The sequence below is a fragment of the Streptomyces sp. NPDC057280 genome, assembly GCF_042668605.1.
GTDB lineage: Bacteria > Actinomycetota > Actinomycetes > Streptomycetales > Streptomycetaceae > Streptomyces.
The window spans coordinates 1-49958 of record NZ_JBHUYR010000020.1 but is presented as its reverse complement, the minus strand read 5'-3'; the positions used below and the strand labels follow the sequence as shown (position 1 = coordinate 49958).

General features: G+C 71.7%; 55 protein-coding genes. 25 read left to right on the top strand and 30 right to left on the bottom strand.

The window, feature by feature from the left end; translation table 11 throughout:
* Window positions 1–629: maltotransferase domain-containing protein (locus ACFUO4_RS45475; RefSeq protein WP_383497173.1), on the bottom strand; the 629-nt coding region annotated here is incomplete at its 3' end.
* Between the two features lie 72 nt (window positions 630–701).
* Window positions 702–1001 carry a DUF5133 domain-containing protein gene (locus ACFUO4_RS45470; RefSeq protein ID WP_383497170.1) on the bottom strand — a complete coding sequence of 100 codons (300 nt, stop codon included), beginning with the start codon at window positions 999–1001 and terminating at the stop codon, window positions 702–704.
* Between the two features lie 260 nt (window positions 1002–1261).
* Here ACFUO4_RS45470 and ACFUO4_RS45465 point away from each other — a divergent pair, with 260 nt between their 5' ends.
* Together ACFUO4_RS45465 and glgX are read left to right on the top strand one after the other, a co-directional pair.
* On the top strand, window positions 1262–1747 hold the full coding sequence (locus tag ACFUO4_RS45465) for a pep a2 (protein WP_383497168.1): 486 nt from the start codon (window positions 1262–1264) through the stop codon (window positions 1745–1747).
* Entirely contained in the window at window positions 1744–3897 is a 2154-nt protein-coding gene (gene glgX, locus ACFUO4_RS45460) for a glycogen debranching protein GlgX (protein WP_383497164.1), read from the top strand. The genes ACFUO4_RS45465 and glgX overlap by 4 nt, the downstream gene beginning before the upstream one ends.
* Here glgX and ACFUO4_RS45455 read toward each other — a convergent pair.
* Window positions 3869–4672, bottom strand: a complete 804-nt coding sequence (locus ACFUO4_RS45455) for a VOC family protein (RefSeq protein WP_383497161.1) — start codon at window positions 4670–4672, stop codon at window positions 3869–3871. The two genes, glgX and ACFUO4_RS45455, sit on opposite strands and share 29 nt — an antisense overlap.
* 160 nt (window positions 4673–4832) lie before the next feature.
* On the opposite strand from ACFUO4_RS45455, the gene ACFUO4_RS45450 reads away from it, so the two are divergent.
* On the top strand, window positions 4833–5165 hold the full coding sequence (locus ACFUO4_RS45450; RefSeq protein WP_383497158.1) for an ANTAR domain-containing protein: 333 nt from the start codon (window positions 4833–4835) through the stop codon (window positions 5163–5165).
* A 4-nt stretch (window positions 5166–5169) separates the two neighbouring features.
* Here the strand turns inward: ACFUO4_RS45450 and ACFUO4_RS45445 are convergent, their stop codons facing one another.
* On the bottom strand, window positions 5170–5961 hold the full coding sequence (locus ACFUO4_RS45445; protein WP_383497155.1) for a SigB/SigF/SigG family RNA polymerase sigma factor: 792 nt from the start codon (window positions 5959–5961) through the stop codon (window positions 5170–5172).
* Window positions 5962–6220: 259 nt separating this feature from the next.
* On the opposite strand from ACFUO4_RS45445, the gene ACFUO4_RS45440 reads away from it, so the two are divergent.
* The 4 genes from ACFUO4_RS45440 (at window position 6221) to ACFUO4_RS45425 (ending at window position 9025) form a co-directional block, all read left to right on the top strand.
* The gene (locus ACFUO4_RS45440; RefSeq protein WP_383497152.1) at window positions 6221–6694 is read left to right on the top strand and encodes a MarR family winged helix-turn-helix transcriptional regulator; all 474 of its coding nucleotides are present in this window, start codon (window positions 6221–6223) and stop codon (window positions 6692–6694) included.
* Window positions 6691–7512 carry an ABC transporter ATP-binding protein gene (locus tag ACFUO4_RS45435; protein WP_383497149.1) on the top strand — a complete coding sequence of 274 codons (822 nt, stop codon included), beginning with the start codon at window positions 6691–6693 and terminating at the stop codon, window positions 7510–7512. The genes ACFUO4_RS45440 and ACFUO4_RS45435 overlap by 4 nt, the downstream gene beginning before the upstream one ends.
* Window positions 7472–8317 carry an ABC transporter permease gene (locus tag ACFUO4_RS45430; protein WP_383497146.1) on the top strand — a complete coding sequence of 282 codons (846 nt, stop codon included), beginning with the start codon at window positions 7472–7474 and terminating at the stop codon, window positions 8315–8317. Before ACFUO4_RS45435 ends, ACFUO4_RS45430 begins: the two co-directional genes overlap by 41 nt.
* A gap of 192 nt (window positions 8318–8509) precedes the next feature.
* On the top strand, window positions 8510–9025 hold the full coding sequence (locus ACFUO4_RS45425) for a hypothetical protein (protein ID WP_383497143.1): 516 nt from the start codon (window positions 8510–8512) through the stop codon (window positions 9023–9025).
* A gap of 15 nt (window positions 9026–9040) precedes the next feature.
* On the opposite strand, the gene hemC is transcribed toward ACFUO4_RS45425, so the two are convergent.
* The 5 genes from hemC to ACFUO4_RS45400 all read right to left on the bottom strand — a co-directional run bounded on the left by hemC (window position 9041) and on the right by ACFUO4_RS45400 (window position 13910).
* Window positions 9041–9976 (bottom strand): hydroxymethylbilane synthase, encoded by a 936-nt coding sequence (gene hemC / locus ACFUO4_RS45420; protein WP_383497140.1) that lies wholly within the window; start codon window positions 9974–9976, stop codon window positions 9041–9043.
* A 51-nt stretch (window positions 9977–10027) separates the two neighbouring features.
* Entirely contained in the window at window positions 10028–11035 is a 1008-nt protein-coding gene (locus ACFUO4_RS45415; protein ID WP_383497137.1) for a questin oxidase family protein, read from the bottom strand.
* A gap of 100 nt (window positions 11036–11135) precedes the next feature.
* A complete protein-coding gene (locus tag ACFUO4_RS45410) occupies window positions 11136–11915 on the bottom strand; it encodes an NPP1 family protein (protein ID WP_383497134.1) in 780 nt (259 codons plus the stop codon).
* 178 nt (window positions 11916–12093) lie between these two features.
* Window positions 12094–13074 (bottom strand): ATP-dependent DNA ligase, encoded by a 981-nt coding sequence (locus ACFUO4_RS45405; protein ID WP_383497131.1) that lies wholly within the window; start codon window positions 13072–13074, stop codon window positions 12094–12096.
* Between the two features lie 80 nt (window positions 13075–13154).
* Window positions 13155–13910 carry an SDR family oxidoreductase gene (locus ACFUO4_RS45400; RefSeq protein ID WP_383497128.1) on the bottom strand — a complete coding sequence of 252 codons (756 nt, stop codon included), beginning with the start codon at window positions 13908–13910 and terminating at the stop codon, window positions 13155–13157.
* A 116-nt stretch (window positions 13911–14026) separates the two neighbouring features.
* On the opposite strand from ACFUO4_RS45400, the gene ACFUO4_RS45395 reads away from it, so the two are divergent.
* A complete protein-coding gene (locus ACFUO4_RS45395; protein WP_383497125.1) occupies window positions 14027–14707 on the top strand; it encodes a TetR/AcrR family transcriptional regulator in 681 nt (226 codons plus the stop codon).
* A 65-nt stretch (window positions 14708–14772) separates the two neighbouring features.
* Here ACFUO4_RS45395 and ACFUO4_RS45390 read toward each other — a convergent pair whose 3' ends face one another.
* Window positions 14773–15450, bottom strand: a complete 678-nt coding sequence (locus ACFUO4_RS45390; protein ID WP_383497122.1) for a response regulator — start codon at window positions 15448–15450, stop codon at window positions 14773–14775.
* The gene (locus ACFUO4_RS45385) at window positions 15447–15635 is read right to left on the bottom strand and encodes a hypothetical protein (protein ID WP_383497120.1); all 189 of its coding nucleotides are present in this window, start codon (window positions 15633–15635) and stop codon (window positions 15447–15449) included. Before ACFUO4_RS45385 ends, ACFUO4_RS45390 begins: the two co-directional genes overlap by 4 nt.
* Before the next feature lie 259 nt (window positions 15636–15894).
* On the opposite strand from ACFUO4_RS45385, the gene ACFUO4_RS45380 reads away from it, so the two are divergent.
* From ACFUO4_RS45380 to ACFUO4_RS45365, 4 genes are all read left to right on the top strand, one after another.
* Complete coding sequence (locus ACFUO4_RS45380) at window positions 15895–16548, top strand: TetR/AcrR family transcriptional regulator (protein ID WP_383497117.1); 654 nt, start codon at window positions 15895–15897, stop codon at window positions 16546–16548.
* Between the two features lie 192 nt (window positions 16549–16740).
* On the top strand, window positions 16741–17121 hold the full coding sequence (locus ACFUO4_RS45375; protein ID WP_383497114.1) for a MauE/DoxX family redox-associated membrane protein: 381 nt from the start codon (window positions 16741–16743) through the stop codon (window positions 17119–17121).
* The gene (locus ACFUO4_RS45370) at window positions 17118–17585 is read left to right on the top strand and encodes a peroxiredoxin (protein WP_383497111.1); all 468 of its coding nucleotides are present in this window, start codon (window positions 17118–17120) and stop codon (window positions 17583–17585) included. The genes ACFUO4_RS45375 and ACFUO4_RS45370 overlap by 4 nt, the downstream gene beginning before the upstream one ends.
* Window positions 17586–17705: 120 nt before the next feature.
* Window positions 17706–20045 (top strand): SpoIIE family protein phosphatase, encoded by a 2340-nt coding sequence (locus ACFUO4_RS45365; protein WP_383497108.1) that lies wholly within the window; start codon window positions 17706–17708, stop codon window positions 20043–20045.
* A gap of 12 nt (window positions 20046–20057) precedes the next feature.
* Here the strand turns inward: ACFUO4_RS45365 and ACFUO4_RS45360 are convergent, their stop codons facing one another.
* From ACFUO4_RS45360 to ACFUO4_RS45350, 3 genes are all read right to left on the bottom strand, one after another.
* The gene (locus tag ACFUO4_RS45360) at window positions 20058–20495 is read right to left on the bottom strand and encodes a cupin domain-containing protein (protein WP_383497105.1); all 438 of its coding nucleotides are present in this window, start codon (window positions 20493–20495) and stop codon (window positions 20058–20060) included.
* An 87-nt stretch (window positions 20496–20582) separates the two neighbouring features.
* Window positions 20583–21179, bottom strand: coding sequence for a DNA polymerase ligase N-terminal domain-containing protein (locus tag ACFUO4_RS45355; RefSeq protein ID WP_383497102.1), 597 nt, complete (start codon window positions 21177–21179; stop codon window positions 20583–20585).
* A 68-nt stretch (window positions 21180–21247) separates the two neighbouring features.
* Window positions 21248–22078, bottom strand: a complete 831-nt coding sequence (locus ACFUO4_RS45350) for an aldo/keto reductase (protein ID WP_383497100.1) — start codon at window positions 22076–22078, stop codon at window positions 21248–21250.
* 95 nt (window positions 22079–22173) lie between these two features.
* Here ACFUO4_RS45350 and ACFUO4_RS45345 point away from each other — a divergent pair, with 95 nt between their 5' ends.
* Window positions 22174–23238: a LacI family DNA-binding transcriptional regulator gene (locus ACFUO4_RS45345; RefSeq protein WP_383497179.1), complete on the top strand. Its 1065-nt coding sequence runs from the start codon at window positions 22174–22176 to the stop codon at window positions 23236–23238.
* Here ACFUO4_RS45345 and ACFUO4_RS45340 read toward each other — a convergent pair.
* From ACFUO4_RS45340 to ACFUO4_RS45325, 4 genes are read right to left on the bottom strand one after another with little or no spacing between them, the layout of a single operon-like run.
* Complete coding sequence (locus ACFUO4_RS45340) at window positions 23201–24571, bottom strand: glycoside hydrolase family 32 protein (protein ID WP_383497097.1); 1371 nt, start codon at window positions 24569–24571, stop codon at window positions 23201–23203. The genes ACFUO4_RS45345 and ACFUO4_RS45340 overlap by 38 nt on opposite strands.
* A complete protein-coding gene (locus ACFUO4_RS45335; RefSeq protein WP_383497094.1) occupies window positions 24568–25422 on the bottom strand; it encodes a carbohydrate ABC transporter permease in 855 nt (284 codons plus the stop codon). The genes ACFUO4_RS45340 and ACFUO4_RS45335 overlap by 4 nt, the downstream gene beginning before the upstream one ends.
* Window positions 25423–25438: 16 nt before the next feature.
* Window positions 25439–26392, bottom strand: a complete 954-nt coding sequence (locus ACFUO4_RS45330; RefSeq protein ID WP_383497091.1) for a carbohydrate ABC transporter permease — start codon at window positions 26390–26392, stop codon at window positions 25439–25441.
* Window positions 26389–27798, bottom strand: coding sequence for an extracellular solute-binding protein (locus tag ACFUO4_RS45325; protein ID WP_383497089.1), 1410 nt, complete (start codon window positions 27796–27798; stop codon window positions 26389–26391). Before ACFUO4_RS45325 ends, ACFUO4_RS45330 begins: the two co-directional genes overlap by 4 nt.
* A 147-nt stretch (window positions 27799–27945) precedes the next feature.
* Here ACFUO4_RS45325 and ACFUO4_RS45320 point away from each other — a divergent pair, with 147 nt between their 5' ends.
* Genes ACFUO4_RS45320 through ACFUO4_RS45310 form a run of 3 tightly spaced genes read left to right on the top strand, consistent with a single transcriptional unit; the run spans window position 27946 to window position 31117 of the window.
* Window positions 27946–29502: a glycoside hydrolase family 32 protein gene (locus ACFUO4_RS45320; protein ID WP_383497086.1), complete on the top strand. Its 1557-nt coding sequence runs from the start codon at window positions 27946–27948 to the stop codon at window positions 29500–29502.
* Between the two features lie 20 nt (window positions 29503–29522).
* Window positions 29523–30119 carry a hypothetical protein gene (locus ACFUO4_RS45315; RefSeq protein ID WP_383497083.1) on the top strand — a complete coding sequence of 199 codons (597 nt, stop codon included), beginning with the start codon at window positions 29523–29525 and terminating at the stop codon, window positions 30117–30119.
* Window positions 30120–30139: 20 nt separating this feature from the next.
* On the top strand, window positions 30140–31117 hold the full coding sequence (locus ACFUO4_RS45310; protein WP_383497081.1) for a TauD/TfdA dioxygenase family protein: 978 nt from the start codon (window positions 30140–30142) through the stop codon (window positions 31115–31117).
* Window positions 31118–31126: 9 nt separating this feature from the next.
* Here the strand turns inward: ACFUO4_RS45310 and ACFUO4_RS45305 are convergent, their stop codons facing one another.
* The 4 genes from ACFUO4_RS45305 to ACFUO4_RS45290 form a co-directional block, all read right to left on the bottom strand.
* On the bottom strand, window positions 31127–32155 hold the full coding sequence (locus ACFUO4_RS45305) for an LLM class flavin-dependent oxidoreductase (protein ID WP_383497078.1): 1029 nt from the start codon (window positions 32153–32155) through the stop codon (window positions 31127–31129).
* Between the two features lie 71 nt (window positions 32156–32226).
* Complete coding sequence (locus tag ACFUO4_RS45300; RefSeq protein ID WP_383497075.1) at window positions 32227–33729, bottom strand: metallophosphoesterase family protein; 1503 nt, start codon at window positions 33727–33729, stop codon at window positions 32227–32229.
* Between the two features lie 104 nt (window positions 33730–33833).
* Window positions 33834–34727: an MHYT domain-containing protein gene (locus tag ACFUO4_RS45295; protein WP_383497072.1), complete on the bottom strand. Its 894-nt coding sequence runs from the start codon at window positions 34725–34727 to the stop codon at window positions 33834–33836.
* A gap of 181 nt (window positions 34728–34908) precedes the next feature.
* Window positions 34909–35361, bottom strand: a complete 453-nt coding sequence (locus tag ACFUO4_RS45290; RefSeq protein WP_383497069.1) for a hypothetical protein — start codon at window positions 35359–35361, stop codon at window positions 34909–34911.
* A 92-nt stretch (window positions 35362–35453) separates the two neighbouring features.
* Here ACFUO4_RS45290 and ACFUO4_RS45285 point away from each other — a divergent pair, with 92 nt between their 5' ends.
* Window positions 35454–36278: an SDR family oxidoreductase gene (locus ACFUO4_RS45285; RefSeq protein WP_383497066.1), complete on the top strand. Its 825-nt coding sequence runs from the start codon at window positions 35454–35456 to the stop codon at window positions 36276–36278.
* A 147-nt stretch (window positions 36279–36425) separates the two neighbouring features.
* Here ACFUO4_RS45285 and ACFUO4_RS45280 read toward each other — a convergent pair whose 3' ends face one another.
* From ACFUO4_RS45280 to ACFUO4_RS45255, 6 genes are all read right to left on the bottom strand, one after another.
* Window positions 36426–36851: a VOC family protein gene (locus ACFUO4_RS45280; protein ID WP_383497063.1), complete on the bottom strand. Its 426-nt coding sequence runs from the start codon at window positions 36849–36851 to the stop codon at window positions 36426–36428.
* 35 nt (window positions 36852–36886) lie between these two features.
* The gene (locus ACFUO4_RS45275) at window positions 36887–38284 is read right to left on the bottom strand and encodes a caspase domain-containing protein (protein ID WP_383497060.1); all 1398 of its coding nucleotides are present in this window, start codon (window positions 38282–38284) and stop codon (window positions 36887–36889) included.
* A gap of 13 nt (window positions 38285–38297) precedes the next feature.
* Window positions 38298–38636: a hypothetical protein gene (locus ACFUO4_RS45270; RefSeq protein WP_383497057.1), complete on the bottom strand. Its 339-nt coding sequence runs from the start codon at window positions 38634–38636 to the stop codon at window positions 38298–38300.
* 104 nt (window positions 38637–38740) lie between these two features.
* Window positions 38741–39940, bottom strand: coding sequence for a glycoside hydrolase family 64 protein (locus ACFUO4_RS45265; protein WP_383497054.1), 1200 nt, complete (start codon window positions 39938–39940; stop codon window positions 38741–38743).
* A gap of 175 nt (window positions 39941–40115) precedes the next feature.
* The gene (locus tag ACFUO4_RS45260; protein ID WP_383497051.1) at window positions 40116–40871 is read right to left on the bottom strand and encodes a dienelactone hydrolase family protein; all 756 of its coding nucleotides are present in this window, start codon (window positions 40869–40871) and stop codon (window positions 40116–40118) included.
* Window positions 40872–41035: 164 nt separating this feature from the next.
* Window positions 41036–41656 carry an L-threonylcarbamoyladenylate synthase gene (locus tag ACFUO4_RS45255; RefSeq protein WP_194079075.1) on the bottom strand — a complete coding sequence of 207 codons (621 nt, stop codon included), beginning with the start codon at window positions 41654–41656 and terminating at the stop codon, window positions 41036–41038.
* 197 nt (window positions 41657–41853) lie between these two features.
* Here ACFUO4_RS45255 and ACFUO4_RS45250 point away from each other — a divergent pair, with 197 nt between their 5' ends.
* The 7 genes from ACFUO4_RS45250 (at window position 41854) to ACFUO4_RS45220 (ending at window position 47797) form a co-directional block, all read left to right on the top strand.
* Complete coding sequence (locus tag ACFUO4_RS45250; protein ID WP_383497046.1) at window positions 41854–43338, top strand: helix-turn-helix domain-containing protein; 1485 nt, start codon at window positions 41854–41856, stop codon at window positions 43336–43338.
* Window positions 43339–43668: 330 nt separating this feature from the next.
* The gene (locus ACFUO4_RS45245) at window positions 43669–45018 is read left to right on the top strand and encodes a transaminase (protein WP_383497043.1); all 1350 of its coding nucleotides are present in this window, start codon (window positions 43669–43671) and stop codon (window positions 45016–45018) included.
* A gap of 4 nt (window positions 45019–45022) precedes the next feature.
* On the top strand, window positions 45023–45463 hold the full coding sequence (locus ACFUO4_RS45240) for an Lrp/AsnC family transcriptional regulator (RefSeq protein ID WP_383497041.1): 441 nt from the start codon (window positions 45023–45025) through the stop codon (window positions 45461–45463).
* Between the two features lie 83 nt (window positions 45464–45546).
* Window positions 45547–45783, top strand: a complete 237-nt coding sequence (locus tag ACFUO4_RS45235; RefSeq protein WP_383497038.1) for a hypothetical protein — start codon at window positions 45547–45549, stop codon at window positions 45781–45783.
* 156 nt (window positions 45784–45939) lie between these two features.
* Entirely contained in the window at window positions 45940–46719 is a 780-nt protein-coding gene (locus ACFUO4_RS45230; RefSeq protein ID WP_383497035.1) for an alpha/beta fold hydrolase, read from the top strand.
* 99 nt (window positions 46720–46818) lie between these two features.
* On the top strand, window positions 46819–47172 hold the full coding sequence (locus tag ACFUO4_RS45225) for an ArsR/SmtB family transcription factor (RefSeq protein ID WP_383497176.1): 354 nt from the start codon (window positions 46819–46821) through the stop codon (window positions 47170–47172).
* A complete protein-coding gene (locus tag ACFUO4_RS45220) occupies window positions 47165–47797 on the top strand; it encodes an SRPBCC family protein (protein WP_383497032.1) in 633 nt (210 codons plus the stop codon). Before ACFUO4_RS45225 ends, ACFUO4_RS45220 begins: the two co-directional genes overlap by 8 nt.
* Window positions 47798–47808: 11 nt before the next feature.
* Here ACFUO4_RS45220 and ACFUO4_RS45215 read toward each other — a convergent pair whose 3' ends face one another.
* Together ACFUO4_RS45215 and ACFUO4_RS45210 are read right to left on the bottom strand one after the other, a co-directional pair.
* Entirely contained in the window at window positions 47809–48360 is a 552-nt protein-coding gene (locus ACFUO4_RS45215; protein WP_383497029.1) for a hypothetical protein, read from the bottom strand.
* A 99-nt stretch (window positions 48361–48459) separates the two neighbouring features.
* A complete protein-coding gene (locus tag ACFUO4_RS45210) occupies window positions 48460–49137 on the bottom strand; it encodes a lipoprotein (RefSeq protein WP_383497026.1) in 678 nt (225 codons plus the stop codon).
* A gap of 108 nt (window positions 49138–49245) precedes the next feature.
* Between ACFUO4_RS45210 and ACFUO4_RS45205 the strand changes: the two genes are divergently transcribed.
* Window positions 49246–49920 carry a DNA polymerase beta superfamily protein gene (locus tag ACFUO4_RS45205; RefSeq protein WP_383497023.1) on the top strand — a complete coding sequence of 225 codons (675 nt, stop codon included), beginning with the start codon at window positions 49246–49248 and terminating at the stop codon, window positions 49918–49920.
* Window positions 49921–49958: the final 38 nt, after the last annotated feature.

The following is a 49958-nucleotide window of genomic DNA, read 5'->3' as shown; positions in this document are numbered from 1 at the left end:
GAGCGCGGGAAGAACTCGTACCAGGACCCGTACAGCGCCCGCTCCCGCTCCACCAGCAGCGGCAGCGGGTCGGAGGCGGTGACGAACTCCCGCAGTGGATGCGCGGCCAGCACCGCGTCCACCTCCGGCGTCAACGCCGCCCCCAACCGGGCCGAGACGCTCAGCGAGTCGTCGCGCAGGGCGTCCGCCGCGGCCAGCACCAGCGCCTGCCCGGCGGCCTCGGGCACCCCGGCGGCCGCCCGCTCGTAGAGGTCGCCGCCCTCCTCCAGGACGAGGCCGATGTCGAGACCGGCGGGGATCTTGATGCCGGCGTGGCGGCGCCAGGTGGCGATCGGGTCGCCCCAGGCCTCGACATGGAAGGACCAGCGGCCCACCGAGCCGGGGGTGACGTCGGCGCCCCAGCGGTCGGTGCCGGGGGCGAGCTCGCGCATCGGCGTCCACGGGCCCGCACGGCCCTCGGGGTCGGTGAGGACGACGTTCGCGGCGACCGCGTCATGCCCCTCGCGGAACACCGTGGCGGTCACCCGGAAGGTCTCGCCCTCGACCGCCTTGGCCGGGCTGCGGCCGCCGTCGACGGCCGGCCGGACGTCCCGTACCGGGATACGGCCGATGGTCTCGCTCGCACTCATGGGTCTCGCCTCCGCCGTGCCGAGGGCCGGGCCATGGGGCCCGGCCGGGGATCCAAGCTGCGCCGGAAGGGACTACCTCCCCGCGGGAGAACGGGTGAGCTCCACCGGCGGGCCCCGGTGCACCGGGGCGGTGGCACACAGCTGCGCGTCCTGCTCCTGGAGGTAGGTGACGACACCCATCCGCAGATAGCGTTCGGCGGCGTCGGCGGCCTCCCGGGCGCAGCGCTTCCCCATGAGCACGCAGAGGGTGTAGCCCGAGTCCTCGAAGGTGGCCCGGGCCGCGCGGTCGGCGGGGGAGGCGAGCATCACGCGCTCCCAGGCCCGGTACCGCCGCAGTTGCCGGGCGACTTCGGCCTTGGCCGGTAGCAGCATGGCGCGGTTCACCTTCCGTGGGGGGTTTCACTCATGGTGCACGTACGACGACGCAGCGTCTTGTTGGATCTTCAACCATTGCGCACAGGGTGGCGATCCGGCCGTTGATCCGTTCGTCGATCTGCTCGTGTTGCACGAATGGCGTAGCGACCGCACGCTTGAGGTCACTCAGGAGCGATCACTGCTCACGCTGCGCGTTCGGGGCTCGTCCCGCAGGGGCGAGGTGAAGGCGGAGCTTCGCCGGTGAGGAGCGAACGAAGATGAAGACCGCAGTGCCCTGCTACTACCACCTCGACGTGGAAGTCACCCCGGAACGGGTCGGCCAGGTCAAGCGCATTCTGGCCGCTCATCTCCGGTACTGGGATCTCGACACCCTCGTCGAGCCCGTCTGTCGCGGTGCCGAAATGCTGCTGAGGGCCATCGACGAGCACGCGACCGACAAGGAGACGTCGATCGAGATGTGGTGGAACGGCCAGCACCTGATCACCGCGATCGGTGACAACGACCGCGACCTGCGCCCGGACCAGGAGCTTCGAAGCTGCCTGGCGCACATCGCCGCGATGAGCGACGGCTGGGGCTGCTGCGCCACCGAGACCGGCAGCAAGGTCATCTGGTTCTCGCAGCGCGCCCGCGCCGGCGAGCGCGTCCCGCTGGTGCCGACGGCCCCCGCGCCGAGCCTGCGCGAGGTGCTCCAGGTGCCCCGCGAGGAACCGCTCGTGGGCGGCGTCCTGGAGGACGCCCGGTGACCGCGAAGCGCCGACGCACGGCAGGGGTGCCCGTCTGGAACGGGCACCCCTACCCGTTGGGAGCGTCGTACGACGGCAAGGGCACCAACTTCGCGCTGTTCAGCGAGGTCGCCGAGTGCGTGGAACTGGTCCTCGTCGACGACGACGGCAGCCACCGCAGCGTCCCGCTGGCCGAGGTCGACGGCTTCGTGTGGCACTGCTACCTGCCCGGGATCGGTCCCGGGCAGCGCTACGGCTACCGGGTGCACGGACCCTGGCATCCGGAACTCGGCCACCGCTGCGACCCGGCGAAGCTGCTCCTGGACCCGTACGCCAGGGCGGTGGACGGCCAGATGGACAACGACCCCTCGCTGTACGCCCCCGACTCCGACAGCGCCGGGCACACCCTGCTCGGTGTGGTCACGGACCCCGCCTTCGACTGGGGCGCGGACCAGCCACCCCGCCGGCCCTACGCCGACACGGTCATCTACGAGACCCACGTCCGCGGACTGACCCGCACCCACCCCGACGTCCCCGCCGAACTCCGCGGCACCTACGCCGGGCTGGCCCACCCCGCGGTCGTCGAGCACCTGACGTCCCTCGGGGTGACCGCGGTCGAGCTGATGCCCGTCCACCAGTTCGTCCACGACGGCGTCCTGCAGGACCGCGGGCTGTCCAACTACTGGGGCTACAACACCATCGGCTTCTTCGCCCCGCACAACGGCTACGCCGCCCACGGCTCCCGCGGCGGCCAGGTCGCGGAGTTCAAGTCGATGGTGAAGGCGCTGCACGAGGCCGGCCTCGAAGTGATCCTGGACGTCGTCTACAACCACACCGCCGAGGGCAACGAGAGAGGCCCCACGCTCTCCTTCCGCGGCATCGACAACGCCTCCTACTACCGCCTGGTGGACGGCGACTGGAGCCACTACTACGACACCACCGGCACCGGCAACAGCCTGCTGATGCGGCACCCGTACGTCCTGCAGCTCATCATGGACTCACTGCGCTACTGGGTGACCGAGATGCATGTGGACGGCTTCCGCTTCGACCTCGCGGCCACGCTGGCCCGGCAGTTCCACGAGGTGGACCGGCTGTCGGCGTTCTTCGACCTGATCCAGCAGGACCCGGTGATCAGCCGCGTCAAGCTGATCGCCGAGCCGTGGGACGTCGGCGAGGGCGGCTACCAGGTGGGCAACTTCCCGCCGCTGTGGTCGGAGTGGAACGGCAAGTACCGCGACACGGTCCGGGACTTCTGGCGCGGCCAGCCCGGCTCGCTCGGCGAGTTCGCCTCCCGGCTGACCGGCTCCTCCGACCTGTACCAGCGCAGCCGGCGCCGCCCGCGCGCCAGCGTCAACTTCGTGACCGCGCACGACGGTTTCACCCTGCGCGACCTCGTCTCGTACAACGACAAGCACAACGAGGCCAACGGCGAGGGCAATCGCGACGGCGAGAGCACCAACCGCTCCTGGAACTGCGGCGCCGAGGGGGAGACCCGCGATCCGAGGATCCTGGAGCTGCGCGCGCGCCAGCAGCGCAACTTCATCGCCACGCTGCTGCTGTCCCAGGGCATCCCGATGCTCAGCCACGGCGACGAACTCGGCCGCACCCAGCGCGGCAACAACAACGCCTACTGCCAGGACAACGACGTCTCCTGGATCGACTGGCGGCTGACCGGCGACCAGCGCGACCTCGCCGACTTCACCCGGTACGTCGTCGCCCTGCGCGCCGCCCACCCCGTCCTGCGGCGCCGCCGCTTCTTCCGCGGCGAGACCGTCACCTACGCGGGCCAGCCGCTGCCCGACCTGGTGTGGTTCGCCCCGGACGGGCGCGAGATGACCGACGGCGACTGGCTGCGCCCCGACGCGCACTCCGTCGGCGCCTTCCTCAACGGTGACGCCATCGCCGAACCGGACTCGTGCGGCCGTCCGGTGGTCGACGACTCCTTCCTGCTGCTGCTGAACAGCTACTGGGAGCCGGTCGACTTCCGGCTGCCGGAACCGGCGTACGGCGAACGCTGGACGACGCTGATCGACACCGCGGAGCCCCAGGGGGCGGACGAGGTGGAGCACAAGGCGGAGTCCGTGGTGACCGTTCGTGCGCGCAGCCTGGTGCTGCTGTCGCGGCCCTCGGTGAGCGCTGCGGTCAGCGGTCGGGACGCGACGTCACGGTGAACTGGGCGCCGTCGGGGTCGCGCAGGACCGCCTCGTCGCCGCTCTTCGACAGGACGCTGCCGCCGTGGATCTCCGCGGCGCGGGCGCAGGCGGAGACGTCCGACACGGCGAAGTGCACCTGCCAGTGCGGGCGGATCGTGGGGTCGGGTGCCGCACCCAGCGCGCCCGACTCGATCCGCGCCACGATCTCCCCCTGGCTGCGCAGCACGACCTCGCCGCCCTCGTAGGTGACCTCACAGCACCCAGGGCGGTCCGCGGCCCAGTCGAGGATCTCGCCGTAGAAGATCGCGGCGTCGAAGGCGTCGCGGGTGTGCAGTCGGACGAAGGCGGGGGAGGCGCGCCGCCAGCTCTCCCAGTCGGAGAAGAGCTCGCCCTCCCAGATCCCGAAGGTCGCCCCGTCCCGGTCGGCCAGCAGCGCCGCCCGTCCCGGCGGGAAGGACAGCGGCCCGACGGCGGCGGTGCCGCCCCGTTCCTGGGCCCGGGCCACGACCTCGTCGGCGCTGGCCACCGCGAAGTACGGCGTCCAGGCGACAGCCATCTGCCACATCGTGGCGACCGCGGCGATCCCGGCGACCGGCGTGTCGTCCACCACCGCCATCCGGAACCGGTCGCCGAGCTTGGCCGGCCGCCACTCCCAGCCCAGCACGGCGGCGTAGAAGCCCTCGGTGGTCTCCAGGTCGCGGCTGGTCAGGCTCACCCAGCAGGGTGCGCCGAAGACGGAGTGCGTGGAGACGACATCCGTCGTGCCACGGGGAAGTTTCATGTCGTGATTCATGGCAGTCGCGTCCTGGTCTCGCCGGCCGGGCGGCCACCGGTCTGTCTTCCAGTGTCCAACCGGAACTGTGCCGGGCGCCTGTCGAGTACCCCCGAGGCGCGCCCGAAACGACGTCGCAGGTCCGGTGGCATTGCGCCGGCCGAGTGAGCAGGATGGAGCCGTGACCCCCGCATCGAGCGACTCTTCCGACGAGACCAGCCGCATCTTCGCACTGCAGGAGGAGGTCGAGCAGCTGAAGGAGGCCGTCGCCTCGCACGCCGTCGTGGACCAGGCGATCGGGATGATGGTGGCGCTCGGCCGGGTGACCCCGGACGAGGGCTGGGAGGTCCTGAAGGAGGTCTCCCAGCGGACGAACATCAAGCTCCGCAATGTCGCCGACCTCATTCTGATCTGGGGCCGGGACGGACGGATGCCCCCGGAGATCCGCGCCGAGTTGGAGGCCGCTCTCGACCGGCACGGCCCGACCCAGATCCCCGGGGCCCCCTCGGAGTGACCGCTCAGCGTGCCTCCGACTCCAGTTCCGTGCGCAGTCTGGCGAAGCAGGCGCTGAGCAGCCGGGAGACGTGCATCTGCGAGATGCCGAGCTGCTCCGCGATGCTGCTCTGGGTCATGCCGAGGAAGAAGCGCAGGTAGAGGATGTTCTGCTCGCGCTCCGGCAGGGCCAGGAGGCAGGGCGCGACGGACACCCGGTCGACGACCACGTCGTAGCCGGGGTCGGGGCCGCCGAGGGCGTCGCCCAGGGCGTAGCCGTCGGTGCCGGGCATCTCCGCCTCCAGCGACAGCGCGGTGTAGCACTCCAGCGCCTCCATGCCGGTGCGCACCTCGTCCTCGGTGAGCTGGGCGTGCTCGGCGATCTCGGCGACGGTCGGGACACGTCCCGGGATCGTCTGCGACAGCTCCTTGGCGGAGCGCCGGACGCGGTTGCGCAGATCCTGGACCCGGCGCGGCACGTGCAGCGTCCACATGTGGTCGCGGAAGTGGCGCTTGATCTCGCCGGTGACGGTCGGGACCGCGTACGCCTCGAAGGCGTGGCCGCGCTCGGGGTCGTAGTGGTCGACGGCCTTGACCAGGCCGAGGGCGGCGACCTGGTACAGGTCCTCCAGGGACTCGCCGCGGCCCTTGAAGCGGACGGCGATCCGCTCGGCCATGGGCAGCCAGAGCCGGATCAGCTCGTCGCGCAGGGCCTTGCGTTCGGGGCCGTCGGGCAGTTCGCGCAGGCGGACGAAATCGTCGACGGTGTCGGGGGCGTCGTCATGCGGGTGCGGCTTCGTCCTGCTCGTGACAGGCATCGTGCGCACCTCCTCAGCGGGTGCCGGCTGGGACAGACCATGGGAGGAGCGCTGCGCGGACGACAGGCGGAGGACGCCGGGGCCGAGAAGCGGCTCCCACGGACGTGCCTCCGGTCCGAAGCACATAAATGCGAATTCCCGCTACAAACCGATCCAAACAATTCTGCGCCCGCGGACCTCGACGTGGCCTTGACCGTCCCTTGTGGCCTTGACCGTCCCTTGGGTTCATTACCTCTGCTACAGAGATAACCTCGGTGGTGTGCAGGACGAGACCTTTCCGGAGGAGCTGGCCGACGCGCTCGTCGGGGTTCAGCGGCTGATCCGGCGCCGACTGCGCCGGGAGATGACCGCGCCGCACCTGCGGGGCGCCGAGGTGGAGTTGCTGCGGCTCGTCGTGGACCGGCCCGGCATCCGCATCTCGGACGCCGCCAAGGACCTCTGCCTGGCGGGCAATTCGGTGTCGACGCTGGTCAACCAGCTGGCCCGGCAGGGTTATCTGGTCCGCGAGACCGACCCCGCGGACCGGCGGGCGGCCCGGCTGCTGCCCACCCCCGCGGCCGAGGCCCGGCTCGTCGCCTGGCGCCGGCGCCGTGCCGACCTCGTGCGCCGGCAGGTCGCCGAGCTCGCCCACGCGGACCGGGAGGCGCTGGTCGCGGCGGTCCCGGCGCTGCGGCGACTGGCGGACAACCTGCGCGAGGAACGCGAGGCACCTGAGGAAGGAGAGCAGCCATGACACCGGACGCCGTCGCGTGCACCGGGCTCGCGTACGCCTTCGGCGGTACCCGCGCCGTGGACGGACTCGACCTGACCGTGGCCGAGGGCGAGGTCTTCGGACTGCTCGGGCCCAACGGCGCGGGCAAGACCACCGCCATCCGCTGCATCACCACCCTGCTGCCCGTCCCGGCGGGCATGGTCCGGGTCTTCGGGCACGACGCCGCCGAGGACCGCATGGCCGTACGACGCCTGCTCGGCTACGTGCCGCAGCAGCTGTCCGCCGACCAGGGGCTCACCGGCCGCGAGAACGTGGCCCTGTTCGCCCGGGTCTTCGACGTGCCCCGCCGCGAACGCGCCGCGCGCGTCGGACAGGCCCTGGCCGCCGTCGACCTCACCGACGCCGCCGACCGGCTCGCCAAGACCTACTCCGGCGGCATGGTCCGCCGCCTCGAACTCGCCCAGGCGCTGGTCAGCGCGCCCCGGCTGCTGATCCTCGACGAGCCGACCATCGGCCTCGACCCGATCGCCCGCACCGGGGTGTGGGACCACATCAACGCCGTCCGCGCGGCCACCGGCATGACGGTCCTCGTCACCACCCACTACATGGACGAGGCCGACCAGTACTGCGACCGGGTCGGCCTCATGCACCACGGCCGCGTCCGCGCCCTCGGCACCCCCGCAGAACTGCGCCAGGGCCTCGCCGCACGCCGCGGCACGACCACCCTGCCCACCCTCGAGGACGTCTTCCGCGAGGTCGCGGGCAGCGGTCTCGACGACGAGTCAGGAGACTTCCGCGATGTCCGAAGCACCCGCCGTACCGCAGGCCGCGTCGGCTGACGGCATCGGCCTGCTGCTCCAGGCGCCCCGGCCCCGCGCGGGCTGGCGGCTGCTGCCCGCCCGGGTCGGCGCGATGTGCGCCGTGGAGCTCCAGAAACTGCGCCACGACCGCACCGAGCTGTACACCCGCGCGGTCCAGCCGGCCCTCTGGCTGCTGATCTTCGGCCAGACCTTCACCCGCATCAAGGCGATCCCCACCGACGGCATCCCCTACATCGACTACCTCGCGCCCGGGATCATCGCCCAGTCCGCGATGTTCATCGCCATCTTCTACGGCATCCAGATCATCTGGGAGCGCGACGCCGGGATCCTCAACAAGCTCCTCGTCACCCCCACCCCGCGCTCGGCGCTGATCACCGGCAAGGCCTTCGCGGCCGGCGTGAAGTCGCTCGTGCAGGCCGTGGTGGTCGTGGTCATCGCCGCCGTGCTCGGCGTCGCCCTGACCTGGAACCCGCTGAAGCTGCTCGGCGTCGCGGCCGTCGTCGTCCTGGGCTCGGCCTTCTTCTCCTGCCTGTCGATGACCATCGCCGGCATCGTCCTGAGCCGCGACCGGCTGATGGGTTTCGGACAGGCCATCACCATGCCGCTGTTCTTCGGCTCCAACGCCCTCTACCCGCTCTCCGTGATGCCGGGCTGGCTCCAGGCGGTCAGCAAGGTCAACCCGCTCAGCTATCAGGTGGACGCCCTGCGCGGCCTCCTCCTCGGCACGCCCGCGCATCTCGCCCCCGACTTCGCGGTGCTGCTCGTCGCCGCCGGGCTCGGCATCGCGGCGGCCTCCTCGTTGCTCGGCCGGCTCGCTCGCTGATCTTGCGCACGGACGTGATGTGCGGCACGCCCGAGCACGGCCCGAGGAGTGCTCCGGCCGGATTCTTCCTGCGCACGGCATGATCGCTGATCAAAGGGGGTGAATGGGCTGGCCACAGCGCATTCTGCTCATTTGACAGTGCACTGAGCACACAGATAGGAAGCAGCTCTCTGAGGGTGGAGAGGGTGGATTGTGTACGAGCCGAACGTGGTCGGGGACTGGCAGGAGTACGACGAGCATGCCGGCCTGCGTGTCCGCGTCCACCGCCTGGAGGCCGCGGAGCCGCCACGCGGACGGGACGACGCCGCCGAGGGGCTCACGTACTTCTGTGTGCGGGTGACGGTCGAGAACCGCGGTGCCCGGCACTCCACGATCCATCTGGAGGACGGTCAGATCGACGTACGGGTCGGTCCCGACGGCGAGGGCGCCTTCATCGACTGGCGCAACTCGCAGTTCATCGAGGGCTTCGACGTCTACCCCCTGCGCCGGGCCACCGCCATCCTCTACGCGGCCGGGCCGGAGGCCGCGCTGAGCCAGGTCGACGTGCAGATCCAGCTGCGCGTCGACGACGACTGGGCCGACCGGCGGCTGTGGGCGGGCGGCATCGGCCTGCTCGAAGGGGCCGTGCAGCCGGGGACGGCCCGTGAGGGCCTGGCCTGTCAGGTCAGCAACTTCCTGCGGGACCAGGCCGAGGAAGGCACCGCCTGACCGTCGCCCCGGTCGTCAGTGCGGGATCCCGTCGATGATTTCGCGGGCGCCCTGACGCAGCAGCGCGACGGCCACCGACGTGCCGAGCGTGGCCGGGTCGAGGCGGCCCGCCCATTCGTGGGCGTTCAGCCGGGTCTTGCCGTCGGGCGTGAACACACAGGCCCGCAGCGACAGTTCGCCACCGTGGTCCACACGCGCGTACCCGGCGATCGGGCTGTTGCAGTGCCCTTGGAGGACGTGCAGGAACATCCGCTCCGCGGTGGCCTCCCGGTGCGTGTCGGGGTCGCCAAGACCGCTCACCGCGTCGATCAGCTCGGTGTCGCCCTCGCGGCACTGCAGGGCGAGGATGCCCGCGCCGATCGGCGGCATCATCGTCTCGGGGGAGAGGATCTCGCTGATCACGTCCTCGCGGCCGATGCGCTCCAGACCGGACACCGCGAGCAGTAGGGCGTCCGCGTCCCCGGCCGCCAGCTTGGCCAGCCGCCGGTTGGCGTTGCCCCGGAACGGCACGCACTCCAGATGCGGGTGGGTGGCGGCGAGTTGGGCGACCCGGCGTACCGAGGAGGTGCCGATCCGCGTCCCCTCGGGCAGTTCGTCCAGGGTGAGCCCGCCGGGGTGGATCAGGGCGTCCCGGATGTCGTCGCGCTTGAGGAACGCGGCGAACGTGGTGCCGGCCGGGAGCGGCCGGTCGGCCGGCACGTCCTTCACGCAGTGCACCGCGAGATCCGCCTGGCCGGCCAGCAGGGCGGCGTCGACCTCCTTGGTGAACGCCCCCTTGCCCTCCACCTGGGACAGGTCGCCCAGCCACTTGTCACCGGTCGTCCTCACCGGCACGACCTCGGTGCGCACACCTGGATGAAGGACGCCCAACTCGACGCGGACACGCTCCACTTGGGCCAGCGCCATGGGCGAGTCGCGGGAGACGATACGGATCAGCTCGGGCACGGACATGCGGGACACGATAGACCCTTCGGGTGGACGTTCCGTGCCGTACCGGTGGGATCAGACCAGTGGATCGCTCATCTCGACCGCGCGCAGCGCCGCCGCCAGTGCCTGCTCGTCGCCGACGTCCAGGGCCGTGTCGGCGAGCTTGATGACGTGTTCGTCGCCGTGGGCGAGGGCGCGTTCCAGGACCTCCTCGGGGGCGAGGCGGGCCGGTGGCGTGTAGCTGACGGGTTCGGCCGGGCCGTACATCGCGGTCACCGCCGCGGACGCGGTCCACGCAGCGTGCAGGCTCGGTGCCCACAGGTCGCGGGGGAGTGAATCGAGGGTGCGCAGCACGGCGTTGGGGGCCGTGGCCGCGTGCACCAGCATGGTCGGCTCGCCGTGGCCGTGGGTGGCGTAGCGGTGGGTCGCGGCGCGGACGAGTTCGGTGAGGCGGGCGCGGGCGGTGTCGGGGTCGGTGACGTCGTCGGCCCAGACGGGGAGTTGGTGCACGGCGGCCAGGCGCTTGCGGAAGCCCACGTTGCCGGGCGCGATGGCCGGTACGGCGTCCAGGGCCTCGACGGCGGTCGGCGCGCCCGGCACCGCCGTGATGCCGGTGAGCGGCTGGTGACGGGCCGCCCAGTAGCCCATGGCGTGCGCGAACTCCGCGATGCGGGGCGGGGTCTCGGCGGCCTCCAGGGCCCGTACCGCGTGGCCGACGCGGATGACGGTGTGGGTGGCGCCGCCGTACAGGCCGGACAGCAGCCGCGGCCACCAGGTCGCGAGGACGTCCCGCCAGGGCCGCTCGGCGAGCAGGCGGGCGTAGTAGTCGGTCCAGTCCGCTATGCGGCGCGGATCGCCCAGCGCCTCCGCCCAGTTGGCGTCCGTGACCGGCTCCGAGCGGTCGGGGAAGTCGTCCAGCCTGTCCTGGTAGCGGTCCAGCCAGCGGTGGACCGCGCCTGCCTGTCCGTGCGTCGCCAGGGCCTCGACGACCATGGGGGCGTGGTTCGTGAGCCAGCCGTCGAACTCCGGGCCGGCGGCGTGGACGCGGTCGAGGGCTTCTTCGAGGTGTCCGGTCGTGGTCATGACCGGACGGTATGCCGGACGCGGGGGTGCGGTGATCGGGCGCGGGACGGAAACCCGGCGGTGCGCGGGACCTAGGTCCCGCGCCCGAGGACCGCGCTGCTCAGGCGTTCGGGTCGAACGCGATGCCGGAGGGCTTGGCCGAGCTCAGGTGCGCGGCGAAGTTGGCGTCCTTCAGGCCGAAGTTGGCGCTGCCGAAGTCGTACGCGCTGAGCTTGTCGCGGATCGCCGTCGACGGGTAGCCGTTCCAGCCGACCAGCGGCGGGTACTGCCAGGTGCCCTTGGCGTTCTCCGGCGGCTCGTCGCCCAAGCCGGCGAGCCGGAAGCAGTGGGTGCTGATGCCGTCCTTGTGGTAGACGATCTTCGCGTGGGTGCCCTCGAAGCGGACGCTGGAGGCGGCGCTCACTGTGAACGAGCCGTGGTTGGACGTCGACACGTACTGGACCGTGCCGTTCTGCACCCAGATCACGACGTGCTCCCAGTCGTGCCGGTGGCCGCCGATGCTGCTGTTCGCGAGGGCCTGGTCCTTCTCGAAGTACAGGCCGTACAGGTAGGCGCACCAGCCGTTGTTGCACTTGTAGCGCGAGTAGGTGTTGGTGTTGTTCAGGTCCGAGAGGTCGTGGCAGTCGCCGCTGAGCGAACCGGTCGGCTTGAGGCCGCCGTTGACGGTGCCGTCGGGGCCGATCGCCGTCGAGGAGTAGCAGCCGTCCGTGTCGTAGTCGAAGGCGGGCTGGTACGTGTACTCGGCGGCCTCGGCGTTGGTCGGCAGCGCCGCGGGCGGGGCGGCCAGGGCGGTGCTGGGGAAGGCGAGCACCAGCGCGGCGGCGCCGGCCGCGCCGACGGCCCATCTCTTGCGGTGCGTTCCGGAACGGTTCGACGACACTGCGTCCTCCTCTTGGCGCGGGCGCAGCCCAACGGCTGTGGGGGAGAGGGAAGTTGCCCTGCCCGGGAAGTTCCGCTTCCGGGCCAGGACAGCTTCCCGGCTTTTCATGTCCGCGCCAAGAGGTCGTAAGCAACTCACAGGTAACAACCGTCCGAACGCTTGGATCGCGTCCGGGATCTCAGACGGAATCGTCCGGGAGGTCGGCGGCCGACTCCTCCGGGGTGAGGTCCGGCCGCAGGCGCAGCCAGGACGGTTGACGCAGCAAGCCCGCGCGGGTGCGGGTGCTGTAGCGGACCTCCCCGACCAGCCGGGGCAGCACCCAGCGGGCGCCGGCGACCCGTGGCGCCGGACTGAAGGGGCAGGTGTCCGTGGCGGCGGCGCTCAACAGCCCGGCGAGGTGCGTCCGTTCCGCTTCGCTCCACCCCGTGCCCACGCTGCCGACGTACCGCAGCCGCCCGGCGGCCCGCTGGCCCACCAGGACCGCGCCCGGCAGGCCGGTGAGCCGCCCTTTGCCGGGCAGCCAGCCCCCGACGATCACGTCCTCGCTGTGCATGTTCCTGATCTTGATCCAGGCGCGGGAGCGCACCCCGGGTTCGTAGACGGAGTCCAGCCTCTTGCAGACGAGGCCCTCCAGACCGTGGGCGCGCGTGGCTTCCAGGGCCTGGGCGCCGTGCCCGACGAGGGCGCCCGGCGTGGACCAGAAGGGCCCGTCCAGGCCGAGTTCCTGAAGCTGTTCGCGTCTGCGGAGGTAGGGGAGGGTGATCAGGGGCCGGTCCGCCAGGTGCATCACGTCGAACAGCACCAGGTGCACGGGCGTTTCGGCCGCCTTCCGCGCGGCCCGGGCGGGTGCGTGGGCCAGGCCCATCCGGGACTGGAGCAGCTGGAAGTCGGCGCGGCCCTGTGCGTCGAGCGCCAGGATCTCGCCGTCGAGGACGGCGGGCCGGCGGCCGAGCGCGCCGCCCAGCGACCGCAGTTCGGGGTAGGCGGCGGTGATGTCCTCGCCCGACCGGGCGCGCAGCGTCACGCTTCCGTCCCCGGGCAGGTAGGCCACGACGCGCTGGCCGTCCTGCTTGGTCTCGTAGGCCCACCGGGCGTCCTGCGCGGCGGGCGGCAGGCTGCCGGGGGTGGCCAGCATGGGCGGGATCAGGGGGAGGCTCACGGCTCAGTTGTCGACGGGCCCCGGCCCCGGCACGCCCGCCGACGGGCGGTTTCGCCTGAACGGCGGCCGGGGGCGCCGCCTCAGATGATGCCGCCGTTGGCCCGCAGCACCTGCCCGTTGACCCAGCGGCCGCCGGGGCCGGTCAGGAACGACACCACGGCGGCGATGTCCTGCGGGGTGCCGAGCCGCTCCAGCGGGGGCTGCGCGGCCAGCCGGGCCACCGTCTCCTCGTCCTTGCCGTTCAGGAAGAGGTCGGTGGCGGTCGGGCCGGGGGCCACGGCGTTGACCGTCACGTCACGGCCGCGCAGCTCGCGCGCGAGGATCAGCGTCAGCGCCTCGACCGCGCCCTTGCTCGCGGCGTACGCGCCGTAGCCGGGGAAGGCGAGGCCGACGACCGAGGACGAGACGTTCACCAGCGCCCCGCCCGGGCGGAGCCGGCGGGCGGCCTGCTGGTCGACGGCGAACGTGCCGCGGATGTTCGTGCGGTACAGCGCGTCGAGGTCGGCGAGGTCCAGCTCCGCGATCGGGGCCAGCGGCATCCGGCCCGCCGCGTGCACCACGGCGTCGACGCCGCCGTACACCGTCTCGGCCTGGTCGAACAGCGCGGCGACCTCGGTCTCGTCGCCGACGTCCGCGCGGGCGGCGAAGGCGCTGCCGCCCTCGGCCTCGATCTCACGCACGACCTCGTCGGCCGCGTCCTTGCTGCCCGCGTAGCCGACCACGACGGCGAAACCGTCGGCGGCGAGCTGCCGGGCGACCTGCCGTCCGATGCCGCGCGAGCCGCCGGTCACGATCGCGACGCGCTGTCCGGTGCCGGGTTCGGTGTGGGTGGTCATGATGGCTCCCTCATGAGTTAGCGGCGCTACGTTCATTTCGTAACGACGATAACACGGGATCGTAGCGATGCTATTCCCCCTTCGTATCACCGCTACGAATGGCGTACCGTGCACCCATGGACGCGAGGGAAAAGATCCTGGAAGCCGCCGCGAAGCTGCTGGCCGAGTCGCCGGCCGGCGAGGTCTCGACGCGGGCCGTGTGCGAGGCTGCCGGGGTCGGGGCGCCGATGCTCTACCGGCTCTTCGGCGACAAGGCCGGACTGCTGGCCGCCGTGGTGGACCGGGGCTTCGAGCAGTACCTCGCCTCCAAGCGGGCGGCCCGGCCCGGGGACGACCCCGTCGCCGACCTCAGGAGCGGCTGGGACAACCACATGCGCTTCGCGCTCGACCACCCCCACCACTACCGGCTGATGTACTCGCCCGAGCTGACCGTCCCGCCCGCCGCGGCGCGCGAGGCCCACGCCCTGCTGCACGCGATCCTCGAACGCTGCGCCGCGGCCGGACGCCTCACCGTCCCGCCCGCCGTCGCCACGCAGGTGATCATGTCCGCCAACGTCGGCGCGGCCCTGTCGTTGCTCACCCGGCCCGAGCAGTACCCGGACCCGGGCTTCTCGACGCGGCTGCGCGACGCGGTGATCGACTCGTTGACCCGCTCGGCGGCACCGGAACCGGGGGACGGCGTCCCGGTCGCCGCCGCGACCCTCGCGGCCCGGCTGCGCGCCGCCCCGCCGAAGACGTTCACCGCGGCGGAGTCGGCGCTGCTCCAGCAGTGGCTGGACACCCTCGCGGAGAGCTGAGGCGGATCGCGGCCGCACCGAGGGCTGGCGGCTGAGGCGAACGGACGGCCTCCCCGAGGGCTGAGTCAGCTGGACGGGGCGATCTGCACCAGCCCCGACTGGTAGGCCATGACGACGAGTTGGGCGCGGTCCCGGGCGCCCAGCTTGGTCATCGCGCGGTGCACATGGGTGCGCACCGTCAGCGGACTGACGGCCAACAGCTCGGCGATCTCCTCGTTGGAGCGCCCCTCGGCCACCCGCGCCATCACCTCGCGCTCCCTCGCGGTGAGCGGGGCCAGGTCCCCCGGCATCGCCGCCGGGCTGCCCGGGGCCGGGGCGGCGAGGAACCGGCTGATCACCGTGCGGGTGGCGAGCGGCGACAGCAGGGACTCGCCCGCAGCAACCGTCCGCACGCCCGCCAGCAGCGCGTCCGCCGTGACGTCCTTGCCGAGGAACCCGCTCGCCCCGGCCCGCAGCGCCCGCGCCACGTACTCGTCGATCTCGAACGTCGTGAGGATCAGCACCCGGGTGTCCCTCAGCTCGGGATCGGCGCAGATGGCGGACGTGGCGGCGAGGCCGTCGGTGCCGGGCATCCGGATGTCCATCAGGACCAGGTCGGGACGGTGGGTACGGGCCAGCCGGACGGCCTCGGCGCCGTCGGCGGCCTCGCCGACCACCTCCATGTCGTGGCAGGAGTCGACGAGGATCCGGAAGGTGGCCCGCAGCAGGGCCTGGTCGTCGGCGAGGAGTACGCGGATGGTCATGGGGTCCGTTCTTCCGGTTCCGGTGCGGAGGGGGCGTGTGGGGCGGAGGGGACGGTGGTCGCGGTGGGGAGCAGCGGCAGGCGGATCTCGCCGGCGGGCAGGACGCACGCGAAAAGCAGGGCCGCCGTCATCGCGTCGACGGTGCGGGCGTGCTCGTCCGCATGACGCTGCCAGGGGATGCTCATCGCGCTCTCCGGTCGGGGTGCTCGGGACCATCATCCAGACCGGAACCGGCCGACGCGGGGACGCGCCCGGACACGGAGTGCCCTGGTCGTGGACGTCGTCGCCGGGAAGCACGCCCCGCACGGGCGTCGTCTCGCTCGGGGCGGGGGCCACCCGCTGCGGACGCGAGACCGCTGAGGCCTCTCTGACGTGCCGTTGCGTAGGCTTCCCCCGCGGCACGACAGCACGGCGGAACGCCGGCACGGCGAACGGAAGGCGACGATGGCGGCAGGCAGGGCGGTACGGGCGGAGCAGGTCAGCGCGACCCGGGAGCTGATCCTGACGGCGGCCGAGCGGCTGTTCGCCGAGCGCGGCGTCTACGCCGTCTCCAACCGCCAGGTCGGCGAGGCCGCCGGACAGGGCAACAACACCGCCGTCGGCTATCACTTCGGCACCAAGGCCGACCTGGTCCGCGCCATCATCCGCAAGCACGCCGCGCGCATCGAGGAGATCCGCGCCCGGCTGCTGGCCGGGATCGGCGACTCCACGGACGTACGGGACTGGGTGGACTGCCTGGTACGCCCCGTCCCCGAACACCTGGCCGCGCTCGGCAGCCCCACCTGGTATGCGCGGTTCTGCGCCCAGGTCGCCACCGACCCGGCCCTCCACCAGATCATGGTCGAGGAGTCCCTCACCTCGCCGTCCATGCGGCAGATCGTCGAGGGGCTCAGGCGCTGTCTGCCCGAGCTTCCCGTCGAAGTCCGCGCCGAACGCGGGGAGATGGCCCGCCATCTGATCCTGCACGTCTCCGCCGAGCGCGAGCGCGCCCTGGCCGACAGCATCCCCACCCCGCGCACCAGTTGGCAGGCGGCCGCCTCCGGTCTCGTGGACGCGGTCGTGGGGATGTGGCTGGCACCGGTGACGCCGGAACGCTGACCGGAACGCGCGAGGCCGCCGCCCACCGCTGCGGCCGGCCCTCCACGAGCGCCTTCTGTCGACGTCTCCGGCAGCTCCTCCGGCCACCCGCCCGGACCCGCAACCGGCGCTCCCCGTAGGGCAAGAGGCCGCCGTACGAGCTGCTTGTACGGTCCAGTAATATCCCGCGGCAGACCCCCCATAGGAGGAACCGTGCCGCGGTCCCAACGCTCACCCCTGCTGCTCGCCGGCCTGCTGGCCACAGCGGGCGTCGCCCACTTCGCCAACCCCCGCCAGTTCGACGCCCTCGTCCCCCGCGCCCTGCCGGGCACGCCGCGGACCTGGACGTACGCCAGCGGCGCCGTGGAACTGGCGCTGGCCGCCGGGGTGGCACTGCCGCGGACCCGGCGCACCGCCGCGCTCGCCACGGCCGCGTTCTTCGTCGGGGTCTTCCCCGCCAACGTGAAGATGGCCGTCGACTGGCGCGACCGCCCCGCCCCGCAGAAAGCCGCCGCCCTGGGACGGCTGCCCCTGCAACTTCCCCTCGTGCTGTGGGCACGCAACGTCGCGAACAACGGAAAGGGCCGGGCATGAGCAAGGTGATAGCGGTCGGTGACACGATCGAGGACTTCGAGCTGCCGGACGAGACCGGCACGCCCCGCAGCCTGACCTCGCTGCTGGCGGACGGGCCCGTCGTGCTGTTCTTCTACCCGGCCGCGATGACCCCCGGCTGCACCGCGGAGGCCTGCCACTTCCGCGACCTGGCCGCCGAGTTCGCCGCGGCCGGCGCCCGCCCCGTCGGCATCAGCGGGGACTCCGTGGAGCGCCAGCAGGAGTTCGCGGGCGCCCACTCGCTCGGCATGCCGCTGCTGTCCGACGCGGACGGGACCATCCGGGAGCGGTTCGGCGTGGCCCGCGGCTTCTCGCTGGCACCCACCAAGCGGGTCACCTTCGTCATAGGGCAGGACCGCACCGTGCTGGAGGTCGTGCGCAGTGAGCTGCGGATGAACACCCACGCGGACAAGGCGCTGGCCGCGTTGCGGGCCCACCAGAAGTGACGCGCGCGTCCGAACCGGGGCGGGAGGCGCCCGCCTCCGCACCGCCCCGGAAGTGACGCCCGGGTCCCCAAGGCCCCACCGCGGTTGTTGCCGTGTGGCAAAAGGACCATCCTGGACGATATGGAGCACGCCTCCGCCGTGGCGATCATCGACGCCCGCGGCACGGTGACGGGGTGGAGCGACGGTGCCCGGCGAGTGACCGGCTACCCGGCCGAGGAGGCCGTGGGGCGGCCGGTGCGTGAGCTGCTCGCCGAGGACCCGCCGCCCGAAGCCATGGCCACACTGGCCGGCCCCGTCGTCCTGCGGCACCGCGACGGATCGTCCGTCGCCCTGCACGTCACGGCGTGCCCCGTGCTGGGCGAGGGCGGCGGCCCCGGCGGATACGTGATCACCGCCGCGCCGCCCGGGGAACGCGAGCCCTCCCTGGCGGAGCGGGCCTTCCAGCAGGCCTCCGTGTCGCTGTCCGTGTTCGACACCGGCCAGCGCTATCTGCGGCTCAACGACGCTTCCTGCCAGGTCATGGGGGTCCCTGCCGAGACCCTGCTGGGCCGGTACTTCATGGACACCGTCCAGGACGTCGGCTACAACCGCGGATTTCTGCGGCATCTCGAGCAGGTCGTCGAGACGGGCAGGCCGACCCGCTACGAGAGCTACGCGCACGCGCCGTCCTCCAACCGGGAGCACGCCTGGACCACCGAGATGTGGCCGGTCCGGGACGCCGACGGCCAGATCGTCGGAACCGGCATGGCGGCCTTCGACAACACCGAGCAGTACTGGGCCCGCCAGCGGCTGGCCCTGCTGAACGAGGCGGCCGCCGCCATCGGCACCACCCTGGACCTCGTGCGCACGGCGGAGGAACTCATGGGGGTCGTGGTGCCCCGGTTCGCCGACTTCGCCAGCGTCGACCTGTTCGACTGGGTCCTCGGGGCGGAGGAAGGGCCGGAGCCGACCGACACGGAGGTCGCGCTGCGCCGCGTCGCGCATGGCTCCTGCACCGAGGGCACCCCCGAAGCGGCCGTCCACCTGGGCGAGATCGACTTCTATCCCGCGTTCTCACCGCCCGCCCGGGCGATACGGGAAGGCCGGCCCGTCCTCAGCCAGGCGGGCGAGCCCGCGTTCACCCGGTGGGTCGCGGAGCGCAACGCACGCGCCCCCGCCGGACAGCGCCACCGCATCGGCGCCCACTCGATGATGGCGGTGCCCCTGCGAGCGCGCGGCACCACGCTCGGAGTGGCGGTCGCCGTCCGCATCGGCCAGCCCGACGACTACGTCCCCGACGACGCCGTGTTCGCCGAGGAACTCGCCAGCCGGGCCGCCGTCTGCATCGACAACGCCCGCCGCTTCGCCAGGGAGCGCACCACCGCGCTGGCCCTGCAGAACAGCCTGCTGCCCAAGGGCCTGCCCGGACAGGCCGCCGTCGAGGTCGCCCACCGCTATCTCCCGTCCGGCTCCCTGGCCGGCATCGGCGGCGACTGGTTCGACGTGATCCCGCTCTCCGGCGGCCGCGTCGCCCTCGTCGTCGGTGACGTGGTCGGCCACGGCATCTCCTCCTCGGCGACGATGGGCCGCCTGTGCACGGCCGTCCGTACCCTCGCCGACGTCGACCTGCCGCCCGACGAGCTCCTCACCCACCTCGACGACCTGGTCACCCACCTGGCCGCCGACGACAGCGACGACGAGGTGGCGGAGCTCGGCGCGACCTGTCTCTACGCCGTCTACGACCCCGTCTCGAGGCGTCTGACCTTCGCCGCCGCCGGCCATCCGCCGCCCGCCCTCGTGCTGCCGGACGGCACCTCGGAATGCGTCCCCATGATCGCGGGACCCCCGCTCGGCGTGGGCGGCCTGCCCTTCGAGGCCGGTGAGGTGGAACTCCCCGAGGGCGCGATCGTCGCCCTCTACACCGACGGCCTCGTCGAGGACCGCGACCGCGACATCGACCACACGACGAGCGAACTGTGCCGGGCCCTGACCGCGCCCGCCAGCTCCCTCGACGCGCTGTGCGACTCCGTCCTGAAGGCCGTCCTGCCGGAGGAGCCCAGCGACGACGTGGCCCTGCTGCTGGCCCGCACCCGGGCGCTCGGCGCCGACCGCGTCGCCACCTGGGACATCCCGCCCGACCCGGCCCATGTGGCCCAGGCCCGGCAGGCCGCCACCGAGCAACTGACCGCCTGGGGACTGGACGAGGCGGCCTTCGTCACGGAACTCGTCGTGAGCGAACTCGTCACCAACGCCATCCGGTACGGCGAACCGCCCGTCCAGCTCCGGCTGATCCGCGACCGGACCCTCATCTGCGAGGTCTCCGACGGCAGTTCCACCTCGCCGCACCTGCGCCGCGCGCACGCCTACGACGAGGGCGGGCGCGGCCTGCTGCTGGTCGCCCAGCTCACCCAGCGCTGGGGCAGCCGGCAGACCGGCTCCGGCAAGACGATCTGGGCCGAACAGCCGCTGCCCCCGGCCTGACGGCAGGGTCCCTCACTCGAAGGGGCAGCCCGGGTTCGGCACGTCCTCGGAGAACGGCGAGCCGTGCGGCAGCACGTACAGCACCTCCAGGACCAGCGGGGTGTCGCCGAGGTTGCGCCCGAGGTGGACGTCGCTCGGCCCGCCCGGCTCGCGCACGACGGTGCCCTGCGGGTAGACGCCGTCGACGGCGCAGTCGGAGTGGTAGTGCGTGAGCGTGCCCTGCTTCACGTACCCGTAGACGGTGCCGTCGTGATAGTGCCATCCGGTCGCCTGGCCGGGCGGCACCGTGATCTCCCGGAGGGTGTAGTCGGTGCCGCCCACGGTCTTCTGGGCGATCAGCCTCGTGGTGACCCCGGGCCCCGGCGGGGTCGCGTGGGCGGCGGTGCCGGCGGCGAGGGCGGTGACCAGGGCCAGCGTCCCGGCTGTGGCGACGCGGAGCTGGGTGCGCATACGGGGCCTCCAGGTGCTCGGGCGGACGATCTACCGCTGCGAACATAGAGGCATAGGTGGGCAGTCGGGGGCGGATTCAACAGACTGTCATGAGCCGTTCCCGGCGACCTGGGCGAGCGTCCGGCCGGAGCGGACCGAACGGGCGCGCCGCGGATCGGGCGTGCCCTGCCGCCGTGCGTGATCCGCGGAGCCCTTCACCAGGAGCCAGGACTCGTCCTTCCCGGTGCGGAACCGGGTGAGCGCGTACTCGCCGCGCAGCTTCTCCCCGTGCAGACGGAAGGTGGCGTGCCCGTGTTCCAGCGACTGAGCGAAGTCGACGGGCCGCCCCTTCCGGTCGTGGCTGAGCGGCTCGTAGGTCCCGCGGTCCCACACGATCACCGTCCCGCCGCCGTACTCGCCCCGCGGGATCACCCCTTCGTACTCCTCGTACTCCAGCGGATGGTCCTCGGTCGGCACGGCGAGCCGCTTGTCCCGGGGATCGCCGGACGGCCCCTTGGGCACCGACCAGGACTTCAGCACGTCGCCCACCTGCAGCCGGAAGTCGAAGTGCAGGGTGCTCGCGTCATGGATCTGCACGACGAACCGGGGTGCGTCCCCCGCGGGCGCCTGCTGCCCCCGCGGCTCACCGGTCCGGCCGAAGTCCCTCTTGCCGTGGTAGTCCCGCAGCGGGTCCCGCTCAGCCATCCGCGACTCCTTCCGTACGGGCGCACGGAGTACCTGGTACCAGTGGTCGCACCGGGTACCCCCTGCGCTCAGAACTCCTCGTGCGTCTCCGGATCGCCGCCCTGCCGCCGGTGTTCCCGGTCGGCGATCGCGGCCAGCTGGTCCGGGTCCAGCTCGAAGCCGAAGACGTCGAGGTTCGCGCGCTGCCGCCCGGGGTCGGACGACTTCGGGATGGGTACCGCGCCGAGCTGGGTGTGCCAGCGCAGGACCACCTGGCCCGGCGTCACCCCGTGCGCCTCGGCGATGCCGGCGATCACCGGGTCTTCCTGCAGCTCGGCACGGCGGCCGAGCGGACTCCAGCTCTCGGTGACGATGCCCTTCGCGGCGTGGAAGGCGCGCAGCTCCTCCTGCGGGAAGTGCGGGTGCAGCTCGATCTGGTTGACGGACGGCAGTACGCCCGTCTCCTTCTCCAGCCGCTCGATGTGCTCGGAGGTGAAGTTGGAGACCCCGATCGACCGCACGAGACCGTCCTCGCGCAGCTTGATCATGGCGCGCCAGGAGTCCACGTACTTGTCGACGCGGGGGAGCGGCCAGTGGATGAGGTACAGGTCGACGTAGTCCAGGCCGAGCCGGCGGCGGGACTCCTCGAAGGAGGCCAGGGTCTCCTCGTAGCCATGGTGGCGGCCCGGGAGCTTCGTGGTCACCACGACCTCCTCGCGCGGTACCCCGCTGCGGGCGACGCCGAGGCCGACTCCGGCCTCGTTGCGGTAATTCGTCGCCGTGTCGACCAGGCGGTAGCCCAGGCGCAGGGCCTCGGTCACCGCCCGTTCCGCGTCCGCGTCGTCCAGGGGCCAGGTGCCCAGGCCGATCGCCGGGAAGCGCGTGCCGTCGTTGAGTGTGTGTACCGGGTGGTTGCTCACTGCCGGACCTTTCCCTCGACCGTGTCCTCCCTCCAGCGTCACGGATAGGGTGAGCGGTGATCAAGCGGACGGCGGGGACGATGACAGCGGACGGCATGGGCAGCACCGAGGAACAGCAGCCGACGGGCAAGCAACGCCCCACGTCACGGGATGTGGCGCGGCTCGCCGGCGTCTCGCACACCGCGGTGTCCTTCGTGTTCAACGGCCGCGCCGAGGGCAACCTCTCGCCCGCCACCCAGGAGCGCATCCGCCAGGCCGCCGCCCAGCTCGGCTACCGCCCGGACCCCGTCGCCCGCGGCCTGCGCCGCCGCCGTACGGCCGTGATCGGCCTGGTGACCGACGAGATCGCCTCCTCGCCGTTCGCGGGCCGGCTGCTGCGCGGTGCCATGGAGACGGCCTGGGACAGCGAGCACCTCGTCCTGACCGTCGACTCCGGCGGCGACCCGGCCAAGGAGGACGCGGCGGTCGCCGAGCTCCTCGACCGGCGCGTGGACGGCATCATCTACGCGGCCTTCTCGCTGCGCCGGGTCCGGGTCCCGGAGGGTCTGCACCGCACCCATTCCGTGCTCGCCAACTGCGTCCCCGAGGACGACTCCCTGCCCGCCGTCATCCCCGCCGAGCGCGCGGGAGGCCGTACGGCGGCCCGGTTGCTCCTCGACGAGGGGCACCGCAGGATCGCCCATGTCGGCGGCCTCGACGACATCGCCTCCGTCGAACGCCTGCGCGGCTTCCGGGACGCCCTGCGCGCCGAGGGGATCACCGTCCCGAAGGAGTGGGTCGTGCGGACGGGCGGCGAGATCTCCGGCGGCCACGAGGGCGCGCTCAAGCTGCTCGACGGGGTGCCCGCCGACCGCCGCCCCACCGGGATCTTCTGCTACAACGACCGGGTCGCGGCGGGCGTCCTGCACGCCGCGACCCGGCTCGGGCTGTCCGTCCCCGAAGACCTGTCCGTGGTCGGCTACGACGACCAGGAGCACATGGCCGCTCATCTGTCCCCGCCCCTGACCACGGTCGCGCTGCCGCACCGGGCGATGGGCGAGGCGGCGACGCGGCTGCTCCTCGACGCGATCGACACGGGCAAGACGCCGCCCGCGACGGTACGGCGTCTCGCGTGCCCGGTGATCAGCCGTGCGTCGGTGGGACCTGCTCCCATCCGGTGACGGTGGCCCCCGCTCCCGACACGGTGAGTTCTGCTACGTCGCCGTCGCGCCGGTAGACCCGTTCGGTGACCGTCGCCCGGTCGTCGACGAACACCTCGAGCAGGGACCCGTCGACGAGAACACGCACCTGCCGTGCGGGCGCCCGCACCACGACCGGCGCCCGGCCTCCCGTGCCGCGGTCCACGGTCACCGTGCCCGCGTCCGGATCGAGGACGACGGTCAGTTCCGGGCCGCCGTCCGCGGACCGCAGCAGCCCCACGGTCGTCCGGGTGCGGGCGGTGACCGTCAGGTCGTACGACCGCGGCAGCGGGGTCCGTCCGTCCGGCGCGGTGATGAACGGCTCGGGTGCGCGCAGCAGGTGGAGTTCCGGTGCCGGTACGACGCTCAGCGTGCCGTCCGGGTGGGCGCCCACGACCCGGGGCGCGGTGAGGGTGCCGGCCCAGCCCGCGCGATCGACCTCGTCCTGCGTTCGGGACTCCCACGACCAGCCCCACATCAGGGCCCGGTCCTCCTCCTGGAGCACGGCGGGAGCGTAGAAGTCACGCCCGTGGTCGAGTTGACCGCCGCCGCGTGCCGCGAACGTCAGTCCGCCGTCGCCGTCGGGTTCCAGACGGCCCGTCAGATACCCGGTGCTCATCGGGTCGCCGTCCCACAGGGACACCACCAGCACCCACGCTCCGCTCTGCGTCGCAAACAGCTGCGGGCACTCCCAGCCGACCGCCTTGTCGCCGAACACGTCCGTCGCCACCGGGTCGTTGCCGTCCAGCAGCACGCCCGCGAAGCGCCAGTCGGCCAGGTCGTCGCAGTCGTAGAGCAGGACCGAGGGCGTGCCGTCGGCGTGGCCCGCACCGACCAGGGCCCAGCGTCGTCCGGCGGCGCGGAAGACGAACGGGTCGCGGAACATCACGACGTCCAGGCCCTCCGGCGGGCCGCTGACGACGGGCGTCGGCAACGGCTTCCAGTCGGTGAGGGTCTCGTCGTCGGGGACCACGGAACGGGCCAGGCAGATCGTGCCGAGGCCGGTGTGGTGCCGGTCGATGCCGGTGTAGACGGCGGTCGGCACGCCGTCGTCGTCGACCATGCAGCCCGACCAGCAGCCCGCCTCGTCGGGGCCGCCGGGGGTCGGGGTGAGCGCGATCGGGTGGTGCTCCCAGTGGGCGAGGTCGGGGCTGGAGACATGGCCCCAGTGGACGTTCGTGTGGACGGGGGCCTCGGGGTTGTGCTGGTAGAAGAGGTGGTACCGGTCCCGCCAACGGAACGGCCCGTTCGGGTCGTTGATCCAGTTGGCGGGCGGGCGGACCCTGAAACGCGGGGCGTCGGGGTCGACGTTCAACGGTTGACTCCTGCGGACGTGATGCCCTCGCGCAGAGGGCGCTGGCCGACGACGAACACGGCGACGGCGGGGATCATGGAGAGCACGACACCGGCGAGGACCACCGAGATGGAGCCGGTGCCGAGGTTGCCCTGGAGCGAGACGAGGCCCAGCGGCAGGGTGTAGTTCTGGCCGGAGGTCTCCAGGATCAGCGGCCGGAAGAACTCGTTCCAGTGGTAGTTGAAGGCGAGCACGCCGACGATCGCGAGGCCGGGCGTGGCCAGCGGGGCGTAGACCGAGCGGAAGGTCCGCCAGGGCCCGCAGCCGTCCAGCATCGCCGCCTCGCCCAGGTCCTTCGGCATGCCGAGGAAGTACTGCCGCATCAGGAAGGTGCCGAAGGCGGTCGGGAACGCCGGAATGATCAGGCCGAGCAGCGTGTCGGTCAGACCCATCGACTTGAGCACCAGGAACACCGGGACGATCGTGACCTGCAAGGGGACCATCATGGTCGCCAGGACCAGACCGAACAGCGGCTTCTTGAAGCGGAACTCCAGGCGGGCGAACGCGTACCCCGCGAGCCCGGCCGTGATCATCTGGCCGACCGCGATCAGAGCGGTCACCAGGGTCGAGTTGAGGGCCAGCAGCCACACGTCGATCTGATCGAAGACGCCGCGGTACGACTCGATCGTCGGGCTGGTCGGAATGATCTTCGGGGGCAGGTCGAAGGACTCCGCCGGGGTGCGCAGCGAGGTCGAGACGGTCCAGATGACCGGTCCCAGGGTCAGCAGGGCGCAGACGGCGAGGCCGGCGACGCGGGCCCAGGGTGCGAGGGTGTGCCGTGCCCGGCTCGCGGTCAAAGTCGCTTGGCTCATGGTGAGTTCACCCGGCTCACTGGTAGTGGACGAAACGCCGGCTGAGCCGGAACTGAAGGGCGGTGACCGCCATGACGAGCACGAACAGCAGCACGCCCACCGCGGACGCCTCACCGAAGCGCAGCTGCTCGAACGCGGTCTCGTAGATGACCATCACGACGGTGCGGGTGGAGTCACCGGGGCCGCCGTTGGTCAGGACGTAGGGCTGCTCGAAGACCTGGAGCGCGTTGATGATGCCGACCACCGACGCGACCAGCAGGGTCGGGGACAGCAGCGGCAGCGTGACGCTGAGGTGCTTGCGCAGTCCGGTCGCGCCGTCGAGCGAGGCGGCCTCGTGGATCTCCTTCGGGATGTTGTTCAGGCCGCCGACGAACAGCAGGAACGAGAAGCCGAACTGCTGCCAGACATAGACCAGGATGACCGCCGCCATCGCAGAGTTCTCCGAGGTCAGCCAGGGCACGGGGGCGATCCCGATCAGCCCCAGCAGCCAGTTCACGAGCCCGAAGTCCTGGTTGAACAGGTACTTCATCACCACCGAGATCGACGCGGCGGACAGGATGAGCGGGAAGAAGAACGCCGAGCGGAACACCGACCGCAGCCACACCGGCATGCGCCCGTTCACGGCCAGGGCCAGGGTGAGTGCGATCAGCAGCTGGAGGGCCACCGCGAGCACCATGAACACGAGCGTGTTGCGGAAGGAGACCAGAACGGTCGAATCGTTCACCATCTCGCGGTAGTTGGCCGCTCCGGCGAAGGTGGGCGAGTCGATCACGTTCCAGTGGAAGAGGCTCAGCACGATCGATCCGACGATCGGGACGACCGTGAAGATCACGATGCCGACGATGGTCGGCGCCAGGAACAGCGCGGCCAGCAGCCGGGTCCCGCGCTCGCGGGCCGACGGCCGGGGCGCGGGCGCGGCTTCGGCCACCTGCCGCTGCGGCCGTACGGCGGGTATCTGGGTGTTCGTCATACGTCACGCTCCATGGCCTTCTCCAGGTCGGACTGCATCCGGCGCAGCGCGGGGGCCACCGAGCGGCGCGAGGCGAGGGCGGTCCCGGTGTGCTTGAGCAGCACCTGCTCGACCTCGGCGACCTGCGGCGGGGCGGGGATCGGGCCGGTGTCGGGGAACTTGTCGAGGGTGTCGTAGAAGACCTGCCAGTGACTGGGGCCCATCTCCCGGTAGCGGTCGGCGGTGAGCATCGAGCGGCGGGCCGGGGTGGTCTGGTTGGTCTCGAAGAGCCGCATCAGGGTGTCCCTGCGGGAGGCGAACTTGATGAACTCCCAGGCCTCGTCCTGAAGTTTCGAGGTGCGCAGCAGGGCGTAGCCGGCGGCGCCGAACTGCATGCGCTGGGTGCGCCAGCGCGGGAAGTACTGCACGTCGAAGCTGCCGTTCTTCATGCCGGCCAGGTTCAGGCCGCCCGCCCAGAAGCCGCCCGCGGGGGTGACGCCGACGCGGCCGGTGGAGAACACGCCGATGAGGTTCTGGCCGTTGCCGCCCTCGGGGCGGGTGCACAGGTCCTCCTGGATGAGGGAGGCCAGATAGTCGTAGGCCTCCTCGACGCGCTCGTGGGTGGCCTGCGGGGTCGTCCACCGGTAGCCGCCGCCGCGGCCCTGCCGGTCGGCGGCCGGGTAGAAGGAGTCCCACAGCCAGGAGCCGCCCGGCGCCTTGGACTCGCTCAGCAGGTTGGTGTCGTTGGCGAACAGCCACGGGACCACGCCGCCCCACAGGCGGTTGGTCCAGAAGTACGGCGTGAACTGCGAGCCGCTGGACTTCTTCATGTCCCGCAGCAGCGTGGTGAAGTCGTCGCGGGTCCAGTCGGCGGCCGGGAAGGACGCGCCGGCCCGCTTCAGGACCTGGTCGTTGAGGTAGATGTCGGCGGCGTTGAACTCCACGGGGAGCTGGTAGAGGCTGCCCTCGTACATCATCGACTCCACCAGCGAGGGGTGGACGTCGGCGAAGTACTCGCGCAGCTCGTCCGCGTCCCGCTTCACCCACTTGTCGAGGGCGACGCCGAGGCGCTGGGCGAACAGCTGGACGCCCTCGGTGGCGACGTAGACGAGGTCGGGGGCGGTGCCCGCCGCGATCTGGGTGAGGATCTTGGCGAAGAAGTCGGACCAGTCGGTGGCCTGGACCGCGTTGATCCGCAGCTTGATGTCGGGGTGGACCTTCTTGAAACCCTCGGTGAGCGTACGGATGGCCTCCGGGCCGTAGGCCGGGCCGAGGGTGGCGACGACGAGGGAACCGTCGTCACGGCCGGGTATGTCGGCTCCCGTGAGCCGGTCCCAGCTCGCGGCGGTGCCGGCCAGCGCGGCGGCACCCGCGCCGTAGGCGCCGTACCGCAGCAGTGCGCGGCGGGAGAAGTGCGAGTCGGTCATCCAACGGGCCTAACTCGTGTTAGTTCAGGGTTGATGCCCCAGATGATGGGAACCGCGCCACGCCCCTGTCAAGAGGTGTGACGACTCCACCTTTAACGAGTTAGAAACCTTGACCTTTAACGTGTTAGGCCGCACAGTCCTGTGGCCATGAGACTTTCCAGCCTTTCCAGAAGAGCGCTCTTCGCGGGATCGGCGGCCGGTGCGGCGGGTGCGCTGCTGCCGGCGTCACCGGCCGCGGCGAAGCCCAAGTCGGCCGGGACGTGCGCCAGTTATCGCGCCGCCTACCACTTCACGGTCCCTGACCAGTGGAAGAACGACCCCCAGCGGCCGGTGTGGATCGACGGCGAGTACCACTACTACTACCTCTACAACCCGGACTACCTCACCGCCGGCACCGAGGCGGGCACCGCCTGGCGGCTGGCCACCAGCAGGGACCTGGTCTCCTTCACCGACCGGGGGATCGCCGTCCCGAAGGACACCACCGTCAACGGTGACGTGTGGTCGGGCTCGGCGGTCGTCGACACCGAGAACACCGCGGGCTTCGGCGCGGGCGCGGTGGTCGTCCTGGTCACGATGTCGCCCGGCGGGGGCACCGACCACCAGGAGCAGTTCCTGTACTACTCCACCGACGGCGGCCGCACGTTCCGCAACCACGGCACCGCCCCGGTGCTCCCCAACCCCGGCGTACGCGACTTCCGCGACCCCAAGGTGATCCGCGACGAGGAACGCGGCCGCTGGGTGATGGCCCTCGCCGAGAACACCAAGGTCGGCTTCTACCACTCGGCGGACCTCAAGTCCTGGACGTACGCGGGCGGGTTCGTCAAGGACGGCATCGGCGTCCTGGAGTGCCCGGACCTGTTCCGCATCACGGCCTCGGACGGCACCGTGAAGTGGGTGCTGGGCGTGAGCGCCAACGGCAAGGGGGCCGGGCTGCCCAACACGTACGCCTACTGGACCGGGTCCTTCGACGGCACCGCCTTCACCCCCGACGCGAGCGACCCGCAGTGGCTCGACCACGGCTGGGACTGGTACGGGGCGGTCACCTTCGAGAAGCGGGCCGTGAACGGCACCCTCGACCAGCACGCCCGCTACGCGATCGGCTGGCTGAACAACTGGGACTACGCCAACACGACCCCCACCATCGACTGCGACGGCTTCAACGGGACGGACTCGATCGTCCGCGAGATCACCCTGAAGCGGGCCTCGAACGGCACCTACTACCTGGCCTCACGCCCGGTCGCCGCCCTGGACGACCACGTCTCGCGCACGATCGACCTCGGCGACCTCTCGGTGTCCGGCACCCGCCTCCTCGACTACCGGGGCATCTCCTACGAGGTGACCACCGAGGTGACCTGGGAGTCCCTGACCGGCGCCGGCTTCCAGCTGCGCCGCTCCGCCGACGGGGGCCGGCACATCGACGCGGGCGTCTACGGCGACTACGCGTTCCTCAACCGCCGCAACACCGTCAACCCCGACACCTCCGGGAGGTGGCAGGAGAGCCACAGCCCCTTCGACCGCTCCGCCCGCACGGCCCGGCTGCGCATCCTGGTCGACCGGACGTCCGTCGAGATGTTCGTGGATGACGGGCGGTACGTGCACTCGTCGGAGGCGTTCCCGTATCTGGTCGACACCGGGCTCGCGCTGTTCACGATCGACGGGACGGCGGTGTTCCGGAACACCGTGATCCGGGAGTTCGCCGTGTGAGCTCCTCTAAGGTCGGTGCGATGCGTGTACTGCTGATCGGGGGAACCTCCCACACCGGCAAGTCGACCGTGGCCCGGGCCGCCGCCGAGCGGCTCGGGTTCACGTACCGCCCTACGGATCTGCTGGCCCGGCATCCGGGCCGGCCCTGGCGGACGCCGGACCGGGAGGTGCCCCCGCATGTCGCCGAGCACTACGGCACCCTCGGCGTCGACGAGCTGATCGATTCGGTGCTCGACCACTACGCCCGGCTGTGGCCGCGCATCGAGGAGCTCATCACCACGCACGCCGAGGGCGAGGGGCCGGGCCTGGTACTCGAAGGCTCCGCGCTCTGGCCCAGCCGGGTCGCCGCGCTCGGCGCCCCGCACACCGAGGCCGTCTGGTTCACCGCGGACGACGAGGTCCTGGCCGAGCGGATGCACGCGTCGGCGCGGTACGCGGAGGCAGGTGCCGAGGAGCAGCACCTCGTGGACCGGTTCCTCGCCCGCGCACGGCGCTTCCAGCAGCTGATGGTCGAGTCCGTCGACGCGGCCGGGCTGTGCCGCGTCGACACGACCGGGCGATCCGTGTCCGACCTGGTCGAGGAGATCCTCGGCAGGCACAGTCGCCAGGGCCGGTGATCGCTGACACGATCTTCGGCATGACGACGAATGCGGACAGGGACGCGACGGCGGCGGAGGGTGTGTCAGGGGTCGAGGTGCAACCGGTCGCCGGACACATCGGCGCCGAGATCAGGGGCGTCGACCTGGCCGGAGAGCTCGACGACACCGTGGTCGCCGCGATCCGTGCGGCCGTACTGCGGTGGAAGGTGGTGTTCTTCCGGGACCAGAAGCTGGACCACGCGGCGCATGTGGCGTTCGCCCGCCGGTTCGGCGAACCGGTCGTGCTGCGCAAGCGGGGCAGCGCCTCGCCGCCGGACTTCCCCGAGGTCGAGACGACCGCCGATCGGCTGGAGCTGGGCGGCAAGTTCGGCATGGAGCACGACGAGTGGCTGCAACGCCGCCGGCACACCCTGCTGCGCGGCTGGCACTGCGACCACGGCGCCCGTGTCGACCCGCCGGCCGCGACGATCCTGCGCGCCGAGACCGTCCCGCCCTACGGCGGCGACACCACCTGGTCCAACCTGGCCGCCGCCTACGCCGGACTCTCCGCGCCCGTGCGGGAGTTCGTGGACGGACTGCGCGCCGAGCACCGGCTCGGCGTCGGCTACCAGCCCCGCCCCGGCGACGACGCCTACGTCCGCCATCTCCTGGACCACCAGGTCGCCACACTGCATCCGCTGGTCCGCGTCCATCCGGAGACGGGGGAGCGGATCCTGTACGTCAACGGCTACTACGTCGAGCAGCTCGCCGACGTCTCCAGGGCGGAGAGCCGGGCCCTGCTGGACATGCTGCTGGAGCAGGCGGTACGGCCCGAGTACACGGTCCGCTTCCGCTGGGAGCCCGGCAGCGTGGCGTTCTGGGACAACCGGGCCACCATCCATCTGGCGCCGAGCGACAACGCCCACCTCGGCTTTCCCCGGACCATGCACCGGGTGATGCTGGCCGGGGACGTGCCGGTGGGCGTGGACGGAAGGCCTTCGGAGGCGGTCGTGGGGACCGAGGTGGGGCGGTGGTGAGAGCCTGTGTCAGCCGGCCGGCTGCCAGCCGAGCGCGGGGCCCAGGTGGGTCGCCATGTCGGTGAGGATCTGGACGTAGTCCTCGTGCTCGAAGGTGAACGGCAGCGCGAACGCGACCTCGTCGATCTCCCGGAACGCGGCGTGCGCGTGCAGCCGCTCGGCGATCTCCTGCGAGGTGCCGACGATGTCCGGTGCGAACATCAGCCGGGCCGGGCCCTGCGGTGACGTGGTGCGGGGGGTGCGCTTGGCGGCGTACTCCTCGTACTTCGCGCGCTGTGCGGGTGAGGCCGAGTCGGTCGGGATGACGACGAGCCCCTGGGAGACGCGGGCGGCGTCGCCGTCGGGGTGGGCGGCCCGGAAGGCGCGGATGTGGGAGAGCTGGATCTCGGCGAAGTCTGTCGTCTCCTCGGGGTGTTCGGCCTTGACGACGCTGCTGGTGAGGAAGTTCATGCCGTGCTCACCGGCCCAGCGCGCCGAGCCGAGGCTGCCGCCGCCGTACCAGAGACGGCTGCCGAGGCCGGGGGACTGCGGCTGCACCCGGTCGGAGAACACCTCGAAGCCCTCGACGCCGCTGAAGTCGGTCGCGGACTTGCCGCGCACGAAGTCCAGCAGTCGCCGGACGCGTTCGTAGGAGAAGTCCTCCGCGTCGGCCGTGTCCGGGTAGAGGGCCTCCTTGACCTGGTCGTAGTGCATCGGCGGGCCCACGCTCACGCCCGGGTTGACCCGGCCCCCGGACAGCAGGTCCACCGTCGCCAGGTCCTCGGCCAGCCGCAGCGGGTTCTCCCAGCCGAGAGGGATGACCGCCGTGCCCAGCTCGATGCGGCGGGTGCGCTGCGAGGCGGCGGCCAGGACGGCGACCGGGGACGAGATGCCGTACTGGAGGTGCCGGTGGCGCAGCCAGGCGCTGTCGAACCCGAGCCGCTCGCCCAGCTCGATGATCTCCAGCGTGGACTCGTGGCCGCGGCGAGGGTCGGCCTCGTCGAACAGTCCGATGGTGAGGAAGCCCAGCTTGCGCAGGGGACGAGAGGTGGGTGGCACGGGCCCCTCCACGGGTCATGGATCAACGTCGTACGACTGTGCCAACTCGGGCCCGCCCCGTGGTGTTCCCGTCAGGTCAGGGCGATGGTGACCTCGTCCTCGACCGGCGGGTCGAGCTCCTGGGCGAGGTTCCCGGTCGCGGCGTGGCAGCGCAGCGTGACGGAGTCCGGGGTGACGTCCAGGCGCAGGAAGCACTTGAAGAACGGCGGGCTGTAGGTGGCCGAGCTCGGCGAGAACAGCTGGGTGTAGATCTTGCGCACGGGAAGCCGGAACCGCTTCGCCTTGTCGGGGCGGCGGCCGGTGCCCAGCAGCCCGGCGACCAGCCGGGTGCGGCGGGTGATGCGGGCCTCCGGTCCCGGGGTGCGCCCCGGCCGGATCTGCAATCGCTCCCCGACGACGGCCGCCGCCTCGGCGGCTGTGAGGGTGAAGAAGCGGCGCAGCCGCAGCCGGCGGCCGTAGAGCCTGCTGTAGAAGGCCAGGGAGTCGCCGCGCAGGGGATAGCAGCGGAAGGTGTCCTCGGTGACGCCCGCGATGTCGACCCGGGGGATGGTGTGGGTGGCGTGCATGAAGGCACCGCCGCCGCCCGAGACGACGTACTGGATGGTGCGGCCGTCCACGTCGACCGGGTAGCGCTGGTAGTTGTGGATGTCGCCGCCTATCGCCGCGACGTAGTGGTGCGCGGGGTCGCGGACGAGGTCGTCGACCGTGCCGCCGCCGTCGATGGGGCAGGGGTGGTGCTCGCCGTCCACGTACAGGGGTGAGCCGGTGACCAGGATCTTCGGGCGCGGTCCCTGGGACACCTCGCGTAGCCAGGCGCCCTGTTCGGCGTCGAGGGTGCCGAGCAGTCCGGTGTCGATGCCTATGATCCGCACCGGGCCGGCGTCGATCGCCCAGTACGGGCCCGGCTGGACGGCCTGTTGGGCCGGGGCGGACCGCAACTTCCGCACCTCGTCCAGGCGTTGGCCGTCGTGGCGGCGCGGGCGGTGCCAGAGCAGGGAGCGCAGCCAGGCGCGGGTCAGGGGGCGCGGGGCGGGTTCGGGGGCGAGCGGCGGGGCGTCGTCGCAGAAGACGCGCATGAACCCGCCGAGGTCCTCGTACCAGTCGTGGTTGCCGGGTATCGCGTAGATGGGCGCCCGGTAGTCCTGGTACGGGCGGAAGAACTTGGTGCCGTAGTCGTCGGCGCTGCCGACCGGGTAGATCACGTCGCTGGCGAGGACGGTGAACCTGCTGTCCTGACCGACCTTCAAGAAGCCCGGCACGACGGAGTATTGGGGCGCGTCTCCCTCGCCGGTGTCGCCGATGACCATGAAGGAGAAGCGGTCCGGGTCGTCACGCCGGATCACCTTGTCCGCGGGGGCGCCGGCCGCGGCGCGCTGGGCGACCCAGCGGCTGCGGGTGCGGCCCGTCGGGTCGCCGAACCAGGAGGCCAGGACGCCGTTGCGGGCCGCCCACAGCATCCTGGGGTCCAGCCACGAGATCTTCTCGACCCGGGTCGGCATCAGGCGCGTGTAGGCGCCGCGTTCGGCGGCACCCCAGCCGGCGCCCGCGGCGGTATCGCGTGAGGAGTCAGACACCGGTGCACCGTAACAACCATCCTGGGGAGGCCGGTCGGCGGGGACTCACGCCGGTGAACGGGCGCGGCGCGGTGGGCTGTTGGAGCCGGCTGTCGGAGCCGCAGTCACCACTCGCCGGCGCGCTGCGGGGTGTCGTACGGGTGCGGGCGGGCCCTTGAGGGGACGGCGGGGGCCTCGAAGAGGGAGCTGTGCGTCGGCGCGGGCGCTTCCTCGGCGGGTGGCACGACGGGCTTCTGGCGAGCGGTCGGGCGGCTCCAGTCCCCGTCACCCAGCACCAGCAGCGGGTCGAACATCACGACCACACCGGCCAGGACGAGGAAGATGACCGGCCCCACCAGCATCGGCAGCAGCAGCGAGGACGCCGAGGCGCCGGCCCAGGAACCGCCCGTCGTGCCGTGCACATGGACGCTGACGGCGGCCATCGCCGTGTAGTGCATGCCCGAGACGGCCACGCCCATGACGAGACTGGCGCCGAGGCTGGTCAGGAAACCACGGATGGTGACGGCCGCCCAGAGGGCCGCGGTGGCGGCGACGACCGCGATCACGACGGAGAGGACGACGGTGAACGCGTCATAGTCGATGGCGCCGTTGAGGCGCATGGCGTACATGCCCAGGTAGTGCATGGCCGCGACGCCGAGCCCGGTGACGATGCCCGCGAAGGCCAGATTGGCGGTGCCGGCGCCGCGATAGCCGACGATGAACACGCCGACGCCGACCACGACGATCGCCACGGCCAGACTGAGGAGGGTGAGGCCCGTGTCGTAGCGGATCCGGGTCTCCTCGACCTGGAAGCCGATCATCGCGATGAAGTGCATCGTCCAGATGCCGCACCCGATCGAGGCGGCACCGAGCGCCAGCCAACCGGGCTTCCACGACTCGGTGTTGAGCAGCGACCGCACGATGCAGCGCAGCCCCAGGGCCCCGCCCAGACACGCCATCACATACGCCGCGACCGGCGTCACCGCGCCGTAGCGGAATCCGTCGACGGTGCCTTCCATACGCCAACTCCCCCCAGAGCCACCGCTAGTGCTGGGGCAAGGTCTACGCCGTAAGGACCGCGTAAAGCAAGCATTACCGGAAGTAACCATCGGACTCTGGACCACCACGTGTTCACTTCGGTCACGCGGGAGCGAAATTGAGCCATGAACGACTTTCGCCGGAGCGAGGCAGGCCGGGACGTCAGTCGAACCAGACCACCAGCCGCACATGTTCCGCCCCGTGCACTTCGCCGAGGGTCCGCATCACGTCCCACACCGGCGCCCAGTGCGTCGCGGCGCCGGCGACGGCACGGCGGCTTTTCCTGCCCGACCCGTCGGTCTCGTCCCAGTCGGCGGTCCGCAACTCGGCCCAGGTGATCCAGGTCGTTCCCCAGGCTGAGTCCGGCCCGCCCCAGTCGGCGAACCGCTTCCGCAGTTGCCGGGAGGCGTCCTCGGGCAGGCCGCGTCCCTCGGCGAGCGGCCGGAACCCGAAGGAGTTGCGGACGCCGAAGAGGCAGGCCAGGGCGTCGTAGGCATTGCCGGTGTTGAGAAGATCGAGGTCGATCGCGGCCTGCCACACCGCGTCCTCGTCCTCCACGCCCCAGATGCGGGCCAGGGGTCTGCACTCGATCACGCCGCTGAACTCCGTGGTCATGACGGCATTCTGCAGTGCGGCTGCCGACCGGTCGCCCCTGTTTTCCGGCTCGTTGGGACGCGGGGTGGGGCGCAGCCCTAACCTGGCCGATCATGAGGATCCTGATCGTCGGCGGCAGTGGCTTCCTGGGGCGCGAGGTGGCCCGGCAGGCGACGGCTGCCGGCCATGCCGTGACGGCGACCTTCGCCAGCCGCGCGGGGAGCCTGCCCGGGGTGCGGTGGCAGCCACTGGATCTGCGGCGGGCCGGCGAGAGCGAGGCGGTGGTCGAGGAGGTGCGGCCGGATGTCGTCGTCAACGCGGCTTATCGCAAAGGGGACTGGGGCGCGACGGCCGACGGTCCGGTCCGGTTGGCGGTGGCGGCCGGAGCGTGCTCCCGGCTGGTGCACGTCTCCAGTGACGCCGTGTTCTCCGGCTCCGACGTCCGCTACGACGAGTCCGCCACGCCGGATCCGGTCACGCCGTACGGTGCCGCGAAGGCCGCCGCGGAGACGGCGATCCGGCTGCTCGCCCCCGGCGCGGTCATCGCCCGCACCTCACTCATCCTCGGCGACGGAGGCTCGCCGCACGAGGACTTCGTCCACGAGCTGGCCGGGGCACGGCGCGACGGTGTGCTGTTCACCGATGTCATCCGTTGCCCGGTCCATGTCGCCGACCTCGCGGCCGCGCTGCTGGAGCTGGCCGCCACCGATCACACGGGCGTGTGCCACCTGGGCGGCCCCGACGCGGTGAGCCGCCACGAGCTCGGCGTCCTGATCGCCGCCCGGGACGGACTGGACGCGGCGCGGTTGCCCGCCGGACGACGCGCAGACGTGCACACCCCGGGCGCGCTGGACGTCCGCCTGGACAGCGGACGCACGCAGCGCACCCTGCGGACGAGACTGCGCGGGGCCCGTGAATTCCTGCGGCGCGGAGAGTGAGGCGGACCCGTGCCCGGCGGGGTGCCGCGCGGAGGGTGAGGCGGACCCGTGCCCGACGGGGTGCCGCGCGGAGGGTGAGGCGGACCCGTGCCCGACGGGGTGCGGCGCGGAGCGTGAGGCGGACCCGACCCGGACGGGGTGCCGCGCTCACACCACCGGTTGCCCGATGCCCAGCAGATTGCCCTCGCTGTCCCGGAACCACGCGGCGCGTTCCCCTCGGGCACCCTTGCTCGGGTAGTTCCCGTCGATGTCGGCGATCCCGTCCTTCGTCCGCAGACCCGGCACGTCGACCTCCTCGAACGTCACACCCCGCTCCCGGAGTTGTGCGACGACGGTGTCGAGGTCGTCGACCTCCCAGCCCATCTGGGTGAACGTGCCGGGCGCGGCCCCCGTCGAACCGAAGACGGCGAACTCCGTCCCGCCGCATCGGTACAGCAGACCCCCCGGCCGCTCGTCGACCGGCTCCAGGCCGAGCACCTCGGAGTAGAACCGCCGCGCCCGGTCCAAATCCTGCGCCGGCAACCGGGTGGCCACGCGGCCCCGGGCCAGAATGTTGCTGTCGTCTGCGTTCATGTATCCACTGTGCACCTGTCTGATCTCCGCGGTGGTTACGAGGTTCCGCATGATGCGACGACCTCCTGTTCCGCCTCGGTCAGCGTGACCTTGGTGCCCCCGGCGGCCTCGTTTTGCGCGTTCTTCTTGCACGCGGAGGCCTGGACGGCGAGTTCTCTGACTTTTGCCTGGGCCTCCGAGCGGCTGTCGACGGCGATCGTGTTCTGGACGAGCTTCTGTTGGTACGGAGGCAGGTACTTCAGCTCGATCTCCGGATGATCCGTGTCGATCCTTCCCTTGCCTATACCAGCGACGGTGTCGTTGATGCCCTGGTACAACGCCACGTGATCGCCGGCATTGCCCACGTAGTACTGGGTCTGCGTCCACTGGTAGATGCCGAACAGCCCGCCGCCCAACGCCGTCAGACACACCCCGGTCAGGGCCGCGATCAGTTTCCTGCGGCGCGTCCAGTGCCGGCCTCGTGGCCACCGGAACTGCCACCTCCCGCCCGGTGGAGGCGACGGCATGGTCGGCGGAGGGCCAAAAGCGGGAGCGGACGGGGCGGGCGCCACCTGAGGCATCGCGACGATGCTCATCGCCGCGGTGTCGCGGCCCGGCCAAGGCGAGGGGATCTGGTGCGGGGGCGGAGCGGTGCCGGGACGGGGCAGGAAGAAGAAGTCGTGCGTGGGAATATCGGAGACGATGCGCAACAGTTGGGGGTCGCCCTTCTTGCCGTAGGCGCGGTGCAGTTCTGTGACGCGGTCCTGCACGGCGTCGCGGAACTCGGCGAGAGCGAGCGGCCGCCCGTGCGGGTGGGCGGCCACCACGTCGGAGATCGACCGCGAGAAGATGCTGAAGGATTCCCCCGGGCGCGTGCCATGGTCGTGGCCATCCCGCACCTGTTCGTGCGGGCGGACGAACAGTGACAGCTGGGCCGGGGAGCAGCCGTACAGGTAGGCCACCTTCCGGCGCAGCGCCGCGCTGATCTGCTGGCGCCCCCACTCCCTGACGCCGGCCACGCTCATGGAGTCCTGTTCGATGCCCTCACGACAGGCGTCGATGAGGAACACGACATGATCGGCCGGGGTCTCGTCGAGGTGCCGCCGCCAGTCGATGGGTACGCACCCCGACTCGAAGGGGTGCACGTCCTCGTCGATGTCCTCCGGCACCAGGAAGTCCTGGCCGCGGGCGTGCACTCCGTGACCGCTCAGCAGGATGAACGCGGTGTCGCCAGGCCGCACCCGGCGCAAGAAGCCGATGACCCGCGCGTTGATGTAGTTCGCGGAGATCTGTTTGCCGCCGGGGCGCCGGGCGAGCACCTGGACGTCGGCGAACCCGTGTCCGGTGAGTACCGCGCCGAGCCGGGTGAGATCGCCGGGGATGAAGGGCAGCGGCTGGACGCCACGCATCTCGTAGTCGCTGGCGCCGATGAGCAGCGCGCGATGGTGCCCCATGACCGGAGCCCGGTCACTGCCGGAACACGAGGACGATGCCGCGACTGCTCTGCACCTGCGCGCTGCCCACGAACTGCACTCCGCCGGCCGCCGTCACCTGGACGGACAGCTGGGCCTCGCGCAGGGGAAGCGGCCCGCCCCGTGCCGCGACCTCGGCGAAGAGGCCCTGAAGGGCGTCGACGGCGTCGGCGAGGTTCTTGCGCAGCACACCCAACGGTACGCCGCGCAGCACCGCCTCCTGACGGTTGCCGAAGAGCCCCATCGAGTCCTCGCCGTCAGGGTCGGACTCCTCGTCGTACGAAACCCAGAAGGGCAGTGTCGGCTCGCCGGGTACGGCGCCGGACACGTCCATTGGTGACCCCCATCCCCCGATGTGACAGGGAAACTTTAGTGCAAATCAGCCGAGTTGGTGCCCGGTCGGGCAGGTTGGAGGAGGGGGGTCGACGGCCGGGGCGCTCAGCTCAACGGGTCCAGGGTCAGATACGCCTGGAGCGGGTTGCCGTCGTGGACCAGGGACTCGTGCTGGCCGACGTCGTCGAAGGCGAACGCGTACGCCTTGCCGTCCGCCATCCGGTCGTGGATGACGCGGGCGTAGTGGTTGGTCACCGGGTCCTGGTAGAAGGCCGCGGACGAGGTGTCCGGCTGGTTGGGGTTGGTCAGCAGGGTCGAGCGGTTGAAGCCCGCGCACAGGGTGCGCGAGATCGGGCCGCGGACGGCGTCGTTCGGGGCGTCGAGGAGCTTGTGGCAGCCGAAGACGCTGCTGGCGTCCGGCTTCTGGAAGCTGGTGACGACCGCGCCGGAGGCGTTGGTGAAGTTCATGACGCCGCCGGAGACCCGGCCGTAGTACTTCGTGTTCGGCTGGTCGGCGAACGGGGTCACGGTGAGGGTCGACGTAGCGTACTTCTGCCAGACGCGGTTGATGTAGTCGTCGAGGACGGAGGCCGGCAAGGCTCCGGTCTCCAGGCCGTACGTGGGGGAGAGGGCGCGCAGCACCGTGCCGTCGGCGCGGGTCTGGACCAGGCCTCCCCAGCCGCCCGACTGGGCGCGCAGAGCGCTGAAGACGGCGTTGTAGCCACCGGACTTGAGGCGCCCGGTGCTGACCGTGCTGCCGTCGGCGCGCTGGACGCCGACCGCGTAGGGCGCGGAGAACATGTCGACCTGGGTGCTGTTGAGCCACAGCCCCGAGTCGTTGAGCGTGTACTCCGACCAGTTGAAGAGGATGTTGCGGTTCGGGTCGCTCGGGTTCTGCACCGCCGGCTGCACGAGGCCGCCGGTGGTGAGGCGGAAGTCGAGCTTCTGGCCGTACGAGAAGTAGATGCGGCCCGAGAACTTGGGGATGCGGATCGTCTTCGACTGTCCCGCCGCCGGGCCGGCTATCGAGGCGTCCGGCGCGGGGGTGGGCGGGTTGCCGCCGGCGGGCCAGGCGTGGAACGTTCCGTTCGCGTCCGCCCAGCCCTGTTGGCCGGTGGCCAGGTTGGTGCCGAGGTTGTAGACGTAGACCGCGTCGCCGCGGCCGGAGTTGTTCGTCACCTTGAGCGGGATCGTGGCGGGTACGGCGCCGCTCGCGGTGGACGGGGAGCCGAGCGTGAGCAGCGTGCCGAGCAGAGCGGCCGACCCTGCTGCGGCGAGGAGTCGGTGCCTGAGTCGTCCGAGCACTCTCCACCTCCGTGGGGGATAGGGGGAGGGACGGGATTGGTCCGTACCTGTTCTGAGAGCGCTCTCAGCGTTGCGCTGCGACGCGGGCATGTCAATGAAGTCGACGGAATACGCATCGTCGATGCGTCGGGGCGGCGCCCGCCTGTGGCGTGGGCGCCGCCCCTCGGGTGTTCCCTCAGAACGTCCGCTTCAGCAGGTCCAGCAGCGCCGCCCAGTGCCGCTCGGCAGCCTCGCGGTGGTACGCCGACGTGTCGGCCTGCGTGTAACCGTGGTGCGCGCCGGGATAGACCTCGCTGCGGTGCCGGACGCCCGCCGCGGTCAGGGTCTCTTCCAGGAGCCGGATCTGCTCCGGGGGCATCGAGGCGTCCTCGTCGGCGTGCCCGAAGTACAGCTCGGCGGTGACGTGATCGGCGACCAGGTGCGGGCTGTCCGGGGCGTCGGTGGCGAGACGGCCGCCGTGGAAACCGGCCGCGGCCGCCACCCGGTCCGGGTAGGTGCCCGCGGTCAGCAGCACGAGCCGGGCGCCCATGCAGTAGCCGGTCAGCGCCACCGGGCCGTCGGCCACGAACGGGCTCTCGGCCAGCCAGGCCAGGTACGAGCCGGCGTCCCGCATCGCGAGCTCGGGGGTGAGGGACTGCATGACCGGGCCGATCGCGTTCCACAGGTCGGGCCGGGCGTCGGTGTCGATGAACTCGGGCAGGTCGAAGACGGGGGAACGGCCGTGCCGGTAGAAGACGTTGGGCACCAGGACCGTGTACCCCTCGCCGGCCAGCCGGTCGGCCATCGACCTCAGGTGCGGGCGCAGTCCGAAGGCGTCCTGGTAGAGCAGGACGCCCGGGTGGGGAAGCCCGTCGTCGGGGCGGGCCAGATAGGCGTCGGCGACGCCGTCCGCGGTGGGGACGTCCACGGCGGTTCCCTGTACGGAGGTCATGGGGGTGCCTCTCTGTGCATGTGGCGGCGAGCAGCTCGCCGGCCCGGCGGGGTCGGGCCGTGAATATCGTTTCACGCACCATGCAAGTGGCGTGCTAGGCCCCCTCGCCCGGTGCCCGGTGCCCGGTGCCCCTCGCCCCGGGCCCTCCTCGCCCCGGCCTCTCCTCACTCGAACCGTGAGGTGTCACCCGCTCCCCGCCGTACGATCTCCGCCTCGCCGTCGGAGAAGTCGATGACGGTCGTCGGCTCGGTGCCGCACTCGCCCGAGTCGACCACCGCGTCCAGCACATGGTCGAGGCGGTCCTTGATCTCCCAGCCCTGCGTCATCGGCTCGTCCTCGTCCGGCAGGAGCAGGGTGCTGGACAGCAGCGGCTCGCCGAGCTCGGCCAGCAGTGCCTGGGTGACCACGTGGTCGGGGATGCGGACGCCGACCGTCTTCTTCTTCGGATGCTGCAGCATGCGCGGCACCTCCCGGGTCGCCGGCAGGATGAAGGTGTAACTGCCCGGCGTCGAGGCCTTGATGGCCCGGAACACGTCGTTGTCCACCCGTACGAACTGGCCCAGCTGTGCGAAGTCCTGGCACACGAGGGTGAAGTGGTGCCGGTCGTCCAGCCGGCGGATCGTGCGGATCCGCTCGATGCCGTCCCGGCTGCCCAGCTTGCAGCCGAGCGCGTAGCAGGAGTCCGTCGGATACGCGATGAGTGCCCCGGCCCGGATGCTGTCCGCGACCTGGGAGACGGTGCGCGGCTGCGGGTTGTCGGGGTGCACGTCGAAGTACTTCGCCATCCGCCGAGCTTATGCCGTGTGCGGGGTGCCCGCCGCGCAGGAGAACGGGGACGGCACCGCCGCCGGGTTCGGTCCCTCGCAGCGGCGTTCGGCCCCTCGTACCGCCCTGTCGGGCGGGAAGACCCTCGCCCGGGTGTGAGGTACGGTCCCGTGACCGGCAGGGCGAGGCCGACGCGAGCGACGAGGAGAAGGGCGACGTGGCGGGCAGTGAGAACGGCGTGCGCGGGGCGCACTCCGAGGTGCCGTGGGCGCGGGAACTGCTGGAGCACCTGCGGCCGGCCGGGCGGGACGTCCGGCGGGTCGTGGACTGGCTCGCGGACGGCGTGCGGGGGGCGGCCGTGCTCCAGGACGACACCGGGAACCTCCTCGCCGGCACCCCGATGCCGCTCGACGAGGCCCTGGTCACCGACGTCGTCACGGGCCGGATCGCCTCCGCCGCCTGGGAGGGCGAGGGGCGTCACCAGCGCCTGGTCAGGGTGGGACAGCCCCGCTCGGCCGCGGCGGGTGTGCTTGCGGTCTCCCGTGACGTCCCCTTCGACCGGCGGGCCGCCGACATGGTGACGCACACCGCCCAGGTCGTCGAACTCCTGCTCAGGGCCCGTGAGTCCACCGCGGCGGGACACCGGCTGCGACGGGCCACGGCCGATCTGCGGCTGGCGATCCTTCAGCTGCTGATGGTCGAGGACATCGTCTCGGCCCGCCGGGTGGCCGCCGGGCTCTGGCCGGGACTGCTCGACACCGACTCGGCCAGCGTCTACGTCGTCGAGAGCGCCGCCGGGGAACGCGACCGGCTGCTGGACGAGTGCCTGCACGTCACCGCCGAGCGGGCCCTCGTCGTGAGCTGCCCGGCGATGGACCAGCACGTCATCGTCGTCACCCCCGGCGAGGTCGCCGCCCGTGAACTGCGGGCCGTGATCGACCGGCGCCCCGGCACCTTCCTGGGCGGCAGCACCCGGCAGAGCCTCGCCCGCACCGCCACCGCCTACGGACAGGCCGTCAGCGCCCTCGCGGTGGCCCACTTCCGGCCGGACCACGCGGCGGTCTACGCCGAGCGCACCCACCCCGAACGCCTGATGGACCCCGCTCTCTTGCAGGCCTGGGCGGCCCACCTGCTGCGCCCCCTGGACGCGCTGGCGCACCACACCCGGGCCGAACTCCTCGCCACCACACGGCTCGGCCTGGAGTTCACCGCGGTGAACGCGGCCAAGGTCCTCGGCGTCAGCCGCAACACCGTGCGCGCCCGGATGGAGCGGGTCGAGGGCCTGCTCGGTGTGTCCTTCTCCGACCTCGCCGCCCGGGCCGTCGTCCACCTGGCACTGAACACCCAGGTGGGCCGGGAGCCGGCGCCCGCAGTCCCCGCGGCGGAACGGGCGGCGCCCGCCGGGCTCGGGGAGGTGCTGTCCGGGCCCGCGCTGCGCACCTGGGCGCACGATCTCGTCGGACGCCTCGCCCCGGACGCCCGTGACCTGCGCCGCACCCTGCGCACCTGGATCGCCGCCGGCGGGAACTCCGAACGGACCGCACAGGCCCTCGGCGTGCACGCCCAGACCGTGCGCGACCATGTGCGCAGCGCGGAACCCGTGCTGCAACGTCAGCTTCTCGCGGGCGGCAGCGACCTGTACGAGGTGGTCCTCGCCCATCTGGCGACCGGCGACGTCCCACCGCCTCGGCTCCCCGGGTGACCGAGCGTCAATCTTCGTGAGAAAGCGCGCTATTCGGACTCACCTGTGCACAAGTGAGTGCCCTGGGTGGCCCATCTGGCATGAACGCGATTCACAACCGCGCCGTCATTCACGTAAGTTCATCGAGCCGCAGGGGCACGACCGGAACGGGGGACCGGTCGCGCCCCTGTAGTCGTTTCAGGTCGGGAAAGCGCCCGAAGGGCGCGGGCGGCATCGTCGGCGATCGAATCGATCGTGACGACAATCGAATCAGCTCTCATCTCTTGAGATCCGTACGTTTTCAGCCGTACGCTGCCGTCGATCAGTCGGCACTCACCGCCCGGGGTAACCATGGACCGCACCCGCCTTCAGCATCTCCTGGCTCGTGAGAGGGCCGAGGCCGAGCGGCGCTGTCCGCGGTCCCGGGAGGCCTACGCGCGCGCCGGGCACCTCTTCGGGCGCGTTCCGATGACCTGGATGAACAAGACGGCCGGCCCCTTCCCGCGCTACCTGGACAGCGCCCGGGGCGCCCGGGTCACCGACATCGACGGCCATGAGTACGTCGACTTCTGCCTCGGCGACACCGGCGCCATGGCCGGACACTCGCCCGCCCCGGTGGCCGAAGCCGTCCAGCGGCGGTTCGCCGAACTCGGCGGGGCGACCGCGATGCTGCCCACCGAGGACGCCGAATGGGTCGGCGCCGAGCTGACCCGCCGCTTCGGGCTGGCCCGCTGGAGCTTCTCGCTCACCGCGACGGACGCCAACCGGTGGGCGATCCGGCTGGCCCGGGCCGTCACCGGCCGCCCGAAGATCCTGGTGAACAGCTACAGCTACCACGGCAGCGTCGACGAGTCCCTCATCGTCGTCGGACCCGACGGCGAGGGCACGGCCCGCCCCGGCAACGTGGGCGCACCCTGCGACGTCACCCTCACCAGCCGGGTCGCCGAGTTCAACGACCTGGAGCAGCTGGAGCGCGAACTCGCCCACGGCGACGTGGCCGCCGTCCTCATGGAGCCCGCCCTCACCAACATCGGCATCGTCCTGCCGGAGCCCGGATACCTGGCGGGCGTCCGGGAGCTGACCCGCCGTCACGGCACGCTGCTCATCAACGACGAGACGCACACCCTCTCCGCCGGACCCGGCGGCTGCACGGCCGCCTGGGACCTGGAGCCCGACCTCCTCACGGTCGGCAAGGCGATCGGCGGCGGCATCCCCGCCGGCGCCTACGGCCTGGCCGCCGAACTCGCCGACCGGCTGCTCGGCCGCGCCGACCTCGACCTCGTCGACATGGGCGGCGTCGGCGGCACCCTGGCCGGGAACGCCCTCTCGGTCGCGGCGATGCGCGCCACCCTCGAACACGTCCTCACCGACGACGCGTTCGCCCACATGACCAAGCTGTCCGAACGCTTCGAGGCGGGCGTCCGCGCTGGCATCGACGCCCACGCCCTGCCCTGGTCGGTGAGCAGGCTCGGCGCCCGCACCGAGTACCGCTTCGCCTCGCCCGCGCCCCGCACCGGCACCGAGTCCGCGGCGGCCGGCGACGAGGAGCTCGAGGACTTCCTCCATCTCCACCTCGCCAACCGGGGCATCCTCCTGACGCCCTTCCACAACATGGCGCTGATGTGCCCCGACACCACCGAGCGTGACGTCGACACCCACACCGAGGTCTTCGCCGCCGCCCTCACCGAGCTGGCGGACTGACGGCATGGACGAGATCGACCGGGCCATCCTGCGCGAACTGCAGACCGACGGCCGTATCGCCTACGCCGACCTCGGCCCGAGGGTCGGCCTCTCGGCGTCCGCAGCCCGCCAGCGCCTGCAGCGCCTGCTGGACTCCAAGGCCGTCCAGGTCGTCGGGGTCACCGACCCGATGGCCATGGGCGGGCAGGCCATGGCCCTGCTGGGCATCGGCGTGGACGGCGACCCCCGTGCCGTCGCCGACGAACTCGCCGGCCGGGCCGAGGTCGTCTACTCGGTGCTCACCTCCGGTGGCTTCGATCTGTTCGTCGAGGTCGTCACCCCGGGCCCGCGGGACCTGCTGGACTTCGTCAACGACGTCGTTCGCGCCGTCGAAGGGGTCCGCGAGGTCCGTTCCTTCCCCTACTTCGGCATCCACACGCACCGGTTCCTGTGGGACGTCGGCTGACAGACCTGTGCGGAAGCCGATTGAGCCGCGCGGAACGGGTACCCGGCCGGTCCCGGAACGACAAACCGCTGGAGGAGGCCCTCATGACCAGCAGCACGGAGACCGGCGGCGTGACCGGAACGCCGGACAAGGACTACAACCTCATCTGGTACGTCGAGGCATGCCTCAGCAACGCACTGCGCCTGGAGTCGTACATCCAGGACGCCGAACGGGAGAAGGACAGCGAGGTCGCGGACCTCTTCCGCAAGGCCCAGGCGGACAGCCGCAAGGGCGCGGAGATCGGCAAGGGACTCCTGCGTGCGCGGCTGAACGGCGGCTGACCCCGGTTCACGGCGGCGCCCGGCACGGTTCTTCCGGCCGGGCGCCGCAGCGTGGGCGGACCCGGTGGGGACGCAGTGGCCCACGGCACGGTGACGCCGACCCCGTGGGCGGCTACCGTACCGGTCAGTAACCCACGGGACCGCAGGGAGGCCGCCATGCCGCAGCTCGAAGTCGACGGCGCAGCGCTGACGTACGACGACGAGGGCCCCCACGACGGCGAGGGCGTGCCCCTGGTGTTCGTGCACGGCTGGACGGCCGACCGGCACCGCTGGGACCACCAGCTCGCCCACTTCGCGAAGAAGCGCCGGGTGGTACGGCTGGACCTGCGCGGCCACGGCGACAGCAGCGGGGCCGGCGTGCGCACGATCGCGGAGCTGGCCGACGACGTCCTCGCCCTCCTCGACCACCTCGGCGTCGAGCGCTGTGTCCTCGTCGGCCACTCGATGGGGGGCATGATCGCGCAGACCATCACGCTGGCCCACCCCGAGCGGGTCGAGCGCCTGGTGCTGGTGAACTCGATCGGCCGCATGACCTACAGCCGGGGCAGGGGCCTGCTGATGGGCTTCTCGACGCTGGTCCCCTTCAAGCTGTTCGTCGCCGCCAACATCCAGCGCGCCTTCGCCCCCGGCTATCCGCGCGACGAGATCCGCGCCTATGTGAAGGCCTCGGCGAACACCCCGCGCGAGGTCGTCATGACGCTGTACGGCGCCATGCGCGCCTTCGACGTCCTGGACCGGGCCGGCGAGATCAGCGTCCCCACCCTGATGGTCCACGGCTACCACGACATCCAGCTGCCGGTACGGCAGATGCTGCGGATGGCGAAGGCGTATCCGGACGCCGAGGTCCGCATCATCGACGCCGGTCACGAACTCCCGGTCGAGAAACCGGAGGAACTGACCCGGGCGCTGGACCGGTTCGTGAGCGCCCCGGCCTGAATCAGCGGCGGGCCGAAGGGCTCCTCCTGGGGATCACGGGGGAGTCTGCTGGTACTTAAGTTTTGCCTTATATAAGTGGACCGTGGCATAGTCGGCACCGTGCACGCCTTCGACGTACTGGGAGATCCGGTCAGGCGCCGGATATTGGAGCTGCTCGCCACCGGTGAGCGGACGTCGGGTGAGGTCAGCGCGGTGATCCGGAGCGAGTTCGGGATCTCCCAACCGGCCGTCTCACAGCATCTGCGGGTGCTGCGGGAGAGCGGATTCGCGTCCGTGCGGGCCGAGGGAACGCGACGGCTGTATGCCGTCCAGGCCGAGCCCCTCCGGGAGGTGGACGCCTGGCTGGACCGGTTCCGGGGGTTCTGGGAGCAGCGCCTCGACGCGCTGGGGACGGAGCTCGCGCGCGGCAGGCGTGAGCGCAGACTGAGAGAGGAAACGAGCGGAGATGACTGACTTCGTCGAGGAGATCAAGCGGCTGCACCGGGAGGTCGGCACCCGCAAGGTCGACGCGGGCGACGCCCGCACCGTCCTGCTGCGGCGCACCTACGACGCCGACATCGCCGACGTCTGGGACGCGGTCACCTCTCCTGAGCGGATCAGCCGCTGGTTCCTGCCGGTCAGCGGGGACTTCAAGGTCGGCGGCTACTACCAGCTGGAGGGCCAGGCGGGCGGCGAGATCCTCGAGTGCGTGGCGCCGGAGCGGCTGCGGGTGAGCTGGCTGTTCGGGCCCGACCCGGGCTTCAGCGAGGTCGAGGTGCGGCTGACGTCCGAGGGCGACGGGCGGACCGTGTTCGTGCTGGAGCACGTGGCCGTCGTACCGGACGCGTTCTGGGGTCAGTACGGCCCGGGCGCCACCGGAGTCGGCTGGGACCTGATGTCCCTCGGTCTCGGCCTGCATCTCGCGGGCGGCGCCATGACCCAGGAGGAGTCGGTGGCCTGGCAGCTGTCCGACGAGGGCAAGCGGTGCGCGACGATCTCCGGCAACGCCTGGGGCACGGCGTACCGCGCGTCGGGCGCCGACGCCGGGACGGTCGAGTCCACGACCGCGGCGACGATCGCCTTCTACACGGGGGCGTAGGCCTCAGCGGTTCACCTCCAGGTGTGGGCGACGTCCACCACGACCCGGTCGTCGACGCGCTGGACCCGGAACGGCAGCCGGGCGCGGACGCCGAGGCCGAACTGCGTGTCCCCTTCGAAACTGCCGACGAAGCGGGCGTCCCGGAAGGTGCGGTACCCGTCGAGGTCCACGCCGGGGAGCGGGCGGCCGGCGCGGCCGGGATAGGTGGGGGAGCCGGTGTCGATGTCGTACGCGGGTGCCGTCACCCGCACTTCCAGGACCGCTCCGCCCGCCACCGGGATGACGCGGCCCGAACCGTCCTGGCGGACCTGGCTGACGTACCGGACGGAGTAGCCGAGCTCGGCCTTGTCGGCGCCGGGTATGTCGATGACGAGCCGGTCGTAGCAGGTGTGGTGGCCGGTCCTGGCGTTCGTCACCGAGTCCGTGGTGCCGACCGCGCGGCTCTTGTCGAGGCTGCCCCAGCCGGTGGGGCAGCTGGTGGTGGCCTGTGCGGGCCCCGTGGCCACGGCGAGTGCCGCACCCATGAGGGCGACGGTGGCCCATGTCGTTCTGTTGCGTCGCATGATGTCCCCCGGGATTCATGTGCCTGATATCTCATGAGACAACCGGGTTGTTGGAAAGGTTGCACCTTGTCCGGATATTAATTTTCCGCGTTCGGCGGCTCAGACGGTGTGCAGCGTCCTCTCCGCCAGTTCGAACGCCGGGAGCATGTCCCGGTGCTCCTCGGTGTCCGCGCCGCCGAGGTGGACGACGACCGGGCCGTCCGGGGTGACGACGGCGAAGGCGCTCTCCTGCTTCGCCTGGTCCAGCAGCTCGCTGGTGGCGAGGTACTCGACCTCGACACCGGCCAGGCCGCCCGTTTCGAACGTGCTGTACTTCGCCTTCTCCGCCCCCTCCTGGGCGGCGACGAAAGCCTCCAGCACGGCCCGGGCGTCGCCGTCCTCCGCGCCCGGCTCGCCGGTGAAGACCCGGAGGAAGCCGAGGTGCCCGGCGGGCTTGGCGTCGATCTCGCACACCAGCGAGACCGGCCCCTGGCGCAACAGGGACGCCATGTCCGCGTCGACGCCCGCCTTGCCGCTGCCGTCCGCCGTCGAGCCGTCGACGGCGTCCGCCTTCCACTCGGCGGCGAGGCCGAAGCCGACCGGCAGCAGACAGGCGGAGCCGGCCCCGCCGACCGTGCCGGCGCTCTCGGCCTTCCCGGCTTTTCCGGAGGCGCTCACCGAAGGGCTGGCGGACGGCTCGGCGTCCTCCTCCGCGGCCCCGGAGCAGCCCGCCACCACGCCCACCAGCACGGCCGCGCAAGCCGTCCGCCGCCACGCCTTCCCCACCCCGACCAGCACCGCGCCGACTCCCCTCGGATCCCCTGCCCCGAAAAATCTGATGACCGCATCCTCGCAGGTCACCAGAATGAGGCCACACGACCCCGCCCCGAGGAGAGGTGACCGACCATGCCCGTCCCGAACGTCCTGCTGTCCGGCATCGTCGGTTCCACCGCCTACGGCCTCGCCCACGCGGGCTCCGACGTGGACCGCCTCGGCATGTTCGCCGCGCCGACCGAGGCCCTGCACGGCCTGCACCGGCCGAAGGAGTCGCACGTCAGCACCGCCCCGGACAGGACCCTGCACGAGGCCGCGAAGTGGTGCAGGCTCGCCCTCGGCGGCAACCCGACCGCGATGGAACTCGCCTGGCTGCCCCCGGAGTTGTACGAGGTCCGCACCCCGCTCGGCGACGAACTCATCGGCCTGCGCACCGCGTTCCTGAGCGCCAAACGCGTCCGGGACGCCTATCTCGGGTACGCCACCCAGCAGTTCCGCCGTCTGGAGGGCCGCGAGGCCGACGCCCGGACCGCCAAGCACGCCCGTCACCTCAAGCGGCTGTGCCACCAGGGCCTGGAGCTGTACACCACCGGCCGGCTCACCATCCGCCTGGAGAACCCGCAGGAGTACGTCGACTTCGGCGACCGCGTCGCCGCGGACCCGACGGCCGCGCGCCCGCTCCTCGCCCACTACGAGTCGGCGTTCGCCGAGAGCCGCCCCGCCCTGCCCGAACAGCCCGACGAGGCGGCCGTGGAGGCGTGGCTGCGGCGGGTGCGCGCGCACTTCTACGCGACGGCCGGGGTGTAGCGGGAAGCGCGGGCGTGCGTCACCGGGGTGTTCCCGGT

Coding starts and splice junctions, on each gene's coding strand:
- ACFUO4_RS45470 (WP_383497170.1), bottom strand. CDS start 1,001: ATGCTGCTACCGGCCAAGGCCGAAGTCGCCCGGCAACTGCGGCGGTAC.
- ACFUO4_RS45235 (WP_383497038.1), top strand. CDS start 45,547: ATGACCAGCAGCACGGAGACCGGCGGCGTGACCGGAACGCCGGACAAG.
- ACFUO4_RS45380 (WP_383497117.1), top strand. CDS start 15,895: ATGGCGGCAGGCAGGGCGGTACGGGCGGAGCAGGTCAGCGCGACCCGG.
- ACFUO4_RS45255 (WP_194079075.1), bottom strand. CDS start 41,656: ATGGCGAAGTACTTCGACGTGCACCCCGACAACCCGCAGCCGCGCACC.
- hemC (WP_383497140.1), bottom strand. CDS start 9,976: ATGTCCGTGCCCGAGCTGATCCGTATCGTCTCCCGCGACTCGCCCATG.
- ACFUO4_RS45430 (WP_383497146.1), top strand. CDS start 7,472: ATGTCCGAAGCACCCGCCGTACCGCAGGCCGCGTCGGCTGACGGCATC.
- ACFUO4_RS45400 (WP_383497128.1), bottom strand. CDS start 13,910: ATGACCACCCACACCGAACCCGGCACCGGACAGCGCGTCGCGATCGTG.
- ACFUO4_RS45285 (WP_383497066.1), top strand. CDS start 35,454: ATGAGGATCCTGATCGTCGGCGGCAGTGGCTTCCTGGGGCGCGAGGTG.
- ACFUO4_RS45320 (WP_383497086.1), top strand. CDS start 27,946: ATGAGACTTTCCAGCCTTTCCAGAAGAGCGCTCTTCGCGGGATCGGCG.
- ACFUO4_RS45395 (WP_383497125.1), top strand. CDS start 14,027: ATGGACGCGAGGGAAAAGATCCTGGAAGCCGCCGCGAAGCTGCTGGCC.
- ACFUO4_RS45335 (WP_383497094.1), bottom strand. CDS start 25,422: ATGAGCCAAGCGACTTTGACCGCGAGCCGGGCACGGCACACCCTCGCA.
- ACFUO4_RS45290 (WP_383497069.1), bottom strand. CDS start 35,361: ATGACCACGGAGTTCAGCGGCGTGATCGAGTGCAGACCCCTGGCCCGC.
- ACFUO4_RS45355 (WP_383497102.1), bottom strand. CDS start 21,179: ATGGCTGAGCGGGACCCGCTGCGGGACTACCACGGCAAGAGGGACTTC.
- ACFUO4_RS45345 (WP_383497179.1), top strand. CDS start 22,174: ATGGGCAGCACCGAGGAACAGCAGCCGACGGGCAAGCAACGCCCCACG.
- ACFUO4_RS45240 (WP_383497041.1), top strand. CDS start 45,023: ATGGACGAGATCGACCGGGCCATCCTGCGCGAACTGCAGACCGACGGC.
- ACFUO4_RS45435 (WP_383497149.1), top strand. CDS start 6,691: ATGACACCGGACGCCGTCGCGTGCACCGGGCTCGCGTACGCCTTCGGC.
- ACFUO4_RS45205 (WP_383497023.1), top strand. CDS start 49,246: ATGCCCGTCCCGAACGTCCTGCTGTCCGGCATCGTCGGTTCCACCGCC.
- ACFUO4_RS45275 (WP_383497060.1), bottom strand. CDS start 38,284: ATGGGGCACCATCGCGCGCTGCTCATCGGCGCCAGCGACTACGAGATG.
- ACFUO4_RS45280 (WP_383497063.1), bottom strand. CDS start 36,851: ATGAACGCAGACGACAGCAACATTCTGGCCCGGGGCCGCGTGGCCACC.
- ACFUO4_RS45270 (WP_383497057.1), bottom strand. CDS start 38,636: ATGGACGTGTCCGGCGCCGTACCCGGCGAGCCGACACTGCCCTTCTGG.
- ACFUO4_RS45330 (WP_383497091.1), bottom strand. CDS start 26,392: ATGACGAACACCCAGATACCCGCCGTACGGCCGCAGCGGCAGGTGGCC.
- ACFUO4_RS45260 (WP_383497051.1), bottom strand. CDS start 40,871: ATGACCTCCGTACAGGGAACCGCCGTGGACGTCCCCACCGCGGACGGC.
- ACFUO4_RS45370 (WP_383497111.1), top strand. CDS start 17,118: ATGAGCAAGGTGATAGCGGTCGGTGACACGATCGAGGACTTCGAGCTG.
- ACFUO4_RS45295 (WP_383497072.1), bottom strand. CDS start 34,727: ATGGAAGGCACCGTCGACGGATTCCGCTACGGCGCGGTGACGCCGGTC.
- ACFUO4_RS45245 (WP_383497043.1), top strand. CDS start 43,669: ATGGACCGCACCCGCCTTCAGCATCTCCTGGCTCGTGAGAGGGCCGAG.
- ACFUO4_RS45415 (WP_383497137.1), bottom strand. CDS start 11,035: ATGACCACGACCGGACACCTCGAAGAAGCCCTCGACCGCGTCCACGCC.
- ACFUO4_RS45365 (WP_383497108.1), top strand. CDS start 17,706: ATGGAGCACGCCTCCGCCGTGGCGATCATCGACGCCCGCGGCACGGTG.
- ACFUO4_RS45455 (WP_383497161.1), bottom strand. CDS start 4,672: ATGAATCACGACATGAAACTTCCCCGTGGCACGACGGATGTCGTCTCC.
- ACFUO4_RS45230 (WP_383497035.1), top strand. CDS start 45,940: ATGCCGCAGCTCGAAGTCGACGGCGCAGCGCTGACGTACGACGACGAG.
- ACFUO4_RS45385 (WP_383497120.1), bottom strand. CDS start 15,635: ATGAGCATCCCCTGGCAGCGTCATGCGGACGAGCACGCCCGCACCGTC.
- ACFUO4_RS45315 (WP_383497083.1), top strand. CDS start 29,523: ATGCGTGTACTGCTGATCGGGGGAACCTCCCACACCGGCAAGTCGACC.
- ACFUO4_RS45360 (WP_383497105.1), bottom strand. CDS start 20,495: ATGCGCACCCAGCTCCGCGTCGCCACAGCCGGGACGCTGGCCCTGGTC.
- ACFUO4_RS45390 (WP_383497122.1), bottom strand. CDS start 15,450: ATGACCATCCGCGTACTCCTCGCCGACGACCAGGCCCTGCTGCGGGCC.
- ACFUO4_RS45215 (WP_383497029.1), bottom strand. CDS start 48,360: ATGCGACGCAACAGAACGACATGGGCCACCGTCGCCCTCATGGGTGCG.
- ACFUO4_RS45445 (WP_383497155.1), bottom strand. CDS start 5,961: ATGCCTGTCACGAGCAGGACGAAGCCGCACCCGCATGACGACGCCCCC.
- ACFUO4_RS45325 (WP_383497089.1), bottom strand. CDS start 27,798: ATGACCGACTCGCACTTCTCCCGCCGCGCACTGCTGCGGTACGGCGCC.
- ACFUO4_RS45465 (WP_383497168.1), top strand. CDS start 1,262: ATGAAGACCGCAGTGCCCTGCTACTACCACCTCGACGTGGAAGTCACC.
- ACFUO4_RS45310 (WP_383497081.1), top strand. CDS start 30,140: ATGACGACGAATGCGGACAGGGACGCGACGGCGGCGGAGGGTGTGTCA.
- ACFUO4_RS45220 (WP_383497032.1), top strand. CDS start 47,165: ATGACTGACTTCGTCGAGGAGATCAAGCGGCTGCACCGGGAGGTCGGC.